We start from the raw sequence: 54,250 nt of genomic DNA, 5'->3' as shown, positions 1-54,250 counted from the left end.
GGGAGTCAGGTCTTTGATCGGACGAGTGTCAATCAAGGAACCAGGCAAGAAGGCACGGATGCCATTGACCAGCACGGTCAGGCCGCCCTTGACCTTGCCGCTAGTGGTACCGGTGACAAATTCGCCAGACTCCAGCGCCTTTTCCAGAGCCAGCCACGAGGCCAGACGCTTGGCGGTGTCACGCGACAGGATGGTGTCGCCATAACCGTTTTCAATCGAGCCGATAGCCACGGAGACAAAATCGCCCACTTGGACTTCGACTTCGCCCTGATCGTTTTTGAACTCTTCCAGCGGTACGTAGGACTCGGACTTGAGGCCAGCGTTCACGACGACAAAGTTGTGCTCCACGCGCACGACTTCGGCGGTGATCACTTCGCCCGGACGCATTTCAGTACGCTGCAGGGATTCTTCAAAAAGGGCGGCAAAAGATTCAGACATGTATTTCCTTACCACTAACAGGTTGACCACAGCCCGATTACCGTAGTTTCAAAGGCTGCCAGTGGTGGTTTGCTATGTGGTCACAGACCACAGGTTAAATTGACAAAGAACCACACCACCCGTGTGCTACTGCACAACAGAAGTTGGTGTGGGCCAGAGTTGGTTGATAACAACCCTTTCTCAGCCTTGTGTACTAGGCACAAAAGGCTGACGTTGCTGCCACCAAGCCAACACCTGTTGCACAGCTTCATGGGCCGTGCAGTGGGTGCTGTCCAGCAACAGCGCATCCTGTGCGGGCCGCAGAGGCGCCACACTGCGGGACATATCCCGCGCATCACGCTCCTGCAAGTCGGCCAAGAGAGCAGACATATTAGCCGAATCCCCTTTGGCAATCAACTGCTGATAACGCCTTTGGGCGCGTGCCTCAGCACTGGCCGTGAGAAAAATCTTCAGGGGTGCCTGAGGAAAAATGATCGTGCCCATATCCCGACCATCGGCCACCAAACCAGGCAAGCAACGAAAACTGTGTTGCAACGCCACCAATGCCGTGCGCACTGCTGGCAGACCAGAAACACGTGAGGCATTCATTCCAGCTTCTTCAGTGCGGATGGCTGTGGTGATGTTTTCTCCGTTGAGCCATACCTGCTCCGCCTCGAAACGAATATCCAAGTGCCGCACCAACGCTGCTATCTCAGCCTCTGCACTGGCCTCTAGTGCCAAACCGGCACGGATGGCTGCCAATGCCGTAATCCGGTAGAGCGCACCCGAGTCAAGAAAGGCGTAACCCAACGTTTGTGCCAATGCGGCCGCCACCGTGCCCTTACCTGAGGCAGTAGGGCCATCCAAACAAATCACAGGGATAGTATGGGGGGCGGTTTGCACCACCGAGAACAAGGCCTCAAAATAGTCCGGAAAAGTTTTGGCAACGCATTTGGGGTCTTCAATGCGCACAGGCAACCCAGCCGGATTGAAGGCTGCCAACGAAAAGCACATTGCCACCCGATGGTCATCATAGGTATGGATGGTGGCCGCACGCCAATCAGCGGGGGCTGACGGTGGAGTGACACGGATAAAATCCATCCCCTCTTCTACTGTGGCCCCCAATTTGCGCAATTCGGTTGCCATCGCAGCAATCCGGTCAGTCTCTTTGACACGCCAACTGGCAATATTACGCAGTGTGGTGGTGCCATCAGCATACAGCGCCATCACGGCCAATGTCATGGCTGCATCAGGAATGTGATTGCAATCCAGATCAATGGCCTTCAGAGGCCAACTCCCACGCTCGATCTGCAACCAATTGGGGCCACCGCTGATCTGTGCCCCCATCAGCCGTGCAGCCTCGACAAAACGAATATCACCCTGGATGGAGTCCAACCCCACGCCCAGCACCTTAACACCTGGTGCAACCCCGGCAATGGCACCTGCCGCAATGAAGTAGCTAGCTGACGAGGCATCGGCCTCTACGTGGATCGTGCCGGGCGATTGGTAACGACTGCCCGCGGGAATGATGAATCGCTGCCAGTGCTCGTGACGCACGGCAATACCAAAACGAGCCAACAACTCTAACGTGATGTGAATATAAGGCTTGGAGATCAACTCCCCCACCACTTCAATCACCACCTCTTGTGCTGTCGCCACTAAGGGCAATGCCATGAGCAAGGCCGTAAGAAACTGGCTCGAAACATCGCCGCGTACACGGATAGGCCCGGCCAACGACAAAGCGGGGACTCCATCGGCTTGGGCAATGCGCAATGGTGGATAACCGTCTTGGCCCAAGTAATCGATATGGCAACCGAGTTGACGCAGTGCATCGACAAGGTCGCCAATCGGGCGCTCGTGCATACGGGCAATGCCACCTAATTCATACTCGCCACCCAGCAAGGCCAGCGCCGCCGTAAGCGGTCGCATGGCCGTGCCTGCATTGCCCAAAAAGAGTCGGGCCGGTGACTGCGGCAAACACCCCCCCAACCCCACAATGCGGGCTTGAGTTCCATCCTCTTCGACACCACAACCCAATTGGCGCAAAGCATCCAACATGACACGGGTATCGTCAGAGGCCAATAGGTCTTGTACCAGAGTCGTTCCTTGGCTCAATGCGGCCAGCAACAGGACACGGTTAGAAATACTTTTGGAACCAGGCAGTCGCACGCTACCAACGGCGCTGCCCAAGGAAGGAAGATCAAGAAATGGAATAGCAAACATTCAGTGGCCTTTGCCTCGTTGCGCACCCATACGCCAATGGGTACGGGTTTCACTGGCCAGTGTGATCAAGTCTTCAAGGCCTTGCGCGTTGCCGCTGCGCACCAACTGCTCGAGCTGCGTCAATGACTGACGAAACAACTCCGACTGTGCCAGCACTTCTTGGCGATTGGCCAGAAAAATATCACGCCAGATCTTGGGCTCCCCCCCGGCAATGCGGGTGAAGTCACGAAACCCCGGCCCAGCCAGAGAAAAGAAGTTGTCGGATTGGGTCTGACCGGCCAACCCATTAATGAAGGCAAAGGCCAACAGATGTGGCAAATGGCTGACTGCCGCAAACGCCTCATCATGCGACTCTGGGGACATGCTGGTGACACGGCAGCCCAAAGCCTTCCAGACCTCTTCGGCTTTTTTGAGTTGTATGGTCAGGGTCCGCTCAATCGGCGTCAGGATGACTTGACGGCCTGCATACAAATCCGCGTCAGCGTGTTCTACCCCTGCCACTTCACGCCCTGTGATAGGGTGGGCTGGCACAAACGAACCAGCCTTCTCGCCCAATGCACTGCGAGCAGCCTGCACTACATCAGCCTTGGTAGAGCCCACATCCATGATCAGCATGTTGGGTGCCACCAGATGCCTAATGGCTTTGAGCGATGCCTCGGTCGCTGAAACTGGCACGGCAAGCAGCACAATATCAGCACCCGCCACGGCCAGCAAAGCCGATGGAGCCTCCACGTCAATCACACCCATCTGGCGAGCACGGTCGGTGGTCGATGGCGACTTGCTGTAACCGACCACCCGTTTGACCAGCCCCGCACGTTTGAGTGCCAACGCAAACGACCCGCCCATCAGGCCACAGCCAATGAGGCCCAGTTGTTCAAACATACGTTTCCTCAGGAAGCTACCGGGTAGGTGCCCAGCACCTTGTAAAAAGCACACAAACCGCGCAACGCAGCCAATGCTGCAGCCACATGCGGCTGGCTTGGATGACCATCAATATCGATGTAAAAATAATATTCCCACTGACCCGTACGGGCCGGACGGGATTCAAAACGCGTCATCGATACACCGTGCTGCTTGAGTGGCACCAACAAATCATGCACTGCCCCCGGTTGGTTGGGCACCGACACAATCAGGCTAGTGCAATCTTGGCCTGAGGGGGGAGGCGTTTGCAGTGTATGTGGTAGGCAAATGATGGCAAATCGGGTGCGGTTGTAGGCATCATCTTGGATGGCATGGGCCACAATGTGCAGACCAAACTGTTGGGCCGCACGCTCACTGGAAAGTGCGGCCCAAGCCGGATTGGTTGCAGCCAGACGAGCGCCCTCCGCGTTACTTGAGACCGGACGCCGTTCAGCATGGGGCAAATGCTTAGATAACCAAGCTTGGCATTGGGCCAGTGCTTGCGGATGAGCCAGCACGACCTCAATGCCCTCCAAATTGTTGGTTTGGCGTAGCAGATTGTGCCGAATCAATAGGCTGACTTCCCCGACCACATGGCAAGGCGTGTGGAGAAACATGTCCAAAGAACGTGTCACGACCCCTTCAGTGGAGTTTTCTACGCCCACCACGCCATATTGGGCGCTACCTGCTGCCGTGGCATGAAATACTTCGTCAAAATTGGCGCAGTACATCAAATCGGCAGCCCCGCCAAAATATTCGATAGCGGCTTGTTCACAGAAAGTACCTTCTGGCCCCAACACCGCCACCCGCTGGGGCGACTCTAGTGCCAGACAAGCCGACATGATCTCGCGCCAAATGGCGGCCACATGGGCATTTTTGAGTGGGCCTGGGTTGGCTGTCTGGATCTTGTCAATCACTTGGGCCACGCGATCAGGCCGGAAGAACGGCGTGCCCTCACGCTTTTTCACTTCGCCCACCTGCTCAGCCACCAGCGCACGCTGGTTGAGCAAGGTCAGCAATTGTTGATCGATACTGTCAATTTGGACACGCAGACCAGCCAAATCGGGTGATGCCTGAGGGATAGGAGGAGTGGAAGCGGATGTCATGCGTATTGGCGTTCGAATTCTTGCAGATAAGCCACCAATGCTTGTACCCCTTCGAGGGGCATGGCGTTGTACAGGCTGGCGCGCATACCTCCCACAGACTTGTGGCCTTTGAGTTGCAACAAGCCACGCTCTTTGGCCCCAGCCAAGAAAGCATCATTGAGGGATTCATCACGCAGAAAAAACGGAATGTTCATACGTGAGCGGCAATCGGGAGCCACCTTATTCACATAGAACGGCGATTGGTCAATCGTGTCGTACAGCAACTGGGCTTTAGTGATGTTGCGCTGCTCAATCGCAGCAATGCCCGTCAAATCACCTTCGCGTTGACGCTTGAGCCACTGGAAGGTCAGGCCTGCCATATAAATCCCCCAAGTGGGGGGCGTGTTGTACATGGACTGATGATCGGCCACGATCTGATAATTGAAAGCACTGGGGCAGGCAGGCAATGCCTGTCCCAGTAAATCTTCTCGTGCTACCACCAAAGTCAAGCCCGCTGGCCCCAAGTTCTTCTGTGCGCCTGCAAAAGCCAGCCCAACACGAGACCAATCTACAGATCGTGAAGCCACGTGCGAAGAGAAGTCGATCACCAGTGGTGTATCGCTCCCAAGCGCCCGCAAATCAGGCAACTCATGAAACTCCACTCCATGAATGGTTTCATTGCTGCACAAATGCAAGTAACTGGCCCCTTGGCTCAGTTGCCACTGTGCTGGGTCGGGGGCCATAGTGAAGCCACTGTCTTCGCCAGAAGCCACCAAGTTCACTTCGGCGGCATATTTACCCGCTTCTTTGTACGATTTTTGGCTCCAGCTGCCAGTCACCACAAAATCCACGGTTCCACCATGCGAGAGGTTCAATGGCACGATGGCATTCTGTGCCAACCCCCCTCCTTGCATGAATAGAATTTCAAACTCCATCGGGATGGCCAGCAACTCACGCAAGTCGGCTTCGGCTTGCTCGTAGATAGAAATGAACTCCTTGCCGCGGTGGCTCATTTCCATCACTCCCATGCCACTGCCTTGCCAGTCCAGCATGTCGGCGGCGGCCTGTTCCAGCACTTCAACCGGGATGGTGGCTGGGCCAGCAGAGAAGTTGTAAGGGCGTTGCTTCATATATCAATATCCCAAAATAAGGCTATGGCGATAGCCCATCAAGCCTGCACCGATACAGACGAAGTGTCAGTATCCCCATCAGTTTCAGCCATATCACCAGGGTTGGCATCGTTTTCGACAATGCGCTGCAAACCGCTGAGCTTGGAGCCTTCATCCAAAGCGATCAAGGTGACGCCTTGGGTAGCACGGCCCAACTCACGAATCTCACTGACACGGGTACGCACCAGCACCCCCTTGTCAGTGATGAGCATGATTTCATCATCTGGGCGCACCAAGGTAGCGGCGACCACCTTGCCATTGCGTTCGGATTGCTGAATGGCAATCATGCCCTTGGTTCCCCGCCCGTGGCGGGTGTGCTCAGCAATGCTGGTGCGCTTACCGTAACCATTTTCGGTGGCTGTGAGCACCGACTGGGTTTCATCTTCGGCCACCAACATGGCAATCACGCTCTGTCCTTCTTCGAGGTTCATGCCACGTACACCACGGGTATCACGGCCCAAAGCGCGCACATCATCCTCATCAAAGCGCACAGCTTTGCCACCATCAGAGAACAGCATCACATCATGTTTGCCATCGGTCACGGCGGCACCAATCAGCTGATCACCCTCATCAAGCTTGATCGCAATGATGCCAATTTTGCGTGGGTTGCTAAATTCTTGCAGCGCCGTTTTCTTCACCGTACCAGCCGCCGTAGCCATAAAGACATAGTGGTCTGCAGGGAAGCTGCGCATCTCCCCCGTCAAAGCCAAAACGACATTGATCTTCTCACCCTCTTGCAGCGGGAACATATTGACGATGGGGCGACCACGAGAACCGCGAGAGCCAGCGGGCACTTCCCAGACCTTGAGCCAGTACAGGCGGCCCCGGTTAGAGAAGCACAGAATGTAATCGTGCGTATTGGCAATAAACAGCTGGTCAATCCAGTCGTCTTCTTTGGTCGCAGTGGCCTGTTTACCACGCCCACCTCGCTTCTGGGCACGGTATTCGGACAAGGGCTGGCTCTTGATATAGCCCGAATGGCTGAGCGTGACCACCATGTCGGTAGGGGTAATCAGATCTTCAGTCGAGAGGTCTTGGGCACTGTATTCGACTTGGCTGCGACGCGCACCCAGTTTGCTCTGACCAAACTCAGCCCTGATACTGTTGAGTTCATCGCCAATAATGGTAGAGACACGGGCTGGAGTAGCCAAGATGTGCAACAGATCATCAATGTGTGCCATCACCTCTTTGTACTCGGCCACAATCTTGTCCTGCTCCAATCCCGTCAGACGTTGCAGACGCATCTGCAAAATTTCTTGGGTTTGCGTTTCGGACAAGCGATACATTGCATCAGACTGCATGCCAAACTCGGCGTCCAACGCATCAGGGCGGTAATCTTCGGCATTGACCACAGCACCATCAGTACGCGTGCACGTCAACATGCCGCGCACTAGGGCGCTGTCCCAAGTACGGGCCATCAAGGCCGCCTTGGCCACCGGAGGCGTAGGGGCATTGCGGATGATGGCGATAAATTCGTCCACATTGGCCAAAGCAACGGCCAGGCCTTCTAATACGTGGCCGCGCTCACGCGCTTTGCGCAGTTCAAACACTGTGCGGCGCGTAACCACTTCGCGGCGGTGCTGCAAAAAGACACGGATCAAATCCTTGAGGTTGCACAGGCGCGGCTGACCATCGATCAGCGCCACCATGTTCATACCAAAGGTGTCTTGCAACTGTGTTTGTTTGTACAGATTATTGAGCACCACCTCGGGCACTTCACCACGCTTGAGTTCAATGACCAAGCGCATACCAGACTTGTCAGACTCATCCTGAATGTGGCTGATGCCTTCGATTTTCTTTTCGTGAACCAGTTCGGCCATACGCTCTTGCAGCGTCTTTTTGTTCACCTGGTAAGGCAGCTCATCCACAATGATGGCCTGACGCTGGCCCCGATCAATATCTTCAAAATGGCACTTGGCCCGCATCACAATACGACCCCGCCCAGTGCGATAGCCGTCTTTGACGCCATTGATACCGTAAATGATGCCTGCCGTCGGAAAGTCGGGAGCCGGAATGATTTCCATCAACTCATCAATCGAGGCGTCTGGATGGGCCAGTAGGTGCAAGCAAGCATCCACCACCTCATTGAGGTTGTGTGGTGGAATGTTGGTAGCCATGCCCACAGCAATACCCGAGGAGCCATTGACCAGCAAGTTAGGCAACTTACTGGGCAGCACCAAAGGCTCTTGTTCGCTGCCATCGTAGTTGGGGCCGAAGTCCACCGTTTCCCGGTCGATATCGCCCAACATTTCATGGGCGATCTTGGACAGGCGGATTTCGGTGTAACGCATAGCCGCTGCGCTATCACCATCGACGGAACCAAAGTTCCCTTGTCCATCCACCAACATGTGGCGCAAAGAAAAATCCTGCGCCATCCGCACAATCGTGTCGTAAACAGCACTGTCGCCGTGGGGATGGTATTTACCAATCACATCCCCGACAATACGCGCCGACTTTTTGTAGGGCCGATTCCAGTCGTTGTTCAACTCATGCATGGCAAACAGCACCCGGCGATGCACCGGCTTCAGGCCATCTCGCGCATCTGGCAAGGCCCGCCCCACAATCACGCTCATGGCGTAATCGAGATAACTGCGCCGCATTTCTTCTTCTAGGCTGATGGGCAGGGTTTCTTTGGCAAACTGGGTCATGACAAGAGCAAGGACAGCAATGGACACCCATTTTAGGGCCAAGCCGTTGTAGCAACTGCGCAACACATGCATTCAAATGCAGGCCCGTACTGCGGTCACTAGGCTACCGGGACGTTTGTGCCGTGTTGCGTATGGCACAATCAAAATAACGTTTTTGGTGGTGGTCACCGACGACGTCATTGATACGCAGCGCGGCTGCGGCTTTTTCCCCAAGAGGAGAACCCATGAAAAAACTGAACAAAGTGGCGATGTTGTTTGCCTCTGCAGCGCTTGCAACCGCCGCTGGCGCACAAACTGTAGACAACTGGAAAAACGGCTCTGGTGATCTGGTTTGGAAAAACGGCAGCAATGAACTGTGCTGGCGCGATGCCAACTGGACACCCGCTACAGCTGCTCCAGGTTGCGATGGTGCTTTGGCTGCACCTGCTCCCGCACCTGCTCCCGCACCTGCTGCGGCTCCCGCCGCACCTGCAGCACCCGCTGCCGCAACCACTGCTCCTGCCGTAGCCAGCAAAGTCACTTATGCTGCCGACGCCTTCTTCGACTTTGACAAGGCTGTGCTCAAGCCCGCTGGTAAGGCCAAGCTGGATGAACTGATTGCCAAGGTCAAGAGCGTCAACCTGGAAGTCATCATCGCTGTGGGTCACACAGACTCCGTGGGTTCGGATGCCTATAACCAAAAGCTGTCTATCCGCCGCTCTGAAGCCGTGAAGGCATATCTGGTGTCTAAGGGCATCGAGAAGAACCGCGTTTACACTGAAGGCAAGGGCGAAAAGCAACCCGTCGCTGACAACAAGACCAAAGATGGCCGCGCCAAGAACCGCCGCGTGGAAATCGAAGTGGTCGGTACCCGTCCCGCTCAGTAATCCTACCGATTGCTGTAAAAAAGCCCCGCACGCGGGGCTTTTTTTATGGTCGGCAGCATACTCCTGCCCTGCTTTGCTAGAGAATCACTCCATGAACCACCACACCGAGAACGTTGATCTGGCTGAATTGGCCAAGTTTTCTGACCTGGCCCACCGCTGGTGGGATACAGAGAGCGAGTTTCGCCCACTACACCAAATCAATCCATTGCGCTTAGATTGGATCAATAGTTTGACTCCTCTGCACGGCCAACGTGTGCTAGATGTGGGTTGTGGCGGTGGCATTTTGGCTGATGCGATGGCCCGCAAAGGGGCAGAGGTAGTAGGCATTGATTTGGCAACCAAATCCCTACGGGTAGCGCAATTGCATGCGTTAGAAGCACAAACCCCAAATGTCAACTACCGCGAAATCAGTGCTGAAGCCTTGGCAGAAGAAGCACCCAGCACTTTCGATGTCGTTACCTGTATGGAAATGATGGAACATGTGCCCGATCCCCAATCCATTGGGCATGCTTGTGCGCAGCTGGTGAAACCAGGGGGCTGGGTATTTTTTTCTACCATCAACCGCAATACCAAAGCGTTTTTATTGGCAATTGTGGGGGCAGAATACATACTGAACATGCTACCCAAAGGCACTCACGAATACGCCAAATTTATTCGTCCCAGTGAGCTAGCAGCCCACTGCCGTGCTGCTCAGCTAGACGTACTGCACACCCGTGGTCTGCAATACAACCCCTTGACTCAACGTTACTGGCTCAGCAACGACACTAGCGTCAATTATCTTATTGCTACCCGTCGGATAAGCTGATGCCATCGATCACTATGTTCAAGAACGTAAAAGCCGTCTTGTTCGATTTGGATGGTACTCTGATCGACAGTGCCCCAGACTTAGGGGCTGCTGCTGACAAAATGCGCACTGACCGGGGTTTGCCTTCATTACCAGCACAACGTTATCGACCGATGGCAGGTGCTGGGGCACGCGGCCTGCTAGCCGAAGCCTTTGGCATCACACCAGACGATGCCGACTTTGTGCAAATGCGTGAGGAATTTTTCCAAAACTACGCAGCACGCCTCACCCAAAACACAACCGTTTTCACAGGCGTTCCCGAGTTGATAGCCCGCTTACAAACGCACCAGCTGCCTTGGGGTGTAGTGACAAACAAGATAGCCCGCTTTACCACCCCTTTAGTGCAGTCCCTGCCTCTATTTCAAACAGCGGCAACAGTGGTCAGTGGTGACACCACAGCCCATGCAAAACCCCATCCAGCCCCTCTACTCTATGCCGCACAACAGCTCGGGGTACAAGCTTGTGATTGTATTTACGTGGGTGACGATGCACGCGACATTGTGGCAGGACTGGCTGCTGGTATGGGCACAGTGGCGGCCACCTATGGTTATTTGAGCAACCAAGCTGATGCCCAACAATGGGGGGCTCATGCCGTGGTTAATTCTCCACAGGGACTGTTGCAATATTTGAATCTGGCCTAGAATGAGGGATAGGGGCTGCCCTGGTTTCGACGTGGGTTCGGAATTGGTGTGGTGCATGTCGAGCTTGATTGGCGCTCGTAAATCTGCATTCAACAAACTAACTGCAAACGACGAACGTTTCGCACTCGCCGCTTAAATCCGGTGAGCCTTGCAACAGCACGCTAGTGGGCTGGGCAAGGGGGTCGTAAGATCTCCAGGCTGCAAGGTAATTTACATTAGCTGGTTTTGCATCGGGTACCTTGGTGCAAAACAAGATTTAAGGGTACTGGCATTTGGTGTAGCGTGCGACTGCGCGGCACCGAATGTAAGATCCAAAACAGACCGCTAAACATGTAGATCTGCCCAAAGAAGGCTTGCGGACGGGGGTTCAATTCCCCCCAGCTCCACCACACAAGACAACGCCAGACAATGAGTGTCCCTCTAGTCTGGCGTTTTTTTGCCCATAGATTGCCTTGAGTTGTCCTGAAATTCACACCGAAATCACACCCACTTCACACCGATCCCCATGTTTGACTGTCGCTACTGCATCATGTGGGCATCTAGCTAGTGATTTTTTGTGAGAAATTGAAACAGGTTCGCCGCAGATTGAGGCTCAAGGTAGCCTCGTTGGGGCTGCGGTAATCACAGGCCAAGCTTGGGTGATGGTTCTGACATCACTTGCGTGCCCATCAGCTTTTTCGACCATGCCTGCATACGCTGCACGGCAGTCGTCGAATACGGTGCCGAGGGCAGCGGCGTACTCAAGGACGGCGGCGGGGGGAGCTGCGGCAAGTTGGCGGGCTGTGTTGGCGTTTTGTTCGCGCAGGCTGTCAGAAACAGCGTGCAGGTGGCGAAGATCCGTATGAAGTGCAGCTTCACGGGTGCGTGCGACATTGAGAGCCTCTATGTAAGTTTTGCTGATTGCGCGTTCATTAGCACGGCCCTGAGTCTGGGCTTGTAGCTTTTCTTCCATACCAGCCAGCCGGGCATCAGCCACGGTGGCATCCATCCGGGCGTCTTGAAACGTCCAAACGGCGGCAGCAGCCACGCTGGCCATAATCAAGTGGGTGAATAGACTCATGCTGGGTCTCTGGGATAGCCGGGGTGGCCCCAGTGCAGGCATAGCTCCTGCGTAGCGCCACGGCGATCAACTAGGCCTGGCAGGGTCACCAGCTCACCCTTGACGCGGCCTTTGACCCATTTGACCAGCTCGTTACAGCCCCCATCCAGATCACCCACTGCAAATTTGCGCCGCAACGTCGATTCGCGGGCTTTGGTCTCGCCCACGTTGTAGAGCCAGTCAATCAGTGCACCTTTTTGCCACTGGTTGAGTTGGTCGTACCCAGCAATCAAACGCCGGGCGCTAGCTTCGGCGCGTGCCAGATGCTTTTGCTCCAGCACCCGGCACTCTGTTGCTGTGTAGAGCCTGCCACGCACTACATCAGACCCCGTTACCCCCCGGCACACCGTCGGGATGCCTACGGGGTCTAAATAGACACGATACAGCACCGTGCCATCGGGTTGGGTAACTGTTGGGCCATCACCTTCATACCACGCCCCTAGTGCTGCTGCTACTGCAATCGCACCACTGGTGCTAACGGCCAACAGGCGTTTTTTCAGCAGCTCGTTCATCCTTTCACCCCACGCATGGCACTCCATGCCCCAGCCAGTGTCACGCACAGCGCAATGATGGCTGCCACAGGCCGTGCCAATGTCCCAACCCAGTTCAGAACTTTGAAGGCCCCTTGCATCGCTTCAAAAAACTCCAGCAGATCGGTGATCTGCATCCGCAGCTCATGTTGATCTTTCCGGGTCGCTGCGACATCAGATTCGATATTGCCCATTCGCTTGTCGCCCTCGACTAAACGCTGGAATACCGCACTCGCGGGCAGTTGGTTACCGAAATCGTCTTGCATATTGCCTCCTCTCAGGCATAAAAAAACCCGGCGAGGCCGGGTGGTGGGGGAGTGGTCTGGGGCATCTATGTCCCCTTGGATTTGTTGCAGTGGTCGGGGTCGATGGCATCCAGTAGGCGGCACAAGATGCAGCCCCAGCGCGATCCCTGATCGCGTGCCCGTGCGGCGCGGCTGCTGACCGTTTCGTCTTCGCTGCCGTTGAAGGCGGTGTTCGCGTTCTGGTCTTTGGATATGGCCAGCTTCCATGCCCTGTACGTTGAAAACACCACCGACCACAGGTAGCGCGCCCACCAGAGGACATCAGCGGCCAAAAACAATGGGATCAAGGCCAGCAGAATCAGCCGGGTCTTGACGCCCCCGGCCAAAGTCAAAAGCTGCGCTTTAATGCTGGCCAGCCCACAGTCACATCAATAGCCGCAATGTCCTCAGCCGTCTGCGCCACAGCAATCTGATCCCACAGCTTCTGCCGGTGCCCGGTGAGCGCGCCGTGGATCTGCCGATATGCCGTATCCATTGTGAGCACACGGGCCGCCAGTTCAGCTTTGTCGATACCACGGGCTGCGCTGGCTGCATCCAGCCACGGCGTCACAGCTTGGGGGTCGGTGGTATAGGCGGTGGCTTCTGCGGTCTGTATGGGCCAGCTTTCGCGTTCGTATTGTGAGTACCCTGAGGCCAAGGTTTGAACACGAGCGTTGTACTCATTAAATAGTGCTGCACGAGCTGCTTCTACTAAGTCAGCAAACAGCACTGATTTGGTAGGCTTTGTAAATTTACTACCATCGTAAATGTCGCCAATTGACGCTGTGCCCGATGGAATCCATCTGCATTCAGCGGCATGAAATTCATCTGATTCGACAACATTAACAACAAATCCATTATTAACGATAGCGTAGCGCATTATGCATACTCCTCGACTATACAAACCCCCGATTTGCCCGGCCCACCGCTGGCACCATTACCAAGTGAGTGGGCACCACTACCTCCACCACCATAACCATACGCTGGTGCTAAACCTGCTCCATTACGATTTGGAGCACCACCAAAACCCAGAAGAGAATTCCCGCCAGGAAAGCTGCTGTTTACTGGATATGTGCTACTGCCGTTTGTCATTCCCGGTTCGCCTCCAATCAGAATTTGTCCGATAGTTCCATATCCACCGACAGAGCCAGAAAGTCCTCCTCCATTGGCTTGCAATCCCCCCATTCCTCCCGTAGCTGCGCAATACGAACCAAATGATGTAGTTCCACCATTGCCGCCGTCAGTCGCCGTAGCAGCACCGCCCGCCCCAATAATTACAGCGACTGTAGATATTGCAGAAACATCTAACAGAGTTTCTGCATAACCAGCTCCCGCTCCACTACCACCAATCGTTCCACTAGCGCCCCCAACACCCCCACCAGCGCCTCCACCACCAACAAGCCGAATACGCACCTTTTTTGTGCCTTGGCCTCTTGTCCATGTGCTACTGGCTGTAATTACAGTAATTCGCAATAGGCTTCCGGTGATTGACTTCGCAATTGCCTGAGACGTGCGAAGCGATGTCATCGGCTTAGTGTTTTCTATGCCCGCTTCTGCCTCTGCCTGAGTTGGTGCTATTACTAACCCAGTCAATCCATTAATGCTGGTGACGGTTGTTACATTGCCAGTCTGCCCGTTAACTGTACTAACGCCAGATACTCCTGTAACTCCGTGTACCCAACCAGCAGAATTGGTATAACAGCGAATGAATCCAGAGACTAAGTTAATGTACCAATTCCCGTCAACAAGTGGAGCTCCACCGGAGCCAGTCGCCGGGTCTGAATTCAGCGGGCCCAAGTACAGGCGTGTTACATATCTAGCCTCTGCTGCTGATACAGCAGCAGCAGAGGCACTATTTATCGCCTCTACAGCAGCAGTTCCAGCCGCACTGGCATGTAGCCCAGCTTGGCCAGCTGCTGCTTGTGCAGCGGTTGCATCTTCTGCAACTGCCAGCGCATTGGTGTAGACGTTGGTGGCTAGTGCATTGATGCCCGGTACCATCACCTCCCCTTCCCATCTCATGCGCTCCTCATAGTCGGCATCAAAATCCGCTTCTGCTTTGCTTGCATCCGGCACCACAGGTGCAGGGCCAATTGAGATTGGTGCAGTTGCCATCAAATATTTCCTTCCACGGTTAAGTCGCATATCGCCGTTTCATAGCGATAGCGCAGGGGGGATTTCGTTGCGAAGCCAAAAGCACAAAGCCCGGTAAAACCGGGCTTTAGGCTCAAAATCCAGCACACAGGCCGGTTCAATAAAAGCTCTAGCTCTTGTACACATCGATCCGCTTGGGATCGCTCCATCAGTACGGTGAACGACAGGTTCTTCGCGCTGCCGCGCGGAACGATCTTGTAGGTGCCGTCGGCTTCAGTTTTTCTGTACGTGAAACTGCGGGGGTCTACCATTGCGTCTGTCTGCGTGCCGCCAAAACCACCACGGCCGTGCAGGGCGGTCAACTTGCCACGTATCAGCATGCCTATGGCCCGTGTACTGGTGCCGCTGGCGGCAACCGTGACGCTGATTTCCGCATCCTTGTGGATTGGCAAGCCCGTGAAAATCAGCGATGTACGGCTGCGACGCTGGCCGTAGCCGTAGTCCCAGTAGCCGCGCGCCGGATATTGCAAGCGCACGGTTTTGCTGTAGAGCACGACACCATTGGCCGTAATCGTCAGCGTGACCGTTTTGCCTCGCAGTCCGTACAGCACCACAGCATTCACAAACCGACTTTTGAGCTGGTAGGTGATGTCGGTGGTAGCCGTAATGGCGGTCGAGGTGTACACGTCGAATGGAGCCCAGCGTTGTGTCGGCCTCATATCATTCCAGCCAGTTGGGTCAGCTTCTGGGCTGATCGTCTTGTCACCTGCAACAGCACAGCGATAGACCCGGTGTGCCGCTGCAACGTGCCTTTCCTCGCCTACAGCGTAGGTTGCAGCCGTCCAGGCTGGGGTCGGGTCTTCCGCAGGCCCAGACAAGAGTTGAGCCTCCGTTGTCTCTATCGGATCAATGTAGTAAGCCATCAAAAATCCTCAAACAGATGTGGCCACAATGTCGGCACGCATAGCGTTGCCGCCCTCCGTGACCTGATCCCAGAGCTTGAGTAGCTCAGCACGGGCCACTTTGGCATCGTCCCCCTGCTGTTCCAGCCTTTCAATTCGTGCCAAAAGCTGCTCAAAGAGCTGCTCTAGCCGGGCGCTGTTGCCAGCACCGCCCAATATCTGCTGGGTATCCAGTGCAGACCAGTAGCGAGCCGGGCCGGTGGCCTCGATTTCTGGCCCTCGTTCACCCACCAGCCGCAAGCCCCCTACGTGATGGCCACCAGCAACAAACGCAGGCAGCCCGTTAGAAGCAGCCCAGGCCAAAATGTCGCTGGTGTCTGTATTGGAGTACCCCAGTTGCTGTGCAACTGCAGCAACATCTGCACTGGTCAATCCATGTGCAACTGCGTATTCATGCACTGGTGTGAGATCGCCCGTCACATTGCTTGCGTGTTCTAACAATGAAGCGGGAATTGCAAAATTTTTATGGTCTGCGATAGCACCCGAATCTGTGTAGCTACCCGTCGTTCCACCTCCTGCCCCGCTGGCACTGGGCATGGCCGAGGATGCAGCAGCACGGGCTGCCGTCAACCCAGCAATGGACGCATTGAGTGACCCCATAGCGGCTGCAACTGAGTGCACGCTGATGTCGATACCTTTAGCAACGCTGACCTGATCTTGGGCCGATTTGAGCTGCTCGTCCAGTGCAGCCAGCTGTGCATCGCGGGCTTTCTCAATCGCACTGATCTGGTCTTGGGCCAACTTGTTGGCATTGGTCAGGCTATCGAGCTGCAGTTCCTGCACAGATTTCTGTGCATCGACTAGGCTGCCCAATTCGTCCAACCTGCCCGCTTGCACGAGTTGCGCGAACTCAAAATCTGCCACGGTGGCATAGCCATCCATGTTGTCTTTGCTGACAGCACTGATCGCATCCCGCAGCTTTGCAGCATCAGGCAGCGTGCCCGCTTTGGCCAGCGAGAGCGACATGTCGATATAGCTGCGGGCCTGTAGCAAATCCGCCTCTGCATTGACACCACCGCGCAGGCTCTTGACCGCGTCCGTAATGGTGCCAAACAGTCCCGTCAGCGTGTTGACCTGCCCTTGGGCCTCCGTAATCGCTTTGGCCCCCGCATCCATGCCTGTGCGCAGCGCCTCAATCTGCGCCGCAGCAGCTTTGCTGATCTGGTTTTTGTCAGCATCGACAGCCCGTTGCACCCCCGACATGGCCGCATCCATCGCAGTGGCCGCGTCCGTGAGGGCGTACAACCGCATTTGCAGTGGCCGGTTACTGGCATCCAGTGCTGCCAGCTCACGCTCACGCAGAAGGGCCGTTTGGCCCAAGGCTTGCGCGATGGACTGCTCCAAGCCTTGGCGCTGCTGCATGGCTGCGACTTGGGCATCAATGGCATGGGCGTAGTCATAGGCCGCCACTTGCGCCGCTGTCATGCCGTGGATGTCCAGCTCACGTTGCAGTGCCAACGCCCCTTGCGCATCCCCTTGGGCCTGCAGCAACTTGATGTCGGCCCCAGTGCGGGTAGCCGCCACTGCCGTGGCCTCTTGCATCGCCGTGATTTGCTGGTCGATGGCGCGGGCATAGTCGTAGACGGCCACCTGTGCAGCGGTCATGCCACGGATGTCCAGCTCACGCTGCAACACCAGCGCCTCTTGCTCCTTGCCTTGGGCTTGGAGCAGCTTGATGTCGGCCCCCGTGCGTGTGGCTGCCACGGCATCCGCAGCGGCCTGTGCTTGCAGTTTGAGATCAATGAGGCTGCCCCCAAACTGCAAAACCGCGTTCTTGGCCTGTGGCCCCGCATCCGACTGCACAAAGGCCAGCACGGCGGTTTTGATGTCTTCAACGCCAATCGAATCCAGAACTTTCGCACTGAAATCAACACCGATACCCAGCGCCGGATTGTTGAGCTGGTCAGTAATGCGCTGCACACGGTACTGGCCTAACGCCTCTGGCGTCAAGAATTTTTCGGCTAGGCTGTCCGCCGTGCCCACCAGCGCCTCCATCGCCGTTTTGAGGTCCGTGGTGGCCTGAATTTGGGCACGGGTAGCGGCGTTGACGTCGTACTGGGCAATTTCGAGGTCAGTCCAACCCTTGATTGCCAACTCGCGTTCTGCCCGTAGCGCCGCAGATTCGTTGCCCTGTGCGCGCAGTAGGTCAATCGCCAGCGCAGCTGCATCGCTGCGCAGGGCGTTGAGGTTCTGCTGGGCGCGGATCTGCTCTTTGAGCGCATTGTTTTGCGCCAATTGCAGACTGTACAGCTCCCGATTTGCGGCATCCCAGCCCTCGGTGGCCTTGTTCAGCTCCATCAGGGCAGCGGCAGTGTCATTGCCTTGGGCGCGCAGCAGCTCAATTTGTAGACTCAGGCCATCGGTTTTGAGGCCATCTAGGGCGTCTTTGATTCGTTTTGCAAGGTCTTCTGCGGCTTTCTCTGCTGCGCTTTGCTGCTCCTCCTTTGCTTTGTTGACATCGGGCTTCCAGTATGTGGGCTGGTAGTCCATCGCCGCACCAGCACTGCCCAAAGCTGAGCCCACCGTGGTTTTGATCTGATCCAGCGCCGCCTTGAAATCCACGTTCGTGAAAATCGCATTGAGCGCCTGAGCCTGCGCCGTGGCCTTTTGCACCACAGCGTCAATGCTTGATTGCGACAGTGCCTCAGACACGCTGGCACCCGTGGCTAGGGCATCTAGCATGGGGGTGATGATGCCCACGTTGACGGTATCGAAAATCTGGCCAGCACCGGCGGTCATTACGGTTTGCTCAATGCTGGAAACCAGCGAGAGCGCCACGTTCTGGCCTGCGGTGGCCGCGTCAGTCGTTGCAAGGCCCTCAGCGAATTTCTGCACCAAGCTGTCGCGGTCAGCCCCAAACTGGGTGAGCAGCGTCTTGGGCCAAGCGGCAAACTGGGCAAGTGCATCCAAGCCGTCAAGACCCGCCAGTTTTTCCAGCGCGTGCTCTGCCCATGCCGGAATGTTGGCCTTGGCAAGCGCGTCCAGCATGGCCCGGCTGGCGTCATTGGTCAGCTTGGTCATCGCCTCGCTGCTGTTCTCGCCCAGATTGCGGTTTTTGTAGCTGGCCAGCGTGTCGCCAGTGGCTTTGTCGATCAGGTCAAAGTAGCCAAATGCGCTCTTGTCTTTGCTCTTGCCGCTCAAATCCGCAGCAAAACCAAGCGTCAGGTCGAACTGGTCACTGGCTGTGCCGAGCATCTTGGCCAGGTCGTCAAACGTCTTGACAAGCCCCTGGCCAACTTTCTCGAGTGGCTTGCTAATGGCTTCATTCGCACGATCAACAAGGTCACGAGCAGCCGCACTGTCGTTCTGCGTGACGCGCATGGCCGTGTCCATGTTGGCAGGGCTGCTGGTCGAGTAGATGCCACCGCTGTGAACTTCACCGATAGAGCGGCCAATACCGCCAGCTAATAGGGCGCCGACACCGGCTAATGCCCAACCCCACCCAGGAATGGCTGCCAACGATGAACCAAGGCCGGATAACCCGGTGACGGCCGTTGCGCTGGGGCCGACCATACTGGCTGCAATGGTTGCCCCGCTATAGCCCGCAGCTACCTCTGCAAAGCCGCTGGTTATGGCCGTACCGATGGCGCTAGATGCCACTGATCCCAAAATACCACTACCGGCCTGACCAGTTGCTGGGTTGCCAAACGACCCGATGGCATTCGTAATGGCCCCAGCCACTGGCCTAGATGCAGCGGCAAAAGTGGGCTGCAGCACCATCGACTCAAAAACACGCTCAGCTTCGTCAGCAAGACTTTGGGCAAAAGACTCGCCGCGCCCAAACCCTCGCATCAATGCGTCGGTTAAGGACGTTTCAATTTGACCACTGGTGCGGAAGAAATCGTCTTGCAGCACTTTGTTGACTGCCGTGCTGCGCTCAATCTCCGCCTTTTCTTCTGCCTTTGCTCGTTGTTCAGCCTTTTTCTTATCATCGAATCCAGAGCGATTAATCTTGTCCAGCTCTTTCGCGAGATCTACCTCGACTTTGCGCAAAGCCACGATCTTGGCCCGCTCTACAGCACTCAGGCCGATCAATCGGTATTCATCCTCATAGAGCGCAGCTTGGGCCTTGGCAGTCACAATGCCCGCATCCAAGGCTTCATCTGATTTCTTGTACCGACTTTCGGCTTTGGCTGCGTTCAGCCTGACTGTGGCCTTCCATTCCTCAGTGAGTTGGTCGATAAGTTGCTGGGAGTCACCGAGACTCATCGCAATGCCCACTGCATCTTGGGCACGTTGCGCATTCAGGGCTTCAATGGCAGCTTCAGACTTGCCATAGACCGCATTAGCAGCCTCAAGATTCTCGGCCTCCTTGATCAACGACTGGATGCGCTGCTGAATGGAAGCGACTTGCTTTTGCTGGACAGCAATCGCGTCTTCCATGACCTTATTGGCTTTTTCTTGTTCCCCGCGCTGTTGGGCCAGAGCAGCTTTTTCCAAATACAGTGTCGCAACTTTTTTGTCGCGCTGTGCATTGGCCAACCCAGTGAATTTTGCTGCCTCGCGTTCGCCCTCCGTCTGTTTTTGATAGGGCACACCAGTGCCTTCTGCTTGCAACTGCGCTGTGAGCTGGCGGCCTATGTCCCGCACCGAGTCCAGACGGGCCTTGAGCTGGGCCAGTTCATTGTCGGCAGTTTGCTGGCGTTTGGCGGCGGCGGCAGAACCTTTGTCGGCCAGGTGCTTGATGGCTTCATCACGCTCTTTCGCAATCGCCTTTTCATACTCGGCTTGGGCTTGGACGGCCTTATTGAGCTTGTCTGTCTTTTGGTCTTCAGTGAGTTTTGTACTGTTTTGGGTCTCTTTCTCCAGAGTCTTGAAAGCCCGTTGAGATGCCTCTAGAGATTCCTTGTACTTGTTTTGGATGTTGGTGGCAGTCTTGGCGTGCTCAGTGAGCTTTTTCCATGCGTTCTCAGCGGATTCTGCGCTTTGCCCCAAAGTGGTTGTACTGGTAGCAAGCCCAGCATTCGATTTTTGGAGCTTGTCAATATCCGCTTCTACATTGGCAAGTGCAATATTCAGTTCGCTAGCTTTGCCATATGTCAGCTCGCCTTGCGCGTTGTAGTAGGTGCGAATAGCCCCACCAGCCAAAATAGAACTATCGCGCACCTCACGCAACTTTTGCGCGTAGGCTTGCATGGCAGCAATATCCCCAGCCTCCACCCGCTTCCCATCAAACCCAGCATCCATCGCACGCTTGTAGCGCATAGCTGATGCAGCGGCATCGTCTGCGGCACCAGCGGCACTCCGATACCACATTACCAATCCAGCAATGGCGGCAACGGTGATACCTACAGTGCCGCCCAATGCCCCCATTACCGCGCTCATCGTTCGTCCAGAAGAGCTTGCTGCATCTTGAGCGGCGGCCAATTGGCGGACAGCAACGGCATGAGCCTCAGTAGCAGCAGTACTTCCCAGTGACGTAGCGGTCGCTGCGGCCATAGCGCCCGTGCGGGCGACATTGGCTTCCAACTCAGCAATATAGGCCACGGTTTTCTGCCGGGAGGTCATAACAACCGTTTCATTGGCAGCCGCTTCAGCAGCAGATTGCACTGCGGCAAGGCGAGATGCCTCTGTTTTTGTGATGATGGCCGATGCTGTGGTAGCCAAGTCGGACGCAATGCTGCCCACCTTGTATGCAGCCCATGCAGCAACCATGAGTTGGATGGCATCGCGGTATTCCCACAGCGTGGTGATACCCGTTTTCATGACGCCTGCTCCAGCAACAACGCTGCTGGAGATGTCCTGCAAGCCTGCTACCAGTTGTGGGTTGATCTGGATGTTCTTCGACTCGTCAATTGTCACGAACAACCCAGACATCTCTCCAGCTGCTGTACCGATTGCAGCTGTGAGTGGATCCATGCCAGCGGCAGCAACACGGATAGCACCCTCTTGAAGTTGATCCAGCTTTCCTTGTAGCGTTTGGCCGTATGCCTCAGAAGAGGCCTCAAATCCCTTGAGCTTGTCGATCAAAAATGCAAACAGGCCTTCTGAACTTGCTTTGGCCTTGGAAATATCTTCATCTTTCAGGCCCAATGCCGTTGCCAGCGTAGAACTGGATGCAGTGATGCCCCCAGCCACGAGATCGCGCAGTTCTTGTACCAGTTGGTTTGACCCCAGCCCCATCGACTTGACGGCATTGGCCCCCACCACTGTCAGTTCGCGGATCTGTTCTAGCCCCATACCCGCTGCCAAGCCGGGGGCCAGCAGCGCCTGAAAAGTAGAGACCAATTCCTTGCTACTCGCAGCCGTGCGCAACGCATCGTCGTTGAGCTTGAGGATCATGTCCTTGGAAATAGACAGAGCTTGGTTGTATTTGACCTGCTCACCACCAAGAGTTGCCACAGAGCCAATAACCCCGGCCATGCCCACTGCGGACACTTCCAGATCCTTGGCAAAGTTGAAGCCCTCGCGTGGCAGCTTGGTTACAGCGTCGGCAATACCGCCAATCAGCTTGGTCACCACACCAAGGCCAGCGCCAGCAGCAACGACACCACCCAGCGACAAGCTCAACCGATCCATGTGGGCAGCAGTGGCAATACTGGATTGATCAATTCCACCTAAGTTGCGCGTAACCTCAGCCGCCATTTGTGCGGCAGATGCCCCAGTGTTTTGCGTGCTGCGGGCCACGGCCTTGTGTGCATCCTCCGCTTTGCGCAACTGGGCCAGATATGGCTCCAGCACATCGCTGCCAACCCCACGCTGGCGTGCGATGGCTTCAAAATAGTTGGCGGTGCCTTTTTTGCCCGCCTCCAGCTCTGCCGTAGCCCGCTGGATGGCTGCAATCATGTTGCGAGATGCACGCTCTACGCCCTGGCTGGCTGCATCGGCACCAGTTCCTAGGCCACCTAGGCTACCAGCCGTCTGGCTGGCCTCCTTGCCAGTAGCAGCCAGAGCATCAGTGACTTTGTCCGCAGCGTCTCCGATGCGATTGAGGCCAGCTGCTGCTTTGGTGCCGGATTGCTCCACCTTCGCGGCCATGATTTCAGCATTGGACTGCACATTCTGGATAGTGCCACTGGCTTGATCCTCTGCAGTAATAGCAATACCGAATTTACGATCTTGAGACATAACTGGAGCCCAAAAGAAAAGCCCGCATCAGCGGGCCGAAAACACATTGCGGCGCTAAGAACGGGGTTGGTTTAGCACCGCCATCTCCATGTGCTGCACATCTGCAAACAGCACATCCCATTCCGATTGATCGCCTCCGGTCAGGCGATCTAGCTGCGGATACAGGGCCTCATAGCGCAGGCCTACACGCCCCCCACCGCCAAAGCCCACTGCCCAGTTCCACTGCGTCTGCATACCTACAAAAAGATGCAGCACAGGCCAGTTTTCCGGCCAAACCTCTACCGAGTCTTCCCAGTAGTCCTCTGGCATAAAACCCTCTGCAACCTCTGGGCTAGGCCGGAAAAATGCAACCGCAGCGGCGCTTAGTTTCCCAAGCGGCCATGCACCATGGCGGCGCGATACGCTTCAAACAGCTCAGAGGCCGCCGCTGGGACTTCGTCAAACAGTTGACCGAGGTTTTCAGGGGTCAAGTCATATTCGAGATTCCAGCCAGCCAAGAACTGCAACGTGTGATCCACATTGATGCGATTGGCGTCGTCGAGAGCTGCCGTAAAAGTGACCTGTTCTGGCGGGGCCACAGGCTGTTCCTGTTGATCTTGACCAGCATCAGGGGCAGGCGCTTGGGGCTTGGGCTTGCTCAGCGAGTCCCAGAGCTGACCAAATTCGGTGCGCGTGCGGTATTTGAACTTGCATTCAATGGCGTGGATCTCGCCGGTGGGCAGGGTCAGTTGCACAGTCGCTGGGATGGTTTCGGGGCGCTTGCCCAAAATGAATGCAGCAGGCTTCTTTTTAGCGGTGGTAGTCATGTTGATCTTTCAAAAACGGGAGAGAAATGGGAAATAGCTGCGCACAGCGGGATTGCCGTGGCAGCATCGGTAGGGGGGCGATCAGGAGGCGTAGCGGGTGGAGCGGGATTTGCCAGAGAACACGGCACTCACTGCATTGACTTGGCCGTCTTGCATCTTGACTTCTTCATTGAAGGCCACGGTGCAAGCCAGATAGCTTGTCGCACCGTTTTTCAGCGTGACGCGCTGGATGGTGTCGGCACCACTGGCGGTCAGGCTCACCAATGCGGCGTAGCCCGCTGTTTCGAGGGCGTCAGCATCAACGTCCAACTGCCGCGAAACAGCACTGAAACCGTCGTTGATTTCCAGCTCGTTTTCAGAGTCAAGGTAGCGGAACGTGGATTTCTTCGCGTCACCGCCGGAGGTGTTCACTTTCAGAATCTTCAGCACATCGACCCAAGTGTTTGCCTTGGCAAATGCACCTGCACCGCCACCGGCAGAGAATTGCTTGGTATCGCTAGTGTTGGCGTGCTGACCCTCCAGCGTGAAAGTGTCAGCTGTCACAGCCTTGACGCGGAATGGTTTGTTGTCGATACGGCCCCAGCCGCTGTACAGCATGATGATGTCGCCCGCTTGCAGGCCGTGGGTGTCACAACTGCAAACGGCCTCGGTAGCATTCGAGATAGTGGTCACAGCCTTTTTGACCGAGAACTCAGTGGCAAGAGCGATTTTGCTGCCACCTGGGAGAGAAGCCATGGTGTAGTCCTTTCAGAAACGAAAAACCCGCCGTGTTGGCGGGTCGGTGGTGCCCCTACGGGCAAAAAAACCGCTGGTAGCGGTGGTGTTGTGGCTACCGGGCACCACAGACGGTGAACGTCTGTAAATACCCGCTGGCCACATCAGCATCGTCGTAAGCCAATATGGGCTCCCCATGCACTGTGGTAACGAGTGCTGGAGCAGCGCAAAGAGCCTCCTCGATCTGCTGGATCAGTTCAAACGCCTGCATGGGAGTGGCCGCCCACGCATTGATTTGGATTTCAGGGCTGCGTGTGGATGCTGCGGCGTTGTCCAGATAGCGCAGAGACTGCCCGCCAACGTGCTGCCATGTGACATAGGGCACCTCGGTATCTACGGGGGCAGCACCTACGGTCACACGGGGGCAGCAGATGTGCAACACAGCAACCATGTCGGCTTCTAGGCTCATCGTTGCGATCTTTCCTTACGACCCAAGCGGCTATGCAGCTCATCAACAGCGGCCTGCATTGCAGGCTGCGTGGCACTACTTGCAGCACGACGGGCAAAAGCTCGCCCCAAGTGTTGTTTGGGGCCGCCTTTGCGAGGCATATAGTAGGCATCTTTTTCGGCTTGGCTTGCATGGCGTCCAGGCTTAGGCTTACCCCGCATATTGGGTCGTACTAAGGTCTTCCAGCGGCCATTGATCAGACGCACCTCATACCGTTGTATCCAGCCGTATTCCAGCCAGTGACCATGCGGGGCCTTTTTGTGGTTCCAAGACACGTTGTATTGGGCACGTTTACCTTCGCGTGAATGCTCACGGCTGTATTTTTGGTAGATTGCCGACTCAAGGTTGCCTTTTTGTTTACCAATAGCCCGCACGTTAGCAAGCATGTGATCCCGATAGACTTGGGCTGCTGCCTGTGCTGCTGGACGGACTGCCTGAGCGACATCCTCTTGCAGTTGGCTCATGAGGGCCTGCAAATCCCCCATATCAGCCTTCATACTGAATGTATTGGCACCAGTGAGTTTCTTCTTTGTCATGGTTTCGGCCCTACGATGAGTTTGCACACGAGATCAACGTGCCGACGTGTCGCGTCAGGCAGCACAGCCTCAATGTCATACGCTTGATCAGCGTAAAGCGCACGCATACCCGCAGTGATTCCTGTACGCCAGCCGATCCTGATGGATGCACGCACAGTCGATGTTTCAGCGCCAGCTCGAATGGCACTGATACCGGATTGATGGACAACCTCCGCCCAGACCTTCACCACATCTTCCCAAGCCTGCGGCAGTGGTGTGCCCCAGTTGTCTTTGCTGTCAATTCGGTGCTGGATAGTGATTCGATGATTGCGTTGACCACGGTTCATAGCCATCGTCTTTCACGATCCAGCAGGCCAGAAAGATATGCAGGAGGGTTACTGGGCTTACCCGATGTAGCTGCACTGGTGAGTTGGTGGCAGACCATAGCAATGATGTATGCACGGACATTCTCTGGACAGCCCACATTCACCGTTACCCGCACACGCACACCAGGCACTTTCAGTAGCGGTGGCAAGGCGCCACCACCATAGACGATTCTGGTTGTACCGTTCGCATCACGCTCCAGCGTCCAATCGGGCATTTCGGCCCACCCAGTCGCCAGATCCAAGGTTTCAACCTTCACCAGTTCAGTGACTAGCTGTAGCGGCCAGATATCCGTAGGCCAGTCGTCGTAGCCTAGGCGCATCGTGCATGGCAAGAACAGCCGCTCACACTCATGTTCGGCCACTAGCCGGGCGGATTTGATCAACGTAGCGATGTGACCATCCAGCTCAGTGATGTCGTTATCAATCCGGGCGCTGACCTTCACCTCATCGACAGTGACAGGCTCCTGACCCAGTTCAGTGACGGTTGTGGTCAGCAGCATGTCAGACGCTGCCCGACAGAGACAAATGGCCTTTGATCAGCACAGCGCCAGCGGCTACCGAAGTGCCGCTGGTCTTGGTGATCACCATGCGAACATAGCGTTTATTGCCACGGTAGCCCACGGCATAGGCGGTATCGGCGGCCAGCGATGCGGGGAATGCCCCCAGCAGGTCGTCCGCAGCTACGTCCACGCCGTCAGCCAGATCAGCAGCGTTGCCATGCACCAGTTTGACAACAAACAGACCATCGCCAACGATAGCCCCGGTATTGATCACCACAGTAGCAGAGCCTGCGCCTTGCAGGTCTACGATAGGTGCATCCGCCTTCGAGGCAGATTGCACAGCAGGGGCCAGCGCCAGCACGGTTGCAATAGAGCTTTTCAAATCAGACATGGCTTTTCCTTGGCTTAGGCAGCAGCGAATTTCAGGAACTTCACGGCTTCAAAATTAATAGCACCGCCACCGGTGCGCCGCGTGCTGTAGAAGCGAACGTAGGGCTTGGCGGTGTACGGGTCACGCAGGGTGCGAACCCCAATGCGATCAACGATGAGGTAAGCCTCACGGAAGTCGCCAAACGCTAGGGACAGAGAACCATCGGCCAATGCGGGCATGAATTGGTCAATGCGTACTGGGTAACCATTAAGACGATCTGGCTGACCCGCTTGGACGGACGGCTCCCACAAGTAGCGGTCATCAGAGCCTTTGAGCTTGCGCATTTTGGTGCGCACCTCACGGCGCATAACGAACTGGGCGTTTTGCAGGTACTGATCCTTGAAAGCACCTTGCAGATCCTGAATGGGATCGAGCTTGGTGGTGTGGAAATCGCTATTGGCCCCAGTGATGATGTGCTGGAAGGTGCCCCATGGGCGCGTATCGTCACCAGTTGCCGCCGTGGAGTAAGCGGCCAAGCCGCGTGGCTTACCAACGCCATCACCCGTCCAGAATGCCGCCCCTTCCACCCGCGCAAATTTAGTACCCACCTTGTTGGCCAGCCACGCCTCGATGTCGGTGGCAGCATCGTCGATCAGCTTTTGCGTGACCTTGGGCTGGGCATACATCTCATGCGCTTCGATGCGGTACTTACCAACTTGCGGTGTATCGGTATCGTTGCGGGTGCCCATTTCAGATACCCAGCCAGCATCCGCTTCGTCGTTATCCACAACGCCCTCGACCGCATCGGTGCTGATGGTTTGCACCGTGGCGAGTTGGCGCATCAGGGACTGCTCTTGCACCTTCTGGATCATGCGGCCCACCGTGGGGGCAGGGAGGAGATAGCCGCCGTCAGGGTCAGAGCCAGCAGACATGGCCTTGCGTTCATCAGCAGTCAGGCGCTCGATGTCGCCGTGGCGCACCAAGCTGAAAAATGCGCTCTTGTACTGGGTGTACGCATCCACCGAGATTTCAGCAGGGATAGGGCGGCCTTTGGACTGGAAATCGGCGCGTAGCATGGCATTCCAGCTTTTGCACTCGGCCTCAAGGTCGGTTTTGTCTTTTTTGCCGCCAGCACCGGGGCGCTGCAGTTCCAGCATCAGCTTATCAAACTCGGATTTCAGCTGGGCCAGTTGATCCATGTCCTTGCTGATTTTGGCCAGCTTGGTTTCCAGATCTGCTACTGCCTTGCCATCGGCCTTGGCTTGGATCAGCTCATCATTGGTCTTCTTGAACTCCTCCCAAGCCTTGCCTTGGTCTTCGATCAGCTTTTTGATTTCCACCACACTGCTGATTTCGCCGGACATTGCCATAGGCACCATGCCGATGCCAGCCAAGGCTGCGGGGTCAATCATGGGATGCCCCATCAACGCCAATACAGCGAGCACAGCGATGCCAACCAAGAGGCCAAGTGTCAGATTTTTACGAGTGAGTTTCACGGGGTTTACCTTTCAGAAATGAAAAAGCCGCCTTAGTGGCGGCCCTGTTGGGGATGGATACGTTGGGGTCAGCGTGGTAGATGCTGCTCGCGGGCCTTGATGGCCTGAACCAGCTCGGCCAACTCACCGCCAGCGTCCCGCATAGCCATGAGGCTCTTAAAGCCCTGGTTGATAACCACCTGAGCCTCGCTTCGTGACAGCCCAGCACCCTGCGTGAGCAATCGTTCGAAGTCGCGTTCGGTCATCTCGCCTTTGACAGAGGACACACGGGCCTTGCCATTTGCAGGTCGAGTGACCAGAGAAATTTCAATGAGATCAATGCGCTTGAGACGCCGTTTCGGGTCTTCAGGCTTGCTGCGTGGTTCCCATTCTTTGGCGACGTAGCCAATCGACATGCCATCAATGGCTGGGCGCGGGCTCATCTTCATGAGCGTGTACATATCCCGGCCACGCGGTATGTCTGCCAATTCACCCGACAATTTCAGTCCATGGCCATCCTCAGCCAAGTCCGTCCATACGCCGATAGGGGTCAAATCTTCGGCGCTCATCTGCCAGCCGCCGTGCTGCGACAGCAATGCTGGCCACGGCTGGGCCCCAGACTTCACATCCGCCAGAAATTTGGAAAATGCGCCCGGCTCAATCACATCGCCATAGCTGTCCACGTTGCCAAACACCGCGCCGTAGCCAGAAAAACTCATCGTCTTTTCGTCTGAAGCTGTGAATTTGAGTTCACGCAGGCTGCAAATCAGGTTTTCCATTGATTTTTTCCTTAGGAGTGGCAGCACTACCGCCAACATTGGTGGGTTTAGGCAGTTCTGCTGCCGCTCCGCCCTTTGGATTGAGTTCTTCCAGCCCCCGCACCTCGTCTGGGGTCATCCAAGCGGGAGAACCTCCAGCTCCGAGTGCCTTGGCGAAGTATTCGCTCCGGTCTTTGTGAGACCCGCGCATCAGGCCAGCTGCGTTGAACTTGATGTAGTACCCCTCGTCCAGCTCTTTATCTGTGAGCAAATTGCAATCCGCAGACTGCTCTATTCGCTCATACCAGGGCGACAACGTATGCACCACATGAGCCAAGAACATTTGCTCAGCACTGGCATAGGTGGCCGCTTTATCGGAGTACCCCACCATGATTGGCATCACCCGCATGGCCCGGCATATCTCTTCGATCTGGTGACGGCGCGTTTCCAGCAGCTGGGCATCCATCCCGGTCATCGTGGACGGATAAAACTTGGCGCTGCGGTCGAGCAACTTGGTCTTGCCAACGTTTTCGATGCCGTCAAAATTCTTGGCAAGCCATTTGCGCAGGTCTTCATACTGCTGCTTATTGAGCGTGCCCTCTACAGAGTAGACCCCACCAATGGCCGCACCGTTGCGCTGCATCCGGGCATGAGACTCTTCTGTGGACATCGCCAGCCCAATGGCCTCACGGGCCAGATTGATAATGTCCATACCCACGACACCATCCCAACTTGGCCCACGCCAATGCCAAATAGCTTCTGGAGGAAAAGGTCTGGATTCACCGTTAGGTGCTGTGACTCGATACACCAGCGAGTAATTGTCCTGCTGCTCTACCGTGACACAACCCATTTTGATAGGAATCAACTCCCGCACCTCACCCCGCAGCCGGTTGACGAACGCATAGGCATTGCCCGTCAGTGCGCAGTGCATGGTCATCATCTCGCGCATCTCAAAGCTGGTCATCCAGCCATTGGGCTTTCGGTACAGCACACGATAGAGCGGATGTTTCTTGGCTTCGTCCATGCCTTCGCCAACCGTTTTCGTTTTAAACACCTTCAGTGGCACTTGGGCCACCCCTTCGGCCAGCACCCTGACACAGGCCAGAACTGCGGTAACCTCCAAAGATGTTTTGTGGCTGACCGACATCCCACTCTTCGTAGCCATCCATCCAAAGAGCTTGCGGAACAAGTCCAGCGAATTATCGACAGCCCCGTCATGGCCTGACTTGCGGCTAAACGGCCAGAATTTCATGAGTCCTCCCAGAATGATCCGCCCTGCGCAGCAGGATTGAGGCTCATCAACTGCACAGCATTGAAAAGTGCCATCAGCGGGTCAATCTTCGCCGTCCCGCTGGCCTGTTTTGTGATGAGGATGGCGTTGCCCTTGGGCTCGACCTTTGCATTGCTGACACACCACGCCATCATCGGCTGGCCGCCGTGCCTGAGAACGCCCTCAGCCAGCTTGCGCTCAGTGGTCTTGATGGCCCCGCCCAACTTCCAACCTTGGCTGATGCCGATGATCTTTTCTTGGGGCACGCCAGCCGCCATCAGCGCCTCCAGCACACCACCAACCCCGGCGGGGTCTACCCCCACCATATTCAGCAGACCACAATCCTCGACACTGGCTACGATGGATGCCAATTCCTCTACGTCATCCCCGATTTGATTCACAAGCACTAAGTCCCCGTCCTTGGCGAAGTCTTGCAACCGGGGGGCAATTTCCTTGCGCCGCTCAAGCACACTGGGATGTGCCCATGCTCGGCACCATGCCAACCAGCCCCCTGTGTCTTTGCAGCGTCCGACCAAGGCCAAGCCCAACAAGTCATCTAGGCCACCGCCGTCAACCCCTACGGTGACTACCTCGCTGCGGCCAAGCAGTTCAGACAGAGTGACCCGCTCCACAGCCCCCTCCCAGAAGTCAGCGCCAGCCCAGCGATCACTGCGCAGGCCGAGCCCAATCTCGACGTTCAGGTGCTTGGCCAAGAACTGTTGGGAGGTTCCATCTGTTTTTGACAGATTCTTCCTGAGCTGATCTTCCAGCCACTCCGCACTGACAGACCGCCCGATGTTCGGGTTCGTGATGTAGAAGTTTTCAGGGTTCAGATAGCCTTTGGTTTTCAGCATCTGCCGTGGGAACTCGTACAAAATGCCCAGCGTCTTGAGGTCAGTGACCTTGCCATCACGCACATCGCGCCAGTAGTTGAGGCGATCCTTGAATACGCCAGCTGGCGGATCGTCGGATTGGGTCGTCAGGTAGATGACCCACCCTTCATCCCGTGAAATCTGGCCCCCTAGGGCCTCAAGAAACATGGCCTCTGCGTTGGCGCGTTTGCCAAAGAGCCAGAGTTCATCCACCAGCACCTTGCCAGCTTTTTTCCCGGACACCGTATCAGTGTCTGCCGCCACCACTTTTAGGCTGTTGCGGTTTACTCGGTGGGTGATGGTGCGAATGTGATCCTGAATGTGGAACAGATCGGACAACTCCTCATCAGCACGGATCATGCTGGCCGCTGGCTTGAACGAGTTATCTGCCACCTCCTTGGTGGGTGCCAAGATCAGGTGCTCCTCTTCAGCACGCCAACAGAGGATCAGCGCCGTGAGCATGATCCCCGCTGCGATGGTCGATTTGGTGTTCTTCTTGCTGATCAGCAGGCCATACTCCCGGATCAACTGCTTGCCAGTCTCTACATCGTAGCCCCCGAAGATCGCTCGCACAAAGTCGAACACCCACTGCTTGGAGCACTCGCCAAATGTGGGTTTTCCCGGAAGATCAACAACCCTCAACTCCTTGAAGATGCCCAAAGCCTGTTCGGCATGGTCGGGAAAGATTGGGGCCGGGATGATGGACTGCTCTCGCACCAATCGGTTTGCCCAATCAGGGCACGCAGTTGTCCATTGCATCAATGTCCAGACGTAAAAAAACCGCCTAAGTGGCGGTTACACGGATTTGCCGCCCGAGGCGACAAGTTTTGGGGAGGCTCCCTGTGAAAACTTGCTGGCCACCTTCTTGGCGGCATCTGCTTGTTGCTCTTTCTTGCCTCCTTCCCCCTTCTTGGCGAACTCAAAAGGCATGAGCGCCTTGGCAGCGTCAATGCGCAGTTTTGGTTCCAGCACCAGGTCATTCATCGCAGCCATCAAGAATGCTCTGGGATTCTGGTGGGACACAGCCAAACTAATGTCGAATTTGCTCCCCTCGGCACCCGAAGATGGCGGCTGATCCGCATCCGACTGTGCTGGAGCCTGTGCCAATTTTTCCTGCTTGACCTTTTTTCTCGCCAAGTGAGCCAGCACGTCCTGGTCTTTTGCCAGCCTCGACCCAGCCGCAGATGCAGACGCCGGGCTGTACCCAGCATCTAGCGCAGCTTGCTTGTTCGATTTGCCAGCCAACAGGGCTTCGGCGAACAGCCGTTTCTTGCCTGTCAGCGCCATCGCTTACTCCTCTAGGGTTTTAACATCCCTTTAACATCAAAATTGCCTAGAAAAATGGCTCAAACCCAATACTGGCGCGGCTTCCGGGCTATTTCATAGGGATGTTAAAGCTTTAACATTTTTTCTGACGGGGGAAATTTTCTGCGCCTAAAGGACAGGTCGGTTTCCGGCTTCAAGGCCTCCAGACTTTTAACTCCCCCACCCCCTGCCAGCCCTAGCCTTGGCCTCTGCCGCTGTCTTCTTGGCATGGCAACGATCTGGGCCAGAACACAACAATTGCAGATTGCTGTCGTCGTTACTGCCGCCCTTCTCTAACGGAATTCGGTGATCAACGTCATGGTCTGAGCGAATCGCACCACATGCAGCACACTTGTAGTGATCCCGCAAACCGATGCGTTCCCGCTGCCGCATCCAGCCCCGTCCACGAATGCGCTCCGTGGCCCCTGCTTTGGTATCCAGCACTTGAACGCGCTGGGTGTTCAGCACCGGGAGACTGCTCCTTAGTGTGGTGAGCTTCATCAGCGCAGCACCGGGGAATGCCGGTAGCAGTGGAATAACACTGGGCGTCGGCCCCCACCGCTGATCGCGTGAATGGCATCGAAGCGCAGTTCAATAGTTTCAACATGGCCGCGTGAATCAACCTTGAACGGTGATGCGCAAAACACCACCACACCAGTGTCCGTATCCAGACTGATGACACGATCCAGCCATCGCCCCGCCATGACATCAAAAACCTTGGTGTTATGGGCCACGTTGTCACGGGTATAGATCATCAGGATCATCCAGTTGCTGCGACCAAAAACACAAAAGCCCGCAAGGCACAGGCCAGCGGGCTTTTTTCTTTTCCTCATGCCTCCGGCTGCCATGAGGCAACCGAAGCACACGACTCAGTGTCGCGGAGTAATGGCGCGATTGTGCATCATCATGTCAAGTAACGCAAGCGGTAGATGTTCGAGAACTGGCGAAGGCCTTCCAACCTGCTGCGCTCCCAAGTGCCAGACGTGATCTTGAGTTGCCGACGGATAGCGTGATGCGGCAGTCGCTGTGGGATGTAGTAGGCGTGCAGCACACGGCGAAACTGCATCGGCACCACCTGCAATGCGCGCTGCACCTGCATTGCATTCCAGTCTGGCAATGGCGCAGACAGGGGGCGCTCTTCATCACGTCCGAGGGTCGGTGCTTGGTATCCACCCTCGGCACTGGCACAGCGTTGCTTACGGTAGCGGTCTTGAGCCCACCGGCCATACCGCTCCAGCAACTCTTCCGCATCCCGCAGTTCGACCGGCACAGCCACATATCCTCTTTCTGCCCGGCTCATTTCAGCACCCGCACTTCCTTGCCCAGCAGCGCCAGCATGAGGTGTCGCTTGATCTTGAACTCTTGGGTTTCAACGCCCTTCACGTCTTCAATCACCTCTTTACCATTCTCGGTATAAACGAAATCGGCCACGTAGCGGATAGATGGTTTGGCACGGGCAGCGCCAGCAAACTTCACGCCGGACACCAGCTCGAACGACACCTGACAGCGTAGGTTGGAAATGTGCCCAGCCCGTTGCAGGATCATCAAGTGGCTGTAACGCTGTGCTTCGGCCCGACTGTCAAATTTAATGTCGTTCACCACGGTCTTTGTATTGCCGTACTTTGGCGGCTTGGTCTGCTGTTCCAATGGGCTATCCCTCGTTTTTTATGATCATTCTGGTTTTGCAGGTCGGCGCCAGCAGCCGATCCAGACGCATCAGCTCAATGGCCTCATCACCACCAGTACAGGCCACGGCCTGGGCAATAGCCTGTTTGAGCAAATCCAGTCCACCTACAGAGTCATCTGGTTGCGTTTGTGTGGCCCGGCTGTAGCCCTTCGCGTCATAGCAGGCATTGATTTCTCTAGCCTTTGCTGCATAAGCACTGCGCAGGGGCTGCCCCATCTCGATAGCAGCGCCAGCAGCTGGGCGATAAGTTTGGCGCGGCTTGTTTGCATGGCACAAAGCCACGAACTGGGGCAGCGTTGGCGGGAATTCCGAGTGGACTTGCACTGCCTGCCGGAATGCTGTCTTCACGGTGTCAGGGCTGAAGTTGCGCATACTGGCCTCCCACACTTGGCGGGCTGCCAGAACCCCCTTGTCTTTTCCCCTATCTGGCCCTTTGTCCTCGATCTCACCAGTAGCAAAGCGGCTGACGAACAGGCTGCCGTAGGTGCCGTGCATCATGCGCCAGAGCCACGCCACGGCAGCCCGTGCCTGTTCCTGCACGCCCGCCGCCTGTGCACTTTCCTTTGGCACAGAGCTGTCTGCCCCTCTCTGTTGGGCTAGCACGATGGCGGAAATCGGCTTCATGGTCATGCGTCTAAGCTCAGTAGTCAGGGAAGCCGTCATCAAAGATGGCTTTGGCTGCGGCGCTGTGTTTGTTGTGGCTGTGGGTTGGGGCTGGCATAGGTGTGCGGCCTGTGACCCACTGCGTCCGGTATGCCTCAGCGTTGGCCAGCAGCAGGCCGGTGTCGTGCATACGGCGCACGACCAGCGGATCTGCCACCCGGTCGACAAAGAACCCCGCTACAGCTGGGGCCTCGTCGTGACCAACACGCTGCACAAAACCTTTGATCGCGGCGTTGACCTTTGCATTGCGCAGTGGTGCTGTGCCGTAGCGGGCTGCGTAGGCGGTTGAGTAGGCTTCCCATGTGGCTCGGCAGGCTGCTTGTAGCGCAGTCTCATCCAGCGGGGGTTTGGACTTGGATCTAACTTTGCGGGGACTGGCTGGTGCGGGCGCTTGCGCACGCTGAACAGATTGATGGTTTATTGATGATTTATGACGGTTATTTGCGGGTGCAATAGGTTGCACCCTTTCATGCTCTGTTTTGCACCCTTTACTGTCGTCGTTTGCACCCTTTTGCATGGGTGCAATTTCTGCACCGTTTATCCAATCTTGAGAGATTTGGTACTCACGGGCCATACTGCGGCCACCGTTGCCATAGCCTACTAGGGTCAGCCATCCCGTCTCTTCCATTCGGCGCAGCTGGTACTGCACAGCTCGTTCGGACTGGCGGGTCTTGATTGCAAGATCTTTGACTTTCGGGAACACACGGCTGCCGTCATCGCTTGCGTGGTCAGCCAGTGCCAGCGCCAGCAACATCTCCCCCCCACCATTGGGGTAACGCTCGAACACCGCAGTCATTACCCTGACGCTCATGTGTGGTCTCCTTGGCTTGGTCTCACGCTAGCCCTTTTTCGTCGATATAGACCAGCGTGGCACGGGCCGATTGCAGTTCCATAGGGCTGACGGGAAGGCCGTCCCGGTGCCGCCTCATCAGTTTCTTGGCCCATGCCTGCATATAGTGGATGCTGCCGTGGAACCGCCGCTCCAGAAGTGCTCGGAACTGATCTGTGGTCATGCGGCCACCTCTTGCAGGTCACGGTTGATGGACAGGAAGGCAGCGCCAGCAAGGCGCATAGGGGACATGATGGAGATGCTCCATTGAGTTGAATGGGCGGCAAACGGCACCTCTCCTAGAATGAAGATTCCAACCATCATTCATAGAAAGGGCCTTTGCCATGAAAGAAACCGATTTGGACGCACTTCGGGGTCAAACCAGTGCGTTGTCCTCAGTGCTGACCGCCATCATTCAGACGCTACCGCCTTTGAATGCAGCTCAGGCCGCGTTGCACTTAAAGACATCAAATCTGGATGCGAAATCTCTGGATGAGTCGGAAGGGACGCCGCCAGTGGAGGCCCAGATTCGGGATGCGGTTGTGGAGGCGTACCTCGGTCTGCTAAGCACTGCTGCTCAGCGCGTTTGACGGCAGCGATGAGGCGGCTGGTGGATTTATCCATGCGGTCTTCCTTGCCCTTCGGGCTGTTAAAGCTGAGAGTTAGGCAGCGCCAGCAGAATGCTGCCAAGTAAACAAACAGCACAGAGCCAAATGCTGGTAGATACAGCTTTTCATGTGCCTGCCCCGCCGCTGCGCACAACCTGTGCGGGTTCTTCGATAGCGTGCAGGCGCTGTTGCTCGGACACTTGGGCCATCGCCCGACGGCGGGCCTCTAACCTGAGGAGGTGCCGAATGAATGCCGATTGCGTCATGCCTTCGCTATCAGCCATCGTCTGCATGGAAAAGAACTCATCTGCGGTGAGGCAGGTGACGACACGGACATCGTGGGGGTTGGCCATTTGCTTTAGGCTCCTGTAGGGCTGGTAGTGGGCTTGGCTGTGCCGCGCAGGTATGCCCAATCCACATCGGGGCGCAGGTCTTCGCAGCGCACAACTCCGGAGGTGGCTTTTTCGATAGAGGGGCAAAGCTCGGCGGGGAAAGTCCTTGCACCGCTGCGCCACGAATAGATAGCGGGGGAAGATGCACCAATTACAGCGGCCAAGCCCGATACGCCGCCGGTGATGTCAATGGCTCGTTGAATTGGATTCATGCACACATTCTACAGTTGTAGATAAACAATATCTATAAGCGTAGTAGGTGCTAACTCACATTTGTATAAGGTGCAGGGATGGCACTCGGAAAACAAATTAAGCGGTACCGCGAACTATTGGGCTGGACTCTGGAGTCACTGTCTGAGAAATCGCGCGTCGATGTTGGAACCATCAGCGCAATGGAGAACAGGGACAGCCAGAGGTCAAAGTACGCCGCGCCTTTGGCGAAGGCTCTGGGACTGACGCTAGATCAGCTGCTGGATGAATCGACCACTTACACCCCTAACTTCGGGGGCGGCAATCGAGTTGTATCAGAAGTCGCCCCTCAAACCGGGCAGTCAAAGCCATCAACAATGGCCGAAGCACTGCAAACCATAGAGCAGCTAATTCAACAGATTCAGAGTGAAGTGGCAGCGCAAGGGGCTCGGGTTGGTGGCGTTCACCACATAGAACACGCATGGCCTTTTGGCAGCATCAAGCGGGAGCAGTGGGAGGCGCTAACCCCCCAGCAAAAGACGGCTGTCGAAGGCATCATCCAAAGTATGTTGGCTACTCAGCACAGCACAATTGGCAGCACGGCTGATAAAAGACATGTCACGGGCTAGGCCCAGTGCGCAAATTGTGATGTTTCCCACCAGACCATGCCACCAAGCACCCAAAGGATGCACATACCAAAAGCCAGTGTAAAAAGACGATGGCTGCATAGTGGTAGCATCACCACATGGCCAACGAATATAATCGTAGAGTTATAGACTATTGCATCGAATGGGCTGACGGTGTGCAGGAAGACTTGGATGCCGTCTATGTAGAAAACGAAGACAACGGACTTTTCTTGGATGAACTCTTTGATCTATTGGTAGAAAACGCCAAGGTCAGGGAGGCGCTTACGTGGAGCCGGTTTCAACACATTAACGACCCACGGTTCGACGCCGCCCCAGTGGAATGGTCAAAACAGTGGGGCTACAACCTCTACTATTTGAAAATGTGGCGGCAAGATGGGGTCCTGCTGCCGGTGCGGTTGATCTACGCCGTACACCATGTGGCTCCCAATCCATCTATCTGGATCATGGGATTGATGCACAGGAGTGATGATTATGATGAACACAGTGAATTTGCACAGCGCGTACGCTCTGACTATGACCGTTACGGCATCGCTCGCATTCCCTGTTAATGGGGCACAGCAACCTGTTGTGACCCCCGGTTTTCAGTCCGGGCAAACCGTGACTCAGGTGCTGCCAGAGCTGCGCCCATTGGCCCGCAATCCTGCCAAAACCCAGCGCCCCACCTCACGCCGACGCGCCGAATTGCTGGCCACACCAGCAGGCCAAGAGATGGCGCGTGCAGCACGTGAATCGCTGGGCACGGCGTTGCAAAGTCACGGCTTGGCCTCGCTGGCAGCGTTGCGTTTGCAGTGCGGCCTTTCTCAAAAAGCACTCAGTGAGGCTTGTGGCCTGCCGCAGCCACATCTGTCGAGGCTGGAAAATGGCAAAGTGCCTAACCCAGATGCGGCCACCCTAGAAGCTCTCGCCTTAGGGTTGGGGGTCAGTGTGGACAAGGTGCTCGCAGCCATCCGTCAGGGTGTACAAGCATGACCGGCCCAACCACGACGGCCTTCACACTGTTTTGCGACGACCTGCGTCAAGAAGCAGGTGGCAAGCTCTCTGCAATGGGCATTTATCACGGCGTTATGGGGATTCACGGTACTGAGGTGTTGTTGCCAAAACTTGTGGCGTGGAACGTGCTGATCTTCTCAGGCGTGTGGTCTTCAGACGATGTCCAACTGCAATTGCTGGACGGCGACCAAGTGCTGACCGAGACCCATTTTGTCATGGAGCCGCCACAGGCGGAGTTGTTCAACGAAGTGACCGACGAAGATGGGCACACCATGTTAAACGTACCATTGGAGATGATCCCGTTCATGGCCCGCGCTGGCATGGCTTTGCGGGTTCGCATTACGGCCAATGGCCTAGATTACCAAAGCGAAGTACTTCGGATCGTAGGCCAACCCTCACTTGAAGCGGGACAGTCTGCGTAGACATCACTTACCCCACCAACCAACCGCCTTCGAGGCGGTTTTTTTATGCCCAGCACACTAGCACGGGGGTGCAACAGCAGAAGGGGGTGTTTGTTTTATTAGGGTTTACCCTTGTTTTTATAAAAGTTTTCTACATATGTGGGTATTTATTTTCTACAGTTGTAGAATTACCCATGTCGCAAACCAAAGCGGCATGGGTACCCTGGCATCGACTGGAGGATCGCCCAGCATCTTTAACACTGCTATAGGCCGATGTTGCTTGCTCCCCCAACGCGGGGCATTCGTCCGGCACAGAGAGACCCCAAGGCATGGGCTTGGGTTATCGCCGCCACTCCGGGCGGTTTCCAGTCCGCCCAAGAGCGGTAAACGGGACAGGGAAGGGATTGCGGGCACGTTGAGGACGGACGCAAGAGGATGACACCACGGAGCGAAAAAACGGTGCTGAATGTTGATTCAGCGAATGGCTACCAGATGCCCTGCCCTTGGCAACAGGGGCGAAACCAAAGCGCCTTGGCAACAGGGCTTTTTGGCGATGGTCGTGCAGTGCCCCGTAGGGAAATACAAGGGTGGTGAAAAGCACTGTACGGCCATCACCAAAGATGCGGTGGCTGCGGCGTTGAAGGAAACGCGCTGATGCGATGCAGCAGACGACACCCTCGGGCCATCCCTGATGTAAGCCCGAAATAAGGCTGGGCGCTCGTGAATCATCGCCTTCACCTAGCTGGTATCAAGTCCAGCCAGCCCACCACATCACCTACCAGCCCTACCGAAGCCCCGAAGCAGGCGGCGCTCCAGAGGGGTAAATCTGGGGCAATTCCGGCGTTGAGCTGTCACCGTAACTGCCCGACAGCGATAGCACTGATAGTGATCAGCAAGCAGCCGCTAGGCGCTGTACCGACAATCATTCAAAGGGAAAACAACATGACGAAGCACATGCCAAGGGCACCCCCCTTCAAAGAGAGCACTGCATATTGCAACGTTAGAGCCGCACGATAGATGGCATGGGATCAGAACTGGCTGATGGTTGAGGAGTACCCACCCTCGTGAACCAAGAGACGCCACACGAAACACCACGCGCCGTGCCCCCCGGCTAATGGGGGCAAAGACTTTTCAGAGTCATACGCGAAAGCGCAAGACGGATAGAAATGATAACCCCAGCGCTGGGGCACTGGCAACAACGTAGAGGTCATTCGAGCAGCTCGTTAAAAAGCCCGCTCATGGCGGGCTGGTTCATAGTTTGGTTCACGCTTGGTTCATGGTTCAACGCTTGTGACCACCAATGTAGTGGCTGCCTTTGCCGTGGCTGTTGGTGCCGCCCACCCGGTGGCTGCCCTTGCGATTGGCTGCACCGGCGTCCAGCGCCAGCCCCAGTAGCATCGCCATTGCAGTCAAAACAGAAATCGTCTTTTTCATCAAGTTCTCCTCAGAAGGGTTGTAGTACAGAAAATGTACACCGATAGAAGCTGCTACACCTTCTTGTGTAGGAGCCATTGGTTGTGACCAGGCTGAATCCAAGCACCAAAATAGTGCAAATCAAGCCGACGCAGGGTTATATTGGGCGTCTGCCCCCTGTTCACATCAGCACACCCATGAACCGAACCGCCCGCATCCAACTATTGATTGCTGCCGTCAGCACCATTACCACCTCAGCTGCACTGGCCCACTCTGGGGGCTTAGATCGTTATGGTTGCCATCACAACAGAAAAACAGGCGGCTATCACTGCCACAACAGTCCGTCCCCTGCACCAGCTCCAACGCCTGCACCAGCCCCAACACCTGCACCAGCTCCAACGCCTGCACCAGCTCCAACGCCTGCACCAGCTCCAACGCCTGCACCAGCCCCAACACCTGCACCAGCACCAGCACCAGCACCAGCACCAGCACCAGCACCAGCACCAGCACCAGCACCAGCCCCAGCACCAGCCCCAGCCCCAGCACCAGCACCAGCACCAGCACCAGCACCAGCACCAGCACCAGCACCAGCACCAGCACCAGCACCAGCACCAGCACCAGCTCCAGCTCCAGCTCCAGCTCCAGCTCCAGCTCCAGCACCCACACCTGCGCCCGCACCGGCCCCCACCAGTCCGCCCGAAGTTGCCACCAAGCCCGCTACCCCACCCGGCACCTGCACCACGGCCACCGTGGATCGGGTGATTGATGGCGATACCATTTCTGTGCGTACCGAGCAGGGTCTAGAGCGCGTTCGGATCAACCAGATTGATGCCCCTGAGCGCAGCCAAACCTTTGGTGTGGATGCAACCACCTGCTTGACCAACATCCTTGGCAGTGGGATTGTGCAAATGTGCAGCGATGGCAAAGACCGCTACGGTCGCACCATTGCCAGCGTATCCGCCCAAGGGCAGGACGTGGGAGCCGCCATGGTGTTCCAAGGGTGTGCTTGGGCCTATACCAAGTACCTTGAAGCTGGCAGCAGCCTACCCACACTGCAAGCATTCGCCCAAGCCGCAAAGAGTGGGCTGTGGGCCAGCAGCAGCGCACAGGCACCTTGGCAATACCGCGCTGGTGTTGGGCCAGTCACAGCCACGAATGGGCAGCCTGCGGTCAATATCAGCGCACCCACCACGGCGGCAGTCCATGACCGGGTGTTTGATTGGGTTGAACACAAGTTCCCTGAGTTCACTGCGCAGGGTACTGAAACCACCTCGAACAGCGGAGCCTATGGGCGCTGCTATGCCAGTGGCTTGTGTGTGCGTTACCAAAATGGGCGCTTCTTGATTGTGGATCAGAACGGTAATGCGACCGATGCAGGTAGCGCAGCCGATTTGACACCGTTGGCGGCATCCGAAGGATTCTGATCCGTAATTTTCAGAATATTTAAGAGGCACATGGCGTTCATGCCATGATATTAGGCCCATTCGACCAGCCCTTATTGGGTTGGTTTGAGTTTTTAGATTTACCAATTAAAAGTTCTAGCGTTCGTTTTTCTGTTTTTATCTTGGCTTCCAACTTCTTTTGACTTACGTAGTTTTTAGCTTGTCGTTCCCAGTATGCAGCTAGCAAATATGGGTAAATTGTAGATGCAACCGCTGTGCATGATGCCAGCACCATCCAATGCCACACAGACCCAATCAATTGATCAGCGATAGCTGGGAATGATGATATCAAGGCCATTGCACCAGTGAATATTGCCCACTGTGTTGATCTATTGCGGTGCTCATTATTTAATTTGACAAAGGATTTGTATTCGCTTGCAGACATGGAATCTTGGTCTATAGTGTCGTCTAATTTTTCACGCATGGCCCAAACAACTGTTGCACACATCATGCAAAATGGAGATGACAAACCAGAAAGCCAAGAAAATATCTTAGAGCTATCAATATAAATCCATAGCAGCTGGCCGATTGTTAAGCCTATTGCTATAAGGGTGGGTAGAGTTATTTTGCGTGGAACTGCCAACCAATCTATCAGCAGATAGATATCTCGCTTGACGAAATCTTTTCCAGTAGCCATTGCCTCATCCCTTCAAAAACTTCGGATTGACTTAGTTGACCATCATAAGACGACACTGAAATTGAACCCGTAATTTTTAGATCATTGCCTTTAATTTCGGTTCCATCTTTTAGTTTTAAAGATGTTTCAATATACTCATTGTGACGGAGCGCCGCTCCAAGCGTATCCATTAATTCTTGACCTTTGTCAGTTGTACTGCGCTTGTAACCTAATGTCACACTCATTTGTATGTTTGAGTTGTGTAGTTTTTCAAGATTTATCTCTGATGATTTTGATGGGTTTAGTAGGCCTCTCAAAAGACCTAATCCCCAGATGTTTTCCCTAGCCTTGTTTGAGTCTGTATTCTTATCTTCATGCAACTCGTCATCATTATCTTCAGGAAGTAATGACATTTGTTGCATGGTTTTTTCATGATTGACTTCGCCACCAATTGTGATGGAGATGACATTTTTTCCTTTGTTTAATTTCTCTATTATATCCGGTGTTGGTATGTCTATTAGAGAAAAAGTATTGTTTCCTTTTATTACTTCTGCCTCGTGAAGGAACCACTGAAGAAATGATTCTAGTTGATTGGATCTTAGTGCTTGTGATTGCATGAGCACTAAGTGATTTTCAAGAACACCAAAGTACATCATGGACGATAGAAATTCACGTCGTTTTCCACTTTCGGTGGATGGCGCTTTTAGTTTTTCTATAATTACGTCGAGGGCTTCATCATCATCAACCAAGAACAATGGATCAGTTCCTGGAGCATAGGTCATTAAAGCACCAAAGACAAAGCCACCAGATTCGCAGTGCGGCGTGCCTATGATTTGATAGATGGGATTTTCTTTGTCGCCAGAAATGTTTATTCGCCTATCTCCAATAGTTGTCTTCTTGTTGAGGGATTGTTCAATTAATGTCTTAAGTGATTCATTGTCTAGATTTTTATTAAATACGGCTCGTTTGTACACCAAATTTTTCTTGATTGTTTTTGGTTTTATCATTTTTAAATTTAATAATTTATTCAAAGAGGCCGAAATTAACTTTATACAAAATTAATTACAAATCTATTTGCAGATCAGCGAATGCGCCTGGAGCCACTCTTTGAGAGCAGCATCAATCCGTGTTTGCCAGCCTCTGCCAGTGGCCTTAAAAGCTGCCATGACCTCTGGAGAGAGGCGGATGGTGGTCGATTGCTTGGGTGCAGCTTTTACTGTTCCTACAGGTCGTCCCGCTTTGCGCCGTGCAGCAATGTCAGTGGGGGTATGCACACGGGCAAATTCACCATGCTGGGATTGGCCTATAGAACGCATCAGCGCCTCTTCAAATTCCCGTATTTCGGGGTCTGAGTGAGGCTTGAGTTGATCGTCATACATCGTATTTTTCCTTGAGTCGGTTCAACAGTTCAGGGCGGATGTTGTCAAACTTGGCCTTGGCATACACCAGCACCAACACGATTTCGCCACGGGCATTGCGCGTGAAGTAGATCACCCGTGCACCACCACGTTTGCCCATACCGGCACGGCCCCAGCGCACCTTGCGTAGCCCGCTGGTGCCTAGGATCACATCGCCTGCCTCGGGGTTGTCCGCAATCCAGTCGATGAATGCTTCTCGCTCGGTATCGCTCCACACCTGAGCTGCCCAGGCCTTGAATTCTTCGGTTTCGACAACGGTCAACATACGCCTATCGTAACAACAAATAATTAGTACAGCAATTATTTGTTAGTACATCAGCCAGTATTCCACTTTGTGCAACCCGCTCCCCCTTTGCAGAAAAGCAAGACACCGGTTTGGCGTGCTTGCACCCAGACCGGCACCAGAAGCACATAGCAGCCTGTCGAGCAGCAGGGTAGGAGTGTGTGTCAGCGGCAATGCACAGACCCTGTGGCAATACCGGGCGGGCGTTGGGCCTGTCACAGCCATGAATGGACAGCCTACAGTGAACATCAGAACCCTACCACTGCTGCGGTTCATGACCGTATCTTCCACTGGGTAGAACAGAAGTTTCCAGAACATACAGCGTAAGGCACCGCAACCGTCTCCAATGGCACGAACTATGGCCGCTGCTATGCTAGTGGCTTGTGTGCTTTACCAGAATGGGCGCTTCTCTATCACAGACCAGAGCGGCACTGTCACTGATGCGGGTAGTACAGCCGATCTGATGCCATTGGCGGCTTTGGACGGGTTTTAATTTTTATATGGGTTGTCTATGAGTGATTTTGATCAAGAAACAATGACTCAACTGCGGTTAATTTATCAAGATATGAGATGGCTTGCAGATCGTGATCATGTTGGGCCTAAGCGAGCGAGAGCTTGGTATTCTGCTGTTATGAATCGAACTGTTGGTAAGAAAGTCTGTTTTTTTACAGGAAAAGTCTCTGAGAAAGCTGTTCTTCAGAGGAAAAACTTAGTATTTGAACATTTCGAGCGACTCTCTAGCAGTTTGTCTCAATTGCTTGAAAAGCACAAGGAGTCAAATGCTAGTGAGGATGAAGGTTTTAATGATTTTGTTAATTTAATAAAAAAATGTGAGAGAGTTAATATCACAACAAATAAAGAAAATGATGAAATAAAGAAAGCTGAAGGAAATTATGAAAAGGCTGGAGTTGTTTTGATTGATTGGAGTGACATTAAATGTCAAAACGCAATTCGTGCTTTTAAAAAGAAGATAGCAGGAGGAAATATTGCCAATGCAAAAGAATTTCTTTGATTGAGTGGTAATTTCACGCCGTTTAAGCAAAATTTGTTAATTATATTAGATGTCTGTGCTATCTAGCCGCCTGCTTAGGTTGCACTTGATACAGTAAACTGTACCTACGAGAGATAAGTAGGAGCTTTTCTCATCGTTATGTAACGTTGATGTATTCGATTTTGGCGGGGTATATGGATACACTGAAAAACTACGGTCATTTTGAATCAACAATGTGCTTCAAAATAGAAGCTGTAGGCACTTCGCACTATCGAAGTAGAATATCAAAGCTGGCTCAAAATCCAGTGGGAAAGCGGGCGCTGTCTTTCTTTATTGCCTATCTTGTTTTGGATAATAAGAACCCTTATGACTCTAATGCAGTCAAAGTGGTAATTGAAGGAAAAACGGTTGCTCATCTATCCAGAGAGTATGCAAAAACCTATCGGTCATACATCAGTGATTTACCAAAATATGTTGAACACATCTCAGTAGCGGCAGCAATCACCAATGGAATGACAACTCCAGACGGAGGAGAGTATGAGTACACCATTGAACTCGACATTCCTGATAGTCTAAAAATTTACCTCTCTTCTAAGCCACAAGCAGATGAGCCGGTCAGACGGTTTGGATATGCAAATCCACAACCTGATGAAGATGGAAATGTTGAGGTCACAGTATGGATGCCTGTTTCTGATCCTAAGGATTTGCACGAAAGCCTTTCTGTTGAGGAGTGGACGAAAGATTCTTGGGATACTGTCAACTACTATGTTGACAATAGGCAGAGGGCAGGTGTCGGATTCAAAATTTATGAACTTCCAAAACAGGAATACGCCAAGATTTTTGGCAATGGCCCGACCGTGGCAAAGCTAACCTTGGGCAAGAACAGATTTGCTGTGTTACGGATTGAGCCAGTTCGTTAAATTTCTTGCGCCCATCATCAGGTGGTAGCCAAGTTGGAATGCTTGCGCTACACTACCCCCGCCCTGCAAAAAAAGCAGGGCACGGGTTGGGAAGCCCGGTTTCAGAAGGCGCAGCAAGCCGCGCCACTTTTGGGGAGCGGCTTTTTTCATTTTGATGCTGCACGCACGGACACGTTTTATGGTGGGCCGTGTGGGGGCACCGCAAGGTGCGCCGGTACCTTCTGCCGGTCTTCCTACCCTACACGGCCTGCCACCCTCGTTGGGAAGCGAGGTTGTCAGGCTCCTACAACGTCCAGAAGGAGCCATCATGGCTGACACCTCCATCCGCACTGCCCCGCGCAGTCGTACAGAACACGCCGCTATTGCGGTGGCCACCACCAACTTCCGGCCACTGCTGTCATGCGCGCAGATCGAAGCTTACGAAGTCCTCCAGAGCACCACTTGGGAACCCGTGCGGCGCTTGACCATGACGGTGCTTAGCCGCAGCCGCTCCCAGTTGAATGCCGGGCTTTTCCTGCATGGCAGCGCCAGCATGCTGCAACAAACCATTGCCGACGTGCAGGCATGGCAAAAGCAATTGCAGCTCCAAGCCTACATGGCTGATATGGCCTTGGCCCGTCTGCGGGCCATCGACAACGCTACCCCCACGGTCGCGCCCAAGCGCACAGCCGTAGCGGCTTAACCGCCCCACCCTACCCACTTGCCTGACAGTCGCTGCGTGCGGCTGGCTGTGGGTTGCTTCGTCCCATTGTTCTGTTTTGGAGGTCGCCATGACTCAATCTCTTGCCCCCACCACGCTTGATTACAAACTCCACTTGCTCCTTGACGTTTACCAACGCAGGCTAGATGCGTTTAAGCGACTGATTGCTCTTGAAAAAACTATTTCTTGTGGCCTTGACCAATACGCATTGCGCCTAGCAATGATGGCACTCGCTTGTAAAGAAACCGACACGCTGATAGAAATTAAAGATCTCGGCGGCATCCTGTTTGCGTTTGACCGCAACATGGAGCACGAAGGAGTGGCAGCATGACACAGGCTGTTTTCACCCCATGCACTGATGCAGAACTGTTCGAAGCCGAAATCGAACTCAAAAGTGCCAACTTACGCTTGCTGCAAAGCACCGTGCGCGCAAACCTGCCCAGCGGCACCAAGTTCGTGGCCATGGTGCTGTGCGTCCATCACAACGACACCGCTGGCTGCGCTTGGCCCAGCGTAGCCCGCTTAGCCAAGCTATGCGGGATGCACCGCACTACCGTTGAAAAACATCTAGCCACTCTGAAAGAGCTGGGGCTGGTACTGGTGGGCAAAGTGGCTGGTATACGCACGCCAGCCTACGTTTTGCAAGAAAAAAACCTGCAGGCGGTCGCCATAGAAGGCATCACATGGGCCAAAAATATGCTCGGCAGTGCAGACTTTCTCAAGTCATCGCCAGTGCCCCCCACAGTGCCCAATGCTGCAAAACCTGACACAAACACAGAAATCTCTGCACAAGGAACGGAGGGAACGGAGGGAACGGAGGGAACGGAGGAACTGAAAGAACGGGAGGGAACGGAGGCACGCGCCACGCCACCAGCACCTGTGCCAGCTCCAGCACCAGCCACCCTGGCTGCGCCAGAGCCTGCCCCCTCCCCTGCCTTTTTTGCTTCGCAGTCTCAAAAGTCCGAACAGCCAACAGCCCAGCAGGACGACACAGCCGCTTTTGCACAACTGGTTGACCGCATCAACGCACAGCGCGCCAACAACGGCAAACCGCCCCTCACCGTGGCAGACATTGCCCAGCTGCGCGCCGAAGCGGCCAAGTCTGGTATCACTGCCATGCAAGCCGCCCAGTGGATTTTGGAGCGCACAGGCCGGAACTTTTTCAAGGCCGACTACTTTGCACCACCCGCACCGGCCCCAGTCGCGCCCACAGCACAACCGGTACGGCCCCAGCCTGCGCCCGCGCTGACCCCAGAGCAACAAGCCCAGGCTGCGGCCCCAGATGCAGCTACCAAGGCCCAGATTGCCATTCTGTTGGCCCGAAGCCTGCATACAACAACGATGGCGGCCCCGGCAGACCGCATCCCGGCAACAGACGAATTGACGGGCCCCAGCTGGGCAATTGAAAACGTGCGCCGTGCCCGCGCCGGGGTCAATCTCACCCCGCAGGTGATGCGAGACAGTTGCCAAGTTCTACGCATCAACTACCGGGCATTGCACGCTGAAATCAATGTGGCCCGCACAGTGGCCGTCACTGTGTGAGCAGGAGAACACCATGTGTCAAACCGGAATGGAATTTGGACGTATACGGGCGCTTTGTATCGCAGCCCGGCAAGGTGAACACCGTGCATGGACAGAGCTGCGCAATATTGGACAACAGGCTGCCGATCAAGGGGGCGTGCATGCGATGTGCGATTTGTTCTGGCGATTTCACGATGATCAGCTCAAATCATCGGCTGTCAATCCTGCTCAGGAGTTGAGTGCAGCCTGGGAATCAATCCCCGAATGGGCCAACCTGTAAGGAGCCAATATGCACCACCAACTCCCCCGCTGGGCCGTGATTGCATTGGCTCTGCTGGCCGCTGCCATCGGGCTCGCTGCCAGCGCCGTGACCGCTGACTTCTTCGTACTGGGCCTGCAACAGACCGAAGCCGATGCTGCTGCCCGCCAAGCCATGGCTGTTGCGGGCCTGCTGATGATTGCCGCAGAGGTGGCCGCGTTTTTCATCGCCGCCCTGCTGCCGCGTGGCCACAGCCTGCGCCCCTTGCTGCTCACCGCTGGTGCGCTGCTACTGGCATTTGAGTGCGTCACCGTGTTTGCTACCCAGCACGCGCTGGTGCAGGCCGGTACCGCAGCTCAAGCTGGGCAACTGGCCCGCATTGAGCACCTGCGCACTAGCATCGCCCAAGCCCAAGCCAACGCCGCCAGTTTGAGCGCAACAGCCCAAGAGCAGGTGGGTAGCCGGTTCATTGGCCAGCGCCAAGATGGTGCCCAGACCCTGCGCACAGCCCAAGAGTTGCAGCAGCAGGCTGACACCCAAGCGCAAGAGCTGGCGGGCTTGCTGGCCAGCCAACGCCCCACGCTGGCCGACACCTTCGGCCAGACGGGCATGCTGGTCTACACCGTGGCGCGTGCTGTGCTGATCTGTGTGATGGGACTGGTGATGTGTGCCGCTGCTGGAGCCCTGCTGCGCGCTGCCTGCTGTGGCGTGCCGGTGCCAGTGGTGCCAAAGGCAACCATGCCCACCGTGCCCGTGCCACCAGCCAGTGCCAAGTGGCGCAGTGTGACCGTGCCCGCCATCAGCATGGCCGTGGCCCCCATGACATGGGCCGTGCCAGCTGTCACCGTGCCCACTGTGCCAGCGCCGGGGCCACGCTATGCCGCTGCCCGTGCCGCCGTACTCGATGGAAACCTGAGTGTGCCGAGCGTGCGGGCCATTCAAACCTTGGTGGGGGGCAACACCAGCGCAGCCCGCACTATTCAGGCCTGTCTGGTGGCCGAAGGCCTGATTGAACGCTGCGGCCAAGGCTACCGGCTGGCCAGCGGAAAGCAGGGAGTGTTGATCTAACGCACAAAGGTAAGCAGCAGCTGCAAGCTGTCCGCTTGAGTGACTTGTTAGACCATTACTGCACAATAGCAATACGATGGTCAAAGCTGCTATGCCGCCCAGATGGGTAAGGACGCTTCCCCGGGAATGTTGTCTCAAGAACTTTTAGACCAACTATTTCATGAAGGTCAAAACGACGCCAATCTGGAAGATTGCCACGACTGCTATGACCACCTGTTTGATAACAAAGAACCTGCTTAATTCCGTTAGTTATCCCGAGCACATGGGGTTCTGCAACTCGGTGCCTGCCTTGATATCTGAATTCGATAAATTTCTTCTGATTTATTGCATGAGCAATTAATTCTTCCATGGCATTCCCTTATGAGGCCTAACGATTAAGCTAACGGGAAGACAAAAGCGTAGCTTTGGGCTGTCCAGCGAATGAAGTGAGCGATAGTTGAGCGCATTGTTAGGCACTAAGATACGCAGTGGGATTTTGATTAGACCAACCTCTGCTGCCAGGGCGGCCTGGAGTACCTGAGTATCCTGGGCGGCCTGGCGTGCCGGCGAATCCGGGCATACCGGGTGTGCCAGAAAGACCCGGTACGCTGGGTAAGCCAGTTGTGCGGTTTCGGCTGAATGCCAATGCTGAGTTGGTGGAGTCAAATATGACTCCATGATCAAACCAGCCAATATGATCACCTTTTAATGAGTAGACATTATCGCCGCTTAGCCAGGCGATAACTTTTCCGTGTCGATCACGAATCTTTGTATCGTCCCAGATTACGCAAGGCTTGCCGTACCTATCAAACATCCATTCAGCCATGATTTTTCTCCTTGGTGCCTAACGTGCAGTTTGAGGGGCGCGGAAACAGGCGGCAAAGCCGGCTGTTGGAGCGTCCCTCTCGAAGCGTTTTTTGGGCATTATTAACGAATTATTCCGGACTGAAGTCCCCAAGGCGAAGCACACATGCAATTCCACCCAACTGGCCCAACCCACTTACAAGAGTTGACCTGAGTCACACAAACATCCCCATTTTGCTGGGAAGGAAAAGGCGTGTATGGTTGTGGTTGGTATTGTGGTGTAATCATGGGTGACCCTGGCGCAGCCACTGTGCCACTACGTATTTTGTTCCAAAGAATATCTGTTACTTGGTTCGCTTTAGCCTCAGCAGCAACTTCAAAATCATGAACATCATGCACGTCAAAACGACCTTTCTTAACCACATCCAGACCAGCTTTTAGAACGTACTCCGCCAAATAGGTACGTTTCCCCCTATTTTGGCACTGCACGGTATGTTCAAGTTCATGCAATACGTGATGTAATTCGCTTCTGTCTTGCCACAAATTGCCATGTCTGACGAAAAAAATCCGATCACAGTAAGAAACGGACATTCCTGAGCCTGTGTTTATATCATCGGCAAAGGTTATGCGACTCAAATCAACGCTAAAATATTGTTGCGCAAGCGCAACAAATTCTGGAGAAAACGAATGGGTTCTTCCTTCAGATTGGCGATATAGTCCGTCAATATACGCTTGCACTGGAAGTACTAATGGAGCTGAAACAATTTCGCTGGCACATTGAGGTATATTACCTAAGCATGCTTGAATTGCTTCAGGTGTTTTTCCAAGTTCTCTTGCAATGTTGTTCACCGCCCTCTTGGATTCTTCTCCAATCTGACCTATAGTGCCGCTAATTTTTGGCAAGCATTTGCAATCCTTTATCTCCTGTGCGCACCCACCAAATGGCCTTGGGATTATGCATGCCTGGTAACACTTCTCATACTCATTAATCCCACATGAATATGCGAATGTTGGTGCTATTAATCCCGCGAGCAATATTAAATATTTCATCGGCTTCTCCATTCAAGGTGCTTAATGACATGCCCAACGAACCAAGGTAAGCGGCGGCTGAAAGCTGTCCGCTTGAGCGAAAAGTTAGAACCCAAGCCCACACACCAGCCACGCAAAGCCAGCAGAATGGGCGTAGAACAAACACCACCGTGAGCAAGTGCTAACGTTTAACATAATCAAACTGCCAGACGTCACTGGAGTGTGCCATCGAGCGACTTATGGGAAGCCATCAGATCGTGAATTCGAGCTTCAAGGATATCGTCTTGAGCACGAATGGCCTCCAAACGCTCAAGGAGAAAGTCCTCTCGAACTACCTCAATAACCGTCGTTTTCCGACTGTCGCCGTCATGCCAATTGAACTCCAAGCGTGCAAGTGGAGCTTCCTGCAAGAGGATGGCACCCTCTGGGGAGAACTTCGCCGTTAGCAGTTGGCCGCTGACTACCAGCATAGGATGCCAAACAAAAAGTCGCCAATACTTTCCAGTCTCGTTTTCTGTCCATTCTTCAAAATCGGCAACTTGGTCTTCCGTGTACTCCGCGGCCTTGAGAAGCGATGAGTAAATATCGTCAGGATGACTGGCCATTAATTCGTCTTTGCCGCTCTTCTTGCTCAGGGCACAGAACTGCGAGAAGAGGTTGTTCCAATCCGCTCCCTTCTCATCATAGATGTGAATTTCATGAAGGAACGGACACGGGTTAGGACTCGTACCAAACTTTACGTAGCTCTCGAAGTCTGCGTTTGGAGACGACGGCCGCTCCGTGAGAAGAACTATCGGGAAGCGGTTATTGACAGCCTCAATCACGAAGGTCGTCTTAACACAAACGCCTCGGCGAAATGATCGTAAGGCGCTCTCGGCCGTCAAGTCGATCTCTCGCGCCTTGCCTGTACGAGGATCCTTGTGAGACACATTGGGTTCGACAAAGAAGTCAGCAGCGGTGAGGATGCGAACGAGCCGGGACTCCATAAGGTAGCCCGATCGTTCGAGAGCGTCGCGTACAGCGTCGAGTGGAACTGGTGGTTCTGCGTGCATGGGTGTGTTTGATGCTTAACGAACCAAAAAGGCTGGAAGTCGTCCGCTTGAGCGAAAGATTAGAACCCAAGCCCACAAACCAGCCACCTAAAGCCAGCAGCATAGCCGGAAAAGCGAACCTGCACCAGCGCCAATACGAAGCCAAAGAATACTGATCGGCAAGCCAAAAACAAAGTTTACTTTTGAACACTAGCGGCAGAAAAACCCGGATTTTGACAGCCGTGGAATCAGCACTACCGTAGGAAAAATGCTAACGCCCAAGATAAGCCGCCCGCCTGCGGGTCGGCTTGAGCGAAACGTTAGAACCAAATTCAAATGGCAACACTTGAACAAATGGCAGAAAAACTAAGGGCGGCCAACCCAAGCAATGATGCCATGAACACGCGCTTCATAGCAAACATACTATGGCCGGATGCCTGCTGGTTGAAAACACCAATATACCGGCACAACGGTGGGCCAAAGAAAGGCCAGTGGGTTGCCGCCGGAGCTGCTGCACGAATGGAAAAACGTGGACTGCTGCGTCATTCAACTGTGGAACGCGGATGCTGGCATTGGACACACTCTAACGAACCAAGGTAAGCGGCGGCTGGAAGCCGTCCGCTTGAGCGGAACGTTAGAACATAATTTTTAAGGATGAAGTCATGGCGAAGAAGCCGATGGTTAATTTAACTGACGATCAAATCGATACTATTACAAGTTATGCCGATGGCGCAGATAGAGTGATGCGGGAGCTTGGAATTGATCGTTCAGTCCTCAACGAATCACTCCTAAATCACAACGTAGAGCGATGCGGAAATCCGCGCTGCGCTTGGTACACCGACAGCTTCAGTTTGCTAGATGTTGGCGAAGATGAGCCGGACGGTTTTTGCGACAACTGCCGTCGATACGACAAGCCATCTAACGAACTAAGGTAAGCGGCAGCTGAAAGCTGTCCGCTTGAGCGCAGAGTTAGACCTGCGCCGACATGCCAGCCGCTAAATACCAATAGGATAGCCAAAAAACTAAAATTACACCAGCACTAAAAGGGAACCGAAAAATCGGTTATACCAATCAAAAGTAAAACCTACTTTGAAATTACCGGCGACAGAAAAAACAAACTTTTACAGCATTGGAACGAGCACTGCTGTGAGACACGACTAACGAACCAAGGTAAGCGGCGGCTGGAAGCCGTCCGCTTGAGCGCCGAGTTAGAACACACGCCCATGCACCAACTACCAGAGTCATTAGCGGAATGAGCGGTAATCAACAGCGACACCTTTTGAGGATTTTTCTGCACGTATGATGCGAGCGAACTCATGGTATTGTATTTCTAAGTTGCTGTCAGACAACCAATTCAGTCGAAGCTCTGGCCCATGTGCCTTGCCTTCGGGAGCCTTGCCATAATCGCTATTCGCAGCGAAAAAGCTTTTGGGTAGTGCGTCTTTCTCCGAAATTTTCTTATTCCCTGGAACAATCGCCACTTGGCTATTGAAATCAGTGGTAGCACCACAATCGATCTGAAATACGACAGCTTTAATTTTTCCACTTGGTGATGCTGCTTGATCAATTACAGTTGTTGCACACATGCCAGAAAAATAGTAATCGAGCCATACGATACAGCCACCAATCGTGACAATTGCAACAGTTAACAGTCCTGAAATAACATTTTTCCAAGTCGCCATATCAATACCGCTAACGAACCAAGGTAAGCGGCGGCTGGAAGCCGTCCGCTTGAGCGACAAGTTAGAACCAACGCCCACACACCTGCTACCCAAAGCCAGCAGCATAACCGGAAAACCAAACCTGCACCAGTGCTTATACGAAACCAAAGAACACTGACTGGCAAGCCAAACGCAAAACCTACTTTTGAACGCCAGTGACAGAAAACCTTGGATTTTGGCAGCCTTGGAATGAGCACCAGCGCGGGCGAAATGCTAACGAACCAAGGTAAGCGGCGGCTGGAAGCTGTCCGCTTGAGCGCCGAGTTAGAACCCAAGCCCACACACCAGCCACCCAAAGCCAGCAGCATAGTCGGAAAAACGAACCTGTGCCAGTGCCGCC

Annotated in this window: 65 protein-coding genes, 1 other RNA gene and 2 pseudogenes (1 of these 68 cut by a window edge); 19 read left to right on the top strand and 49 right to left on the bottom strand. The window is 54.7% G+C overall.

Annotated features, from left to right (window positions below):
- The 6 genes from rpsA to gyrA form a co-directional block, all read right to left on the bottom strand.
- A protein-coding gene (gene rpsA, locus ACYVB2_RS04375) for a 30S ribosomal protein S1 (protein WP_382431128.1) crosses the window boundary here: on the bottom strand, positions 1–438 show its 5' end (the start). The gene continues 1,248 nt to the left of window position 1, outside the view; 438 of the gene's 1,686 nt are visible here — the first part of the coding sequence; the start codon lies at positions 436–438; the stop codon falls past the left edge of the window.
- Between the two features lie 180 nt (positions 439–618).
- On the bottom strand, positions 619–2,640 hold the full coding sequence (locus ACYVB2_RS04370) for a bifunctional 3-phosphoshikimate 1-carboxyvinyltransferase/cytidylate kinase (RefSeq protein WP_382431130.1): 2,022 nt from the start codon (positions 2,638–2,640) through the stop codon (positions 619–621).
- Positions 2,641–3,522: a prephenate dehydrogenase gene (locus ACYVB2_RS04365; protein ID WP_382431132.1), complete on the bottom strand. Its 882-nt coding sequence runs from the start codon at positions 3,520–3,522 to the stop codon at positions 2,641–2,643. It abuts the gene before it with no gap.
- 8 nt (positions 3,523–3,530) lie between these two features.
- On the bottom strand, positions 3,531–4,646 hold the full coding sequence (pheA, locus tag ACYVB2_RS04360) for a prephenate dehydratase (protein WP_382431134.1): 1,116 nt from the start codon (positions 4,644–4,646) through the stop codon (positions 3,531–3,533).
- Positions 4,643–5,755: a 3-phosphoserine/phosphohydroxythreonine transaminase gene (gene serC, locus ACYVB2_RS04355; protein ID WP_382431136.1), complete on the bottom strand. Its 1,113-nt coding sequence runs from the start codon at positions 5,753–5,755 to the stop codon at positions 4,643–4,645. The genes pheA and serC overlap by 4 nt, the downstream gene beginning before the upstream one ends.
- 38 nt (positions 5,756–5,793) lie before the next feature.
- Complete coding sequence (gene gyrA / locus ACYVB2_RS04350; RefSeq protein ID WP_382431138.1) at positions 5,794–8,442, bottom strand: DNA gyrase subunit A; 2,649 nt, start codon at positions 8,440–8,442, stop codon at positions 5,794–5,796.
- Between the two features lie 224 nt (positions 8,443–8,666).
- Here gyrA and ompA point away from each other — a divergent pair, with 224 nt between their 5' ends.
- From ompA to ssrA, 4 genes are all read left to right on the top strand, one after another.
- Positions 8,667–9,308, top strand: coding sequence for an outer membrane protein OmpA (ompA, locus tag ACYVB2_RS04345; protein ID WP_382431140.1), 642 nt, complete (start codon positions 8,667–8,669; stop codon positions 9,306–9,308).
- Between the two features lie 91 nt (positions 9,309–9,399).
- Positions 9,400–10,113 carry a bifunctional 2-polyprenyl-6-hydroxyphenol methylase/3-demethylubiquinol 3-O-methyltransferase UbiG gene (gene ubiG, locus ACYVB2_RS04340; RefSeq protein WP_460535452.1) on the top strand — a complete coding sequence of 238 codons (714 nt, stop codon included), beginning with the start codon at positions 9,400–9,402 and terminating at the stop codon, positions 10,111–10,113.
- 14 nt (positions 10,114–10,127) lie between these two features.
- Positions 10,128–10,793 (top strand): HAD family hydrolase, encoded by a 666-nt coding sequence (locus ACYVB2_RS04335; RefSeq protein ID WP_382431260.1) that lies wholly within the window; start codon positions 10,128–10,130, stop codon positions 10,791–10,793.
- Positions 10,794–10,804: 11 nt separating this feature from the next.
- Positions 10,805–11,182: a transfer-messenger RNA gene (ssrA, locus tag ACYVB2_RS04330) on the top strand.
- A 203-nt stretch (positions 11,183–11,385) separates the two neighbouring features.
- Here the strand turns inward: ssrA and ACYVB2_RS04325 are convergent.
- From ACYVB2_RS04325 to ACYVB2_RS04185, 29 genes are all read right to left on the bottom strand, one after another.
- The gene (locus ACYVB2_RS04325) at positions 11,386–11,853 is read right to left on the bottom strand and encodes a hypothetical protein (protein WP_382431144.1); all 468 of its coding nucleotides are present in this window, start codon (positions 11,851–11,853) and stop codon (positions 11,386–11,388) included.
- Entirely contained in the window at positions 11,850–12,404 is a 555-nt protein-coding gene (locus ACYVB2_RS04320) for a lysozyme (RefSeq protein WP_382431146.1), read from the bottom strand. Before ACYVB2_RS04320 ends, ACYVB2_RS04325 begins: the two co-directional genes overlap by 4 nt.
- Positions 12,401–12,688: a hypothetical protein gene (locus tag ACYVB2_RS04315; RefSeq protein WP_382431148.1), complete on the bottom strand. Its 288-nt coding sequence runs from the start codon at positions 12,686–12,688 to the stop codon at positions 12,401–12,403. Before ACYVB2_RS04315 ends, ACYVB2_RS04320 begins: the two co-directional genes overlap by 4 nt.
- A 65-nt stretch (positions 12,689–12,753) precedes the next feature.
- On the bottom strand, positions 12,754–13,053 hold the full coding sequence (locus tag ACYVB2_RS04310) for a hypothetical protein (RefSeq protein ID WP_460535447.1): 300 nt from the start codon (positions 13,051–13,053) through the stop codon (positions 12,754–12,756).
- A 2-nt stretch (positions 13,054–13,055) separates the two neighbouring features.
- Positions 13,056–13,586 (bottom strand): hypothetical protein, encoded by a 531-nt coding sequence (locus tag ACYVB2_RS04305; RefSeq protein WP_382431152.1) that lies wholly within the window; start codon positions 13,584–13,586, stop codon positions 13,056–13,058.
- On the bottom strand, positions 13,586–14,851 hold the full coding sequence (locus tag ACYVB2_RS04300; protein ID WP_382431154.1) for a glycine-rich domain-containing protein: 1,266 nt from the start codon (positions 14,849–14,851) through the stop codon (positions 13,586–13,588). Before ACYVB2_RS04300 ends, ACYVB2_RS04305 begins: the two co-directional genes overlap by 1 nt.
- Complete coding sequence (locus ACYVB2_RS04295) at positions 14,821–15,723, bottom strand: hypothetical protein (protein ID WP_382431156.1); 903 nt, start codon at positions 15,721–15,723, stop codon at positions 14,821–14,823. The genes ACYVB2_RS04300 and ACYVB2_RS04295 overlap by 31 nt, the downstream gene beginning before the upstream one ends.
- Before the next feature lie 9 nt (positions 15,724–15,732).
- On the bottom strand, positions 15,733–22,830 hold the full coding sequence (locus ACYVB2_RS04290) for a coiled-coil domain-containing protein (protein WP_382431158.1): 7,098 nt from the start codon (positions 22,828–22,830) through the stop codon (positions 15,733–15,735).
- A gap of 54 nt (positions 22,831–22,884) precedes the next feature.
- Positions 22,885–23,139, bottom strand: a complete 255-nt coding sequence (locus tag ACYVB2_RS04285; RefSeq protein WP_382431160.1) for a DUF1799 domain-containing protein — start codon at positions 23,137–23,139, stop codon at positions 22,885–22,887.
- 53 nt (positions 23,140–23,192) lie between these two features.
- A complete protein-coding gene (locus ACYVB2_RS04280) occupies positions 23,193–23,636 on the bottom strand; it encodes a phage tail assembly chaperone (protein ID WP_382431162.1) in 444 nt (147 codons plus the stop codon).
- An 81-nt stretch (positions 23,637–23,717) separates the two neighbouring features.
- A complete protein-coding gene (locus tag ACYVB2_RS04275) occupies positions 23,718–24,371 on the bottom strand; it encodes a phage tail tube protein (RefSeq protein ID WP_382431164.1) in 654 nt (217 codons plus the stop codon).
- Positions 24,372–24,465: 94 nt separating this feature from the next.
- Complete coding sequence (gp17, locus tag ACYVB2_RS04270; RefSeq protein ID WP_382431166.1) at positions 24,466–24,819, bottom strand: tail completion protein gp17; 354 nt, start codon at positions 24,817–24,819, stop codon at positions 24,466–24,468.
- Complete coding sequence (locus ACYVB2_RS04265; protein WP_382431168.1) at positions 24,816–25,394, bottom strand: HK97 gp10 family phage protein; 579 nt, start codon at positions 25,392–25,394, stop codon at positions 24,816–24,818. The genes gp17 and ACYVB2_RS04265 overlap by 4 nt, the downstream gene beginning before the upstream one ends.
- Positions 25,391–25,720 carry a phage head closure protein gene (locus tag ACYVB2_RS04260; RefSeq protein WP_460535438.1) on the bottom strand — a complete coding sequence of 110 codons (330 nt, stop codon included), beginning with the start codon at positions 25,718–25,720 and terminating at the stop codon, positions 25,391–25,393. The genes ACYVB2_RS04265 and ACYVB2_RS04260 overlap by 4 nt, the downstream gene beginning before the upstream one ends.
- On the bottom strand, positions 25,717–26,259 hold the full coding sequence (locus ACYVB2_RS04255) for a hypothetical protein (protein WP_382431172.1): 543 nt from the start codon (positions 26,257–26,259) through the stop codon (positions 25,717–25,719). Before ACYVB2_RS04255 ends, ACYVB2_RS04260 begins: the two co-directional genes overlap by 4 nt.
- 1 nt (position 26,260) lies before the next feature.
- Positions 26,261–26,650 carry a hypothetical protein gene (locus ACYVB2_RS04250; protein ID WP_382431174.1) on the bottom strand — a complete coding sequence of 130 codons (390 nt, stop codon included), beginning with the start codon at positions 26,648–26,650 and terminating at the stop codon, positions 26,261–26,263.
- A 14-nt stretch (positions 26,651–26,664) separates the two neighbouring features.
- Positions 26,665–28,125: a phage major capsid protein gene (locus ACYVB2_RS04245; protein ID WP_382431176.1), complete on the bottom strand. Its 1,461-nt coding sequence runs from the start codon at positions 28,123–28,125 to the stop codon at positions 26,665–26,667.
- A gap of 68 nt (positions 28,126–28,193) precedes the next feature.
- Positions 28,194–28,883, bottom strand: a complete 690-nt coding sequence (locus ACYVB2_RS04240) for an HK97 family phage prohead protease (RefSeq protein ID WP_382431178.1) — start codon at positions 28,881–28,883, stop codon at positions 28,194–28,196.
- Positions 28,855–30,114, bottom strand: coding sequence for a phage portal protein (locus ACYVB2_RS04235; protein WP_382431180.1), 1,260 nt, complete (start codon positions 30,112–30,114; stop codon positions 28,855–28,857). The genes ACYVB2_RS04240 and ACYVB2_RS04235 overlap by 29 nt, the downstream gene beginning before the upstream one ends.
- Positions 30,111–31,763, bottom strand: coding sequence for a terminase large subunit (locus ACYVB2_RS04230; protein WP_382431182.1), 1,653 nt, complete (start codon positions 31,761–31,763; stop codon positions 30,111–30,113). Before ACYVB2_RS04230 ends, ACYVB2_RS04235 begins: the two co-directional genes overlap by 4 nt.
- 36 nt (positions 31,764–31,799) lie before the next feature.
- Positions 31,800–32,291, bottom strand: coding sequence for a terminase small subunit (locus ACYVB2_RS04225; protein WP_382431184.1), 492 nt, complete (start codon positions 32,289–32,291; stop codon positions 31,800–31,802).
- A 189-nt stretch (positions 32,292–32,480) separates the two neighbouring features.
- On the bottom strand, positions 32,481–32,702 hold the full coding sequence (locus ACYVB2_RS04220) for an HNH endonuclease (protein ID WP_460535993.1): 222 nt from the start codon (positions 32,700–32,702) through the stop codon (positions 32,481–32,483).
- Positions 32,703–32,809: 107 nt separating this feature from the next.
- On the bottom strand, positions 32,810–33,064 hold the full coding sequence (locus ACYVB2_RS04215; protein ID WP_382431187.1) for a hypothetical protein: 255 nt from the start codon (positions 33,062–33,064) through the stop codon (positions 32,810–32,812).
- Positions 33,065–33,213: 149 nt separating this feature from the next.
- Positions 33,214–33,579: a hypothetical protein gene (locus ACYVB2_RS04210; protein ID WP_382431189.1), complete on the bottom strand. Its 366-nt coding sequence runs from the start codon at positions 33,577–33,579 to the stop codon at positions 33,214–33,216.
- Between the two features lie 26 nt (positions 33,580–33,605).
- Complete coding sequence (locus ACYVB2_RS04205) at positions 33,606–33,956, bottom strand: DUF1064 domain-containing protein (RefSeq protein ID WP_382431191.1); 351 nt, start codon at positions 33,954–33,956, stop codon at positions 33,606–33,608.
- A gap of 4 nt (positions 33,957–33,960) precedes the next feature.
- Positions 33,961–34,566: a hypothetical protein gene (locus ACYVB2_RS04200; RefSeq protein ID WP_382431193.1), complete on the bottom strand. Its 606-nt coding sequence runs from the start codon at positions 34,564–34,566 to the stop codon at positions 33,961–33,963.
- 70 nt (positions 34,567–34,636) lie between these two features.
- The gene (locus tag ACYVB2_RS04195; protein WP_382431195.1) at positions 34,637–35,470 is read right to left on the bottom strand and encodes a helix-turn-helix domain-containing protein; all 834 of its coding nucleotides are present in this window, start codon (positions 35,468–35,470) and stop codon (positions 34,637–34,639) included.
- A 22-nt stretch (positions 35,471–35,492) separates the two neighbouring features.
- Complete coding sequence (locus tag ACYVB2_RS04190; protein ID WP_382431197.1) at positions 35,493–35,672, bottom strand: hypothetical protein; 180 nt, start codon at positions 35,670–35,672, stop codon at positions 35,493–35,495.
- Positions 35,669–35,812 carry a hypothetical protein gene (locus ACYVB2_RS04185; protein ID WP_382431198.1) on the bottom strand — a complete coding sequence of 48 codons (144 nt, stop codon included), beginning with the start codon at positions 35,810–35,812 and terminating at the stop codon, positions 35,669–35,671. Before ACYVB2_RS04185 ends, ACYVB2_RS04190 begins: the two co-directional genes overlap by 4 nt.
- A 20-nt stretch (positions 35,813–35,832) precedes the next feature.
- Between ACYVB2_RS04185 and ACYVB2_RS04180 the strand changes: the two genes are divergently transcribed.
- Positions 35,833–36,078: a hypothetical protein gene (locus tag ACYVB2_RS04180; protein WP_382431199.1), complete on the top strand. Its 246-nt coding sequence runs from the start codon at positions 35,833–35,835 to the stop codon at positions 36,076–36,078.
- A gap of 143 nt (positions 36,079–36,221) precedes the next feature.
- Here the strand turns inward: ACYVB2_RS04180 and ACYVB2_RS04175 are convergent, their stop codons facing one another.
- A complete protein-coding gene (locus ACYVB2_RS04175) occupies positions 36,222–36,449 on the bottom strand; it encodes a hypothetical protein (protein ID WP_382431200.1) in 228 nt (75 codons plus the stop codon).
- Between the two features lie 5 nt (positions 36,450–36,454).
- Positions 36,455–36,700 (bottom strand): helix-turn-helix domain-containing protein, encoded by a 246-nt coding sequence (locus tag ACYVB2_RS04170; protein WP_382431202.1) that lies wholly within the window; start codon positions 36,698–36,700, stop codon positions 36,455–36,457.
- Between the two features lie 78 nt (positions 36,701–36,778).
- On the opposite strand from ACYVB2_RS04170, the gene ACYVB2_RS04165 reads away from it, so the two are divergent.
- From ACYVB2_RS04165 to ACYVB2_RS04150, 4 genes are all read left to right on the top strand, one after another.
- Positions 36,779–37,306 carry a helix-turn-helix domain-containing protein gene (locus ACYVB2_RS04165; protein ID WP_382431204.1) on the top strand — a complete coding sequence of 176 codons (528 nt, stop codon included), beginning with the start codon at positions 36,779–36,781 and terminating at the stop codon, positions 37,304–37,306.
- A 116-nt stretch (positions 37,307–37,422) separates the two neighbouring features.
- Positions 37,423–37,872 (top strand): hypothetical protein, encoded by a 450-nt coding sequence (locus ACYVB2_RS04160; RefSeq protein ID WP_382431206.1) that lies wholly within the window; start codon positions 37,423–37,425, stop codon positions 37,870–37,872.
- A 19-nt stretch (positions 37,873–37,891) separates the two neighbouring features.
- Positions 37,892–38,293, top strand: a complete 402-nt coding sequence (locus ACYVB2_RS04155) for a helix-turn-helix domain-containing protein (protein ID WP_382431208.1) — start codon at positions 37,892–37,894, stop codon at positions 38,291–38,293.
- Positions 38,290–38,736, top strand: coding sequence for a hypothetical protein (locus ACYVB2_RS04150; RefSeq protein ID WP_382431210.1), 447 nt, complete (start codon positions 38,290–38,292; stop codon positions 38,734–38,736). The genes ACYVB2_RS04155 and ACYVB2_RS04150 overlap by 4 nt, the downstream gene beginning before the upstream one ends.
- A gap of 1,260 nt (positions 38,737–39,996) precedes the next feature.
- Here the strand turns inward: ACYVB2_RS04150 and ACYVB2_RS04145 are convergent.
- A complete protein-coding gene (locus ACYVB2_RS04145; protein ID WP_382431212.1) occupies positions 39,997–40,149 on the bottom strand; it encodes a hypothetical protein in 153 nt (50 codons plus the stop codon).
- Between the two features lie 176 nt (positions 40,150–40,325).
- On the opposite strand from ACYVB2_RS04145, the pseudogene ACYVB2_RS04140 reads away from it, so the two are divergent.
- Positions 40,326–40,430 (top strand): annotated as a pseudogene (locus ACYVB2_RS04140) (hypothetical protein); the annotation flags it as partial.
- Between the two features lie 447 nt (positions 40,431–40,877).
- The gene (locus ACYVB2_RS04135; protein WP_382431262.1) at positions 40,878–41,552 is read left to right on the top strand and encodes a thermonuclease family protein; all 675 of its coding nucleotides are present in this window, start codon (positions 40,878–40,880) and stop codon (positions 41,550–41,552) included.
- A gap of 37 nt (positions 41,553–41,589) precedes the next feature.
- On the opposite strand, the gene ACYVB2_RS04130 is transcribed toward ACYVB2_RS04135, so the two are convergent.
- From ACYVB2_RS04130 to ACYVB2_RS04115, 4 genes are all read right to left on the bottom strand, one after another.
- Entirely contained in the window at positions 41,590–42,207 is a 618-nt protein-coding gene (locus ACYVB2_RS04130) for a hypothetical protein (protein WP_382431214.1), read from the bottom strand.
- A complete protein-coding gene (locus ACYVB2_RS04125) occupies positions 42,162–43,193 on the bottom strand; it encodes a hypothetical protein (protein WP_382431216.1) in 1,032 nt (343 codons plus the stop codon). Before ACYVB2_RS04125 ends, ACYVB2_RS04130 begins: the two co-directional genes overlap by 46 nt.
- A 63-nt stretch (positions 43,194–43,256) precedes the next feature.
- Positions 43,257–43,565: a BrnA antitoxin family protein gene (locus tag ACYVB2_RS04120; protein ID WP_382431218.1), complete on the bottom strand. Its 309-nt coding sequence runs from the start codon at positions 43,563–43,565 to the stop codon at positions 43,257–43,259.
- Entirely contained in the window at positions 43,558–43,869 is a 312-nt protein-coding gene (locus ACYVB2_RS04115) for a transcriptional regulator (protein ID WP_460535420.1), read from the bottom strand. The genes ACYVB2_RS04120 and ACYVB2_RS04115 overlap by 8 nt, the downstream gene beginning before the upstream one ends.
- A gap of 529 nt (positions 43,870–44,398) precedes the next feature.
- Between ACYVB2_RS04115 and ACYVB2_RS04110 the strand changes: the two genes are divergently transcribed.
- The gene (locus tag ACYVB2_RS04110) at positions 44,399–44,899 is read left to right on the top strand and encodes a hypothetical protein (RefSeq protein WP_382431222.1); all 501 of its coding nucleotides are present in this window, start codon (positions 44,399–44,401) and stop codon (positions 44,897–44,899) included.
- Positions 44,900–45,072: 173 nt separating this feature from the next.
- Positions 45,073–45,798: a hypothetical protein gene (locus ACYVB2_RS04105; RefSeq protein WP_382431224.1), complete on the top strand. Its 726-nt coding sequence runs from the start codon at positions 45,073–45,075 to the stop codon at positions 45,796–45,798.
- On the opposite strand, the gene ACYVB2_RS04100 is transcribed toward ACYVB2_RS04105, so the two are convergent.
- A complete protein-coding gene (locus tag ACYVB2_RS04100; RefSeq protein WP_382431226.1) occupies positions 45,775–45,948 on the bottom strand; it encodes a hypothetical protein in 174 nt (57 codons plus the stop codon). The two genes, ACYVB2_RS04105 and ACYVB2_RS04100, sit on opposite strands and share 24 nt — an antisense overlap.
- 157 nt (positions 45,949–46,105) lie before the next feature.
- Between ACYVB2_RS04100 and ACYVB2_RS04095 the strand changes: the two genes are divergently transcribed.
- The 5 genes from ACYVB2_RS04095 (at position 46,106) to ACYVB2_RS04075 (ending at position 49,346) form a co-directional block, all read left to right on the top strand.
- Entirely contained in the window at positions 46,106–46,480 is a 375-nt protein-coding gene (locus ACYVB2_RS04095) for a hypothetical protein (protein WP_382431228.1), read from the top strand.
- Positions 46,481–46,568: 88 nt separating this feature from the next.
- Positions 46,569–46,829: a hypothetical protein gene (locus ACYVB2_RS04090; protein WP_382431230.1), complete on the top strand. Its 261-nt coding sequence runs from the start codon at positions 46,569–46,571 to the stop codon at positions 46,827–46,829.
- Entirely contained in the window at positions 46,826–48,040 is a 1,215-nt protein-coding gene (locus tag ACYVB2_RS04085; RefSeq protein WP_382431232.1) for a helix-turn-helix domain-containing protein, read from the top strand. Before ACYVB2_RS04090 ends, ACYVB2_RS04085 begins: the two co-directional genes overlap by 4 nt.
- Before the next feature lie 13 nt (positions 48,041–48,053).
- On the top strand, positions 48,054–48,299 hold the full coding sequence (locus ACYVB2_RS04080) for a hypothetical protein (RefSeq protein ID WP_382431234.1): 246 nt from the start codon (positions 48,054–48,056) through the stop codon (positions 48,297–48,299).
- A gap of 9 nt (positions 48,300–48,308) precedes the next feature.
- Positions 48,309–49,346 carry a hypothetical protein gene (locus ACYVB2_RS04075; protein WP_382431236.1) on the top strand — a complete coding sequence of 346 codons (1,038 nt, stop codon included), beginning with the start codon at positions 48,309–48,311 and terminating at the stop codon, positions 49,344–49,346.
- Positions 49,347–49,401: 55 nt separating this feature from the next.
- On the opposite strand, the gene ACYVB2_RS04070 is transcribed toward ACYVB2_RS04075, so the two are convergent.
- From ACYVB2_RS04070 to ACYVB2_RS04050, 5 genes and pseudogenes are all read right to left on the bottom strand, one after another.
- On the bottom strand, positions 49,402–49,695 hold the full coding sequence (locus ACYVB2_RS04070; protein WP_382431238.1) for a hypothetical protein: 294 nt from the start codon (positions 49,693–49,695) through the stop codon (positions 49,402–49,404).
- A gap of 99 nt (positions 49,696–49,794) precedes the next feature.
- Positions 49,795–50,139 (bottom strand): collagen-like triple helix repeat-containing protein, encoded by a 345-nt coding sequence (locus ACYVB2_RS04065; RefSeq protein ID WP_460535989.1) that lies wholly within the window; start codon positions 50,137–50,139, stop codon positions 49,795–49,797.
- A 113-nt stretch (positions 50,140–50,252) separates the two neighbouring features.
- The gene (locus ACYVB2_RS04060) at positions 50,253–51,032 is read right to left on the bottom strand and encodes a hypothetical protein (protein ID WP_382431242.1); all 780 of its coding nucleotides are present in this window, start codon (positions 51,030–51,032) and stop codon (positions 50,253–50,255) included.
- A gap of 338 nt (positions 51,033–51,370) precedes the next feature.
- A complete protein-coding gene (locus ACYVB2_RS04055) occupies positions 51,371–52,210 on the bottom strand; it encodes a hypothetical protein (protein WP_460535411.1) in 840 nt (279 codons plus the stop codon).
- A 250-nt stretch (positions 52,211–52,460) separates the two neighbouring features.
- Positions 52,461–52,586: pseudogene (locus ACYVB2_RS04050) on the bottom strand (DUF1010 domain-containing protein); the annotation flags it as partial.
- A 265-nt stretch (positions 52,587–52,851) separates the two neighbouring features.
- On the opposite strand from ACYVB2_RS04050, the gene ACYVB2_RS04045 reads away from it, so the two are divergent.
- Positions 52,852–53,124 carry a hypothetical protein gene (locus tag ACYVB2_RS04045; protein WP_382431246.1) on the top strand — a complete coding sequence of 91 codons (273 nt, stop codon included), beginning with the start codon at positions 52,852–52,854 and terminating at the stop codon, positions 53,122–53,124.
- 309 nt (positions 53,125–53,433) lie between these two features.
- On the opposite strand, the gene ACYVB2_RS04040 is transcribed toward ACYVB2_RS04045, so the two are convergent.
- Complete coding sequence (locus tag ACYVB2_RS04040; RefSeq protein WP_382431248.1) at positions 53,434–53,976, bottom strand: hypothetical protein; 543 nt, start codon at positions 53,974–53,976, stop codon at positions 53,434–53,436.
- Between the last annotated feature and the right edge of the window lie 274 nt (positions 53,977–54,250).

Source organism: Giesbergeria giesbergeri, from assembly GCF_054779375.1.
The sequence above is the reverse complement of the archived record's forward strand: the minus strand, read 5'-3'. Positions and strand labels throughout refer to the sequence as shown.

Excerpts from the sequence above, each read along its gene's own strand:
- ACYVB2_RS04115 (WP_460535420.1), bottom strand. The coding sequence starts at position 43,869 with ATGTTGACCGTTGTCGAAACCGAAGAATTCAAGGCCTGGGCAGCTCAG.
- ACYVB2_RS04075 (WP_382431236.1), top strand. The coding sequence starts at position 48,309 with ATGCACCACCAACTCCCCCGCTGGGCCGTGATTGCATTGGCTCTGCTG.
- ACYVB2_RS04290 (WP_382431158.1), bottom strand. The coding sequence starts at position 22,830 with ATGTCTCAAGATCGTAAATTCGGTATTGCTATTACTGCAGAGGATCAA.
- gp17 (WP_382431166.1), bottom strand. The coding sequence starts at position 24,819 with ATGAGCCTAGAAGCCGACATGGTTGCTGTGTTGCACATCTGCTGCCCC.
- ACYVB2_RS04225 (WP_382431184.1), bottom strand. The coding sequence starts at position 32,291 with ATGGCGCTGACAGGCAAGAAACGGCTGTTCGCCGAAGCCCTGTTGGCT.
- ompA (WP_382431140.1), top strand. The coding sequence starts at position 8,667 with ATGAAAAAACTGAACAAAGTGGCGATGTTGTTTGCCTCTGCAGCGCTT.
- ACYVB2_RS04285 (WP_382431160.1), bottom strand. The coding sequence starts at position 23,139 with ATGCCAGAGGACTACTGGGAAGACTCGGTAGAGGTTTGGCCGGAAAAC.
- ACYVB2_RS04295 (WP_382431156.1), bottom strand. The coding sequence starts at position 15,723 with ATGGCTTACTACATTGATCCGATAGAGACAACGGAGGCTCAACTCTTG.
- ACYVB2_RS04315 (WP_382431148.1), bottom strand. The coding sequence starts at position 12,688 with ATGCAAGACGATTTCGGTAACCAACTGCCCGCGAGTGCGGTATTCCAG.
- ACYVB2_RS04055 (WP_460535411.1), bottom strand. The coding sequence starts at position 52,210 with ATGCACGCAGAACCACCAGTTCCACTCGACGCTGTACGCGACGCTCTC.
- ACYVB2_RS04125 (WP_382431216.1), bottom strand. The coding sequence starts at position 43,193 with ATGATAAAACCAAAAACAATCAAGAAAAATTTGGTGTACAAACGAGCC.
- ACYVB2_RS04240 (WP_382431178.1), bottom strand. The coding sequence starts at position 28,883 with ATGGAAAACCTGATTTGCAGCCTGCGTGAACTCAAATTCACAGCTTCA.
- ACYVB2_RS04110 (WP_382431222.1), top strand. The coding sequence starts at position 44,399 with ATGAGTGATTTTGATCAAGAAACAATGACTCAACTGCGGTTAATTTAT.
- ACYVB2_RS04045 (WP_382431246.1), top strand. The coding sequence starts at position 52,852 with ATGGCGAAGAAGCCGATGGTTAATTTAACTGACGATCAAATCGATACT.
- ACYVB2_RS04120 (WP_382431218.1), bottom strand. The coding sequence starts at position 43,565 with ATGTATGACGATCAACTCAAGCCTCACTCAGACCCCGAAATACGGGAA.
- ACYVB2_RS04230 (WP_382431182.1), bottom strand. The coding sequence starts at position 31,763 with ATGCAATGGACAACTGCGTGCCCTGATTGGGCAAACCGATTGGTGCGA.
- gyrA (WP_382431138.1), bottom strand. The coding sequence starts at position 8,442 with ATGACCCAGTTTGCCAAAGAAACCCTGCCCATCAGCCTAGAAGAAGAA.
- ACYVB2_RS04275 (WP_382431164.1), bottom strand. The coding sequence starts at position 24,371 with ATGGCTTCTCTCCCAGGTGGCAGCAAAATCGCTCTTGCCACTGAGTTC.
- ACYVB2_RS04130 (WP_382431214.1), bottom strand. The coding sequence starts at position 42,207 with ATGGCTACTGGAAAAGATTTCGTCAAGCGAGATATCTATCTGCTGATA.
- pheA (WP_382431134.1), bottom strand. The coding sequence starts at position 4,646 with ATGACATCCGCTTCCACTCCTCCTATCCCTCAGGCATCACCCGATTTG.
- ACYVB2_RS04040 (WP_382431248.1), bottom strand. The coding sequence starts at position 53,976 with ATGCTGCTGGCTTTGGGTAGCAGGTGTGTGGGCGTTGGTTCTAACTTG.
- ACYVB2_RS04190 (WP_382431197.1), bottom strand. The coding sequence starts at position 35,672 with ATGACCACAGATCAGTTCCGAGCACTTCTGGAGCGGCGGTTCCACGGC.
- ACYVB2_RS04185 (WP_382431198.1), bottom strand. The coding sequence starts at position 35,812 with ATGATGGTTGGAATCTTCATTCTAGGAGAGGTGCCGTTTGCCGCCCAT.
- ACYVB2_RS04255 (WP_382431172.1), bottom strand. The coding sequence starts at position 26,259 with ATGCTGCTGACCACAACCGTCACTGAACTGGGTCAGGAGCCTGTCACT.
- ACYVB2_RS04165 (WP_382431204.1), top strand. The coding sequence starts at position 36,779 with ATGGCACTCGGAAAACAAATTAAGCGGTACCGCGAACTATTGGGCTGG.
- ACYVB2_RS04160 (WP_382431206.1), top strand. The coding sequence starts at position 37,423 with ATGGCCAACGAATATAATCGTAGAGTTATAGACTATTGCATCGAATGG.
- ACYVB2_RS04180 (WP_382431199.1), top strand. The coding sequence starts at position 35,833 with ATGAAAGAAACCGATTTGGACGCACTTCGGGGTCAAACCAGTGCGTTG.
- ACYVB2_RS04220 (WP_460535993.1), bottom strand. The coding sequence starts at position 32,702 with ATGCGGCAGCGGGAACGCATCGGTTTGCGGGATCACTACAAGTGTGCT.
- ACYVB2_RS04250 (WP_382431174.1), bottom strand. The coding sequence starts at position 26,650 with ATGTCTGATTTGAAAAGCTCTATTGCAACCGTGCTGGCGCTGGCCCCT.
- ACYVB2_RS04070 (WP_382431238.1), bottom strand. The coding sequence starts at position 49,695 with ATGGAAGAATTAATTGCTCATGCAATAAATCAGAAGAAATTTATCGAA.
- ACYVB2_RS04175 (WP_382431200.1), bottom strand. The coding sequence starts at position 36,449 with ATGGCCAACCCCCACGATGTCCGTGTCGTCACCTGCCTCACCGCAGAT.
- ACYVB2_RS04300 (WP_382431154.1), bottom strand. The coding sequence starts at position 14,851 with ATGCGACTTAACCGTGGAAGGAAATATTTGATGGCAACTGCACCAATC.
- ACYVB2_RS04170 (WP_382431202.1), bottom strand. The coding sequence starts at position 36,700 with ATGAATCCAATTCAACGAGCCATTGACATCACCGGCGGCGTATCGGGC.
- ACYVB2_RS04145 (WP_382431212.1), bottom strand. The coding sequence starts at position 40,149 with ATGAAAAAGACGATTTCTGTTTTGACTGCAATGGCGATGCTACTGGGG.
- ACYVB2_RS04320 (WP_382431146.1), bottom strand. The coding sequence starts at position 12,404 with ATGAACGAGCTGCTGAAAAAACGCCTGTTGGCCGTTAGCACCAGTGGT.
- ACYVB2_RS04235 (WP_382431180.1), bottom strand. The coding sequence starts at position 30,114 with ATGAAATTCTGGCCGTTTAGCCGCAAGTCAGGCCATGACGGGGCTGTC.
- ACYVB2_RS04215 (WP_382431187.1), bottom strand. The coding sequence starts at position 33,064 with ATGATCTATACCCGTGACAACGTGGCCCATAACACCAAGGTTTTTGAT.
- ACYVB2_RS04370 (WP_382431130.1), bottom strand. The coding sequence starts at position 2,640 with ATGTTTGCTATTCCATTTCTTGATCTTCCTTCCTTGGGCAGCGCCGTT.
- ACYVB2_RS04265 (WP_382431168.1), bottom strand. The coding sequence starts at position 25,394 with ATGACAAAGAAGAAACTCACTGGTGCCAATACATTCAGTATGAAGGCT.
- ACYVB2_RS04095 (WP_382431228.1), top strand. The coding sequence starts at position 46,106 with ATGGCTGACACCTCCATCCGCACTGCCCCGCGCAGTCGTACAGAACAC.
- ACYVB2_RS04335 (WP_382431260.1), top strand. The coding sequence starts at position 10,128 with ATGTTCAAGAACGTAAAAGCCGTCTTGTTCGATTTGGATGGTACTCTG.
- ACYVB2_RS04105 (WP_382431224.1), top strand. The coding sequence starts at position 45,073 with ATGGATACACTGAAAAACTACGGTCATTTTGAATCAACAATGTGCTTC.
- ACYVB2_RS04150 (WP_382431210.1), top strand. The coding sequence starts at position 38,290 with ATGACCGGCCCAACCACGACGGCCTTCACACTGTTTTGCGACGACCTG.
- ACYVB2_RS04325 (WP_382431144.1), bottom strand. The coding sequence starts at position 11,853 with ATGAGTCTATTCACCCACTTGATTATGGCCAGCGTGGCTGCTGCCGCC.
- ACYVB2_RS04305 (WP_382431152.1), bottom strand. The coding sequence starts at position 13,586 with ATGCGCTACGCTATCGTTAATAATGGATTTGTTGTTAATGTTGTCGAA.
- ACYVB2_RS04085 (WP_382431232.1), top strand. The coding sequence starts at position 46,826 with ATGACACAGGCTGTTTTCACCCCATGCACTGATGCAGAACTGTTCGAA.
- ACYVB2_RS04100 (WP_382431226.1), bottom strand. The coding sequence starts at position 45,948 with ATGAAAAAAGCCGCTCCCCAAAAGTGGCGCGGCTTGCTGCGCCTTCTG.
- ACYVB2_RS04195 (WP_382431195.1), bottom strand. The coding sequence starts at position 35,470 with ATGAGCGTCAGGGTAATGACTGCGGTGTTCGAGCGTTACCCCAATGGT.
- ACYVB2_RS04280 (WP_382431162.1), bottom strand. The coding sequence starts at position 23,636 with ATGACTACCACCGCTAAAAAGAAGCCTGCTGCATTCATTTTGGGCAAG.
- ACYVB2_RS04065 (WP_460535989.1), bottom strand. The coding sequence starts at position 50,139 with ATGTTTGATAGGTACGGCAAGCCTTGCGTAATCTGGGACGATACAAAG.
- ACYVB2_RS04260 (WP_460535438.1), bottom strand. The coding sequence starts at position 25,720 with ATGAACCGTGGTCAACGCAATCATCGAATCACTATCCAGCACCGAATT.
- serC (WP_382431136.1), bottom strand. The coding sequence starts at position 5,755 with ATGAAGCAACGCCCTTACAACTTCTCTGCTGGCCCAGCCACCATCCCG.
- ACYVB2_RS04090 (WP_382431230.1), top strand. The coding sequence starts at position 46,569 with ATGACTCAATCTCTTGCCCCCACCACGCTTGATTACAAACTCCACTTG.
- ACYVB2_RS04080 (WP_382431234.1), top strand. The coding sequence starts at position 48,054 with ATGTGTCAAACCGGAATGGAATTTGGACGTATACGGGCGCTTTGTATC.
- ACYVB2_RS04365 (WP_382431132.1), bottom strand. The coding sequence starts at position 3,522 with ATGTTTGAACAACTGGGCCTCATTGGCTGTGGCCTGATGGGCGGGTCG.
- ubiG (WP_460535452.1), top strand. The coding sequence starts at position 9,400 with ATGAACCACCACACCGAGAACGTTGATCTGGCTGAATTGGCCAAGTTT.